General features: G+C 38.6%; 52 protein-coding genes and 1 pseudogene. 7 read left to right on the forward strand and 46 right to left on the reverse strand.

All coding sequences use genetic code 11. The annotated features are described in order from the left end of the window. Positions 1 to 212: 212 nt before the first annotated feature. The 8 genes from PZE06_RS15525 to PZE06_RS15560 all read right to left on the reverse strand — a co-directional run bounded on the left by PZE06_RS15525 (position 213) and on the right by PZE06_RS15560 (position 7,168). Positions 213 to 341, reverse strand: a complete 129-nt coding sequence (locus tag PZE06_RS15525) for a hypothetical protein (RefSeq protein ID WP_263641561.1) — start codon at positions 339 to 341, stop codon at positions 213 to 215. Between the two features lie 84 nt (positions 342 to 425). Continuing rightward, positions 426 to 1,568, reverse strand: coding sequence for a DEAD/DEAH box helicase (locus PZE06_RS15530; protein WP_150948411.1), 1,143 nt, complete (start codon positions 1,566 to 1,568; stop codon positions 426 to 428). A gap of 75 nt (positions 1,569 to 1,643) precedes the next feature. Beyond that, positions 1,644 to 2,870 carry a Ger(x)C family spore germination protein gene (locus tag PZE06_RS15535; protein ID WP_150948409.1) on the reverse strand — a complete coding sequence of 409 codons (1,227 nt, stop codon included), beginning with the start codon at positions 2,868 to 2,870 and terminating at the stop codon, positions 1,644 to 1,646. Further along, a complete protein-coding gene (locus tag PZE06_RS15540) occupies positions 2,867 to 4,453 on the reverse strand; it encodes a spore germination protein (RefSeq protein ID WP_150948406.1) in 1,587 nt (528 codons plus the stop codon). The genes PZE06_RS15535 and PZE06_RS15540 overlap by 4 nt, the downstream gene beginning before the upstream one ends. Then, a complete protein-coding gene (locus tag PZE06_RS15545; RefSeq protein WP_150948403.1) occupies positions 4,440 to 5,570 on the reverse strand; it encodes a GerAB/ArcD/ProY family transporter in 1,131 nt (376 codons plus the stop codon). Before PZE06_RS15545 ends, PZE06_RS15540 begins: the two co-directional genes overlap by 14 nt. Continuing rightward, a complete protein-coding gene (locus tag PZE06_RS15550) occupies positions 5,567 to 5,791 on the reverse strand; it encodes a hypothetical protein (protein ID WP_150948400.1) in 225 nt (74 codons plus the stop codon). Before PZE06_RS15550 ends, PZE06_RS15545 begins: the two co-directional genes overlap by 4 nt. A gap of 164 nt (positions 5,792 to 5,955) precedes the next feature. Then, the gene (locus PZE06_RS15555; RefSeq protein WP_150948397.1) at positions 5,956 to 6,414 is read right to left on the reverse strand and encodes a threonine/serine exporter family protein; all 459 of its coding nucleotides are present in this window, start codon (positions 6,412 to 6,414) and stop codon (positions 5,956 to 5,958) included. A 10-nt stretch (positions 6,415 to 6,424) separates the two neighbouring features. Continuing rightward, positions 6,425 to 7,168 (reverse strand): threonine/serine exporter family protein, encoded by a 744-nt coding sequence (locus tag PZE06_RS15560; protein ID WP_150948394.1) that lies wholly within the window; start codon positions 7,166 to 7,168, stop codon positions 6,425 to 6,427. A 241-nt stretch (positions 7,169 to 7,409) separates the two neighbouring features. On the opposite strand from PZE06_RS15560, the gene PZE06_RS15565 reads away from it, so the two are divergent. Next, positions 7,410 to 8,249 carry an HAD family hydrolase gene (locus PZE06_RS15565; RefSeq protein ID WP_150948391.1) on the forward strand — a complete coding sequence of 280 codons (840 nt, stop codon included), beginning with the start codon at positions 7,410 to 7,412 and terminating at the stop codon, positions 8,247 to 8,249. A 109-nt stretch (positions 8,250 to 8,358) separates the two neighbouring features. On the opposite strand, the gene recQ is transcribed toward PZE06_RS15565, so the two are convergent. Both recQ and PZE06_RS15575 read right to left on the reverse strand, forming a co-directional pair. Next, complete coding sequence (recQ, locus tag PZE06_RS15570; protein ID WP_150948388.1) at positions 8,359 to 10,485, reverse strand: DNA helicase RecQ; 2,127 nt, start codon at positions 10,483 to 10,485, stop codon at positions 8,359 to 8,361. 52 nt (positions 10,486 to 10,537) lie between these two features. Next, on the reverse strand, positions 10,538 to 11,326 hold the full coding sequence (locus tag PZE06_RS15575; RefSeq protein WP_150948385.1) for an HAD family hydrolase: 789 nt from the start codon (positions 11,324 to 11,326) through the stop codon (positions 10,538 to 10,540). Between the two features lie 273 nt (positions 11,327 to 11,599). Between PZE06_RS15575 and PZE06_RS15580 the strand changes: the two genes are divergently transcribed. Then, entirely contained in the window at positions 11,600 to 12,814 is a 1,215-nt protein-coding gene (locus PZE06_RS15580) for an MFS transporter (protein ID WP_150948381.1), read from the forward strand. Positions 12,815 to 12,988: 174 nt separating this feature from the next. Here PZE06_RS15580 and PZE06_RS15585 read toward each other — a convergent pair whose 3' ends face one another. From PZE06_RS15585 to PZE06_RS15615, 7 genes and pseudogenes are all read right to left on the reverse strand, one after another. Next, the gene (locus tag PZE06_RS15585) at positions 12,989 to 13,402 is read right to left on the reverse strand and encodes a hypothetical protein (protein WP_150948378.1); all 414 of its coding nucleotides are present in this window, start codon (positions 13,400 to 13,402) and stop codon (positions 12,989 to 12,991) included. A 107-nt stretch (positions 13,403 to 13,509) separates the two neighbouring features. Then, positions 13,510 to 14,232, reverse strand: a complete 723-nt coding sequence (locus PZE06_RS15590) for an amino acid ABC transporter ATP-binding protein (RefSeq protein WP_150948375.1) — start codon at positions 14,230 to 14,232, stop codon at positions 13,510 to 13,512. Next, on the reverse strand, positions 14,229 to 14,885 hold the full coding sequence (locus tag PZE06_RS15595) for an amino acid ABC transporter permease (protein ID WP_150948372.1): 657 nt from the start codon (positions 14,883 to 14,885) through the stop codon (positions 14,229 to 14,231). The genes PZE06_RS15590 and PZE06_RS15595 overlap by 4 nt, the downstream gene beginning before the upstream one ends. Positions 14,886 to 14,962: 77 nt before the next feature. Continuing rightward, a complete protein-coding gene (locus PZE06_RS15600; protein ID WP_225310704.1) occupies positions 14,963 to 15,784 on the reverse strand; it encodes a basic amino acid ABC transporter substrate-binding protein in 822 nt (273 codons plus the stop codon). Between the two features lie 176 nt (positions 15,785 to 15,960). Then, entirely contained in the window at positions 15,961 to 16,770 is an 810-nt protein-coding gene (locus PZE06_RS15605) for a formate/nitrite transporter family protein (RefSeq protein WP_150948369.1), read from the reverse strand. Between the two features lie 130 nt (positions 16,771 to 16,900). Beyond that, positions 16,901 to 17,707 carry a basic amino acid ABC transporter substrate-binding protein gene (locus PZE06_RS15610; protein ID WP_150948366.1) on the reverse strand — a complete coding sequence of 269 codons (807 nt, stop codon included), beginning with the start codon at positions 17,705 to 17,707 and terminating at the stop codon, positions 16,901 to 16,903. Between the two features lie 322 nt (positions 17,708 to 18,029). Beyond that, positions 18,030 to 18,508, reverse strand: a pseudogene (locus PZE06_RS15615) (GNAT family N-acetyltransferase). Between the two features lie 246 nt (positions 18,509 to 18,754). On the opposite strand from PZE06_RS15615, the gene PZE06_RS15620 reads away from it, so the two are divergent. After that, a complete protein-coding gene (locus PZE06_RS15620; RefSeq protein WP_150948361.1) occupies positions 18,755 to 19,669 on the forward strand; it encodes a class I SAM-dependent methyltransferase in 915 nt (304 codons plus the stop codon). A gap of 249 nt (positions 19,670 to 19,918) precedes the next feature. On the opposite strand, the gene PZE06_RS15625 is transcribed toward PZE06_RS15620, so the two are convergent. The 4 genes from PZE06_RS15625 to PZE06_RS15640 all read right to left on the reverse strand — a co-directional run bounded on the left by PZE06_RS15625 (position 19,919) and on the right by PZE06_RS15640 (position 22,431). Next, positions 19,919 to 20,287: a hypothetical protein gene (locus PZE06_RS15625; RefSeq protein ID WP_150948359.1), complete on the reverse strand. Its 369-nt coding sequence runs from the start codon at positions 20,285 to 20,287 to the stop codon at positions 19,919 to 19,921. Between the two features lie 293 nt (positions 20,288 to 20,580). Continuing rightward, positions 20,581 to 21,693 (reverse strand): o-succinylbenzoate synthase, encoded by a 1,113-nt coding sequence (menC, locus tag PZE06_RS15630; protein ID WP_150948356.1) that lies wholly within the window; start codon positions 21,691 to 21,693, stop codon positions 20,581 to 20,583. A gap of 353 nt (positions 21,694 to 22,046) precedes the next feature. Then, on the reverse strand, positions 22,047 to 22,214 hold the full coding sequence (locus PZE06_RS15635) for a hypothetical protein (RefSeq protein ID WP_191963246.1): 168 nt from the start codon (positions 22,212 to 22,214) through the stop codon (positions 22,047 to 22,049). Beyond that, complete coding sequence (locus PZE06_RS15640) at positions 22,201 to 22,431, reverse strand: hypothetical protein (protein ID WP_150948354.1); 231 nt, start codon at positions 22,429 to 22,431, stop codon at positions 22,201 to 22,203. The genes PZE06_RS15635 and PZE06_RS15640 overlap by 14 nt, the downstream gene beginning before the upstream one ends. A gap of 93 nt (positions 22,432 to 22,524) precedes the next feature. Between PZE06_RS15640 and PZE06_RS15645 the strand changes: the two genes are divergently transcribed. Then, a complete protein-coding gene (locus PZE06_RS15645; protein ID WP_150948351.1) occupies positions 22,525 to 23,037 on the forward strand; it encodes a hypothetical protein in 513 nt (170 codons plus the stop codon). 43 nt (positions 23,038 to 23,080) lie between these two features. Here PZE06_RS15645 and PZE06_RS15650 read toward each other — a convergent pair whose 3' ends face one another. The 6 genes from PZE06_RS15650 to PZE06_RS15675 all read right to left on the reverse strand — a co-directional run bounded on the left by PZE06_RS15650 (position 23,081) and on the right by PZE06_RS15675 (position 30,102). Beyond that, entirely contained in the window at positions 23,081 to 24,448 is a 1,368-nt protein-coding gene (locus PZE06_RS15650; RefSeq protein ID WP_150948349.1) for a YjiH family protein, read from the reverse strand. A gap of 379 nt (positions 24,449 to 24,827) precedes the next feature. Continuing rightward, a complete protein-coding gene (locus PZE06_RS15655) occupies positions 24,828 to 25,058 on the reverse strand; it encodes an excisionase family DNA-binding protein (RefSeq protein ID WP_150948346.1) in 231 nt (76 codons plus the stop codon). A 91-nt stretch (positions 25,059 to 25,149) separates the two neighbouring features. Next, a complete protein-coding gene (locus PZE06_RS15660; RefSeq protein ID WP_150948343.1) occupies positions 25,150 to 26,322 on the reverse strand; it encodes a pyridoxal-phosphate-dependent aminotransferase family protein in 1,173 nt (390 codons plus the stop codon). Between the two features lie 178 nt (positions 26,323 to 26,500). Beyond that, positions 26,501 to 27,478, reverse strand: coding sequence for a VanW family protein (locus PZE06_RS15665; RefSeq protein WP_150948341.1), 978 nt, complete (start codon positions 27,476 to 27,478; stop codon positions 26,501 to 26,503). A gap of 324 nt (positions 27,479 to 27,802) precedes the next feature. Further along, a complete protein-coding gene (locus PZE06_RS15670; protein ID WP_191963247.1) occupies positions 27,803 to 28,969 on the reverse strand; it encodes a TraB/GumN family protein in 1,167 nt (388 codons plus the stop codon). Positions 28,970 to 29,145: 176 nt separating this feature from the next. Next, positions 29,146 to 30,102: a cation diffusion facilitator family transporter gene (locus tag PZE06_RS15675; RefSeq protein WP_150948335.1), complete on the reverse strand. Its 957-nt coding sequence runs from the start codon at positions 30,100 to 30,102 to the stop codon at positions 29,146 to 29,148. A 148-nt stretch (positions 30,103 to 30,250) separates the two neighbouring features. Here PZE06_RS15675 and PZE06_RS15680 point away from each other — a divergent pair, with 148 nt between their 5' ends. Both PZE06_RS15680 and ilvA read left to right on the forward strand, forming a co-directional pair. Next, on the forward strand, positions 30,251 to 30,745 hold the full coding sequence (locus PZE06_RS15680) for a L,D-transpeptidase family protein (protein ID WP_150948332.1): 495 nt from the start codon (positions 30,251 to 30,253) through the stop codon (positions 30,743 to 30,745). A 190-nt stretch (positions 30,746 to 30,935) separates the two neighbouring features. Beyond that, positions 30,936 to 32,141, forward strand: coding sequence for a threonine ammonia-lyase (ilvA, locus tag PZE06_RS15685; RefSeq protein WP_150948330.1), 1,206 nt, complete (start codon positions 30,936 to 30,938; stop codon positions 32,139 to 32,141). A gap of 347 nt (positions 32,142 to 32,488) precedes the next feature. Here the strand turns inward: ilvA and PZE06_RS15690 are convergent, their stop codons facing one another. From PZE06_RS15690 to phnG, 19 genes are all read right to left on the reverse strand, one after another. Next, the gene (locus PZE06_RS15690; RefSeq protein WP_225310705.1) at positions 32,489 to 33,673 is read right to left on the reverse strand and encodes an oxalate decarboxylase family bicupin; all 1,185 of its coding nucleotides are present in this window, start codon (positions 33,671 to 33,673) and stop codon (positions 32,489 to 32,491) included. Between the two features lie 213 nt (positions 33,674 to 33,886). Next, positions 33,887 to 34,696: a polysaccharide deacetylase family protein gene (locus PZE06_RS15695; protein ID WP_150948324.1), complete on the reverse strand. Its 810-nt coding sequence runs from the start codon at positions 34,694 to 34,696 to the stop codon at positions 33,887 to 33,889. Between the two features lie 361 nt (positions 34,697 to 35,057). Beyond that, positions 35,058 to 35,627, reverse strand: a complete 570-nt coding sequence (locus PZE06_RS15700) for a hypothetical protein (RefSeq protein WP_150948321.1) — start codon at positions 35,625 to 35,627, stop codon at positions 35,058 to 35,060. Between the two features lie 384 nt (positions 35,628 to 36,011). Beyond that, positions 36,012 to 36,452 carry a hypothetical protein gene (locus PZE06_RS15705; protein ID WP_191963245.1) on the reverse strand — a complete coding sequence of 147 codons (441 nt, stop codon included), beginning with the start codon at positions 36,450 to 36,452 and terminating at the stop codon, positions 36,012 to 36,014. Between the two features lie 464 nt (positions 36,453 to 36,916). Next, positions 36,917 to 37,525, reverse strand: coding sequence for a pyroglutamyl-peptidase I (locus PZE06_RS15710; protein WP_150948318.1), 609 nt, complete (start codon positions 37,523 to 37,525; stop codon positions 36,917 to 36,919). A gap of 17 nt (positions 37,526 to 37,542) precedes the next feature. Beyond that, positions 37,543 to 39,909 carry a polyprenyl synthetase family protein gene (locus PZE06_RS15715; RefSeq protein WP_150948316.1) on the reverse strand — a complete coding sequence of 789 codons (2,367 nt, stop codon included), beginning with the start codon at positions 39,907 to 39,909 and terminating at the stop codon, positions 37,543 to 37,545. Between the two features lie 504 nt (positions 39,910 to 40,413). After that, positions 40,414 to 41,883, reverse strand: coding sequence for a protein adenylyltransferase SelO (locus PZE06_RS15720; protein ID WP_225310703.1), 1,470 nt, complete (start codon positions 41,881 to 41,883; stop codon positions 40,414 to 40,416). Positions 41,884 to 42,116: 233 nt separating this feature from the next. Beyond that, positions 42,117 to 43,541, reverse strand: coding sequence for a Na+/H+ antiporter NhaC (gene nhaC, locus PZE06_RS15725; protein ID WP_150948313.1), 1,425 nt, complete (start codon positions 43,539 to 43,541; stop codon positions 42,117 to 42,119). Positions 43,542 to 43,854: 313 nt separating this feature from the next. Continuing rightward, entirely contained in the window at positions 43,855 to 44,715 is an 861-nt protein-coding gene (locus PZE06_RS15730) for a PhnE/PtxC family ABC transporter permease (RefSeq protein ID WP_150948310.1), read from the reverse strand. Then, complete coding sequence (locus tag PZE06_RS15735; RefSeq protein ID WP_150948308.1) at positions 44,715 to 45,500, reverse strand: PhnE/PtxC family ABC transporter permease; 786 nt, start codon at positions 45,498 to 45,500, stop codon at positions 44,715 to 44,717. Before PZE06_RS15735 ends, PZE06_RS15730 begins: the two co-directional genes overlap by 1 nt. Continuing rightward, the gene (gene phnC, locus PZE06_RS15740; RefSeq protein WP_150948305.1) at positions 45,490 to 46,278 is read right to left on the reverse strand and encodes a phosphonate ABC transporter ATP-binding protein; all 789 of its coding nucleotides are present in this window, start codon (positions 46,276 to 46,278) and stop codon (positions 45,490 to 45,492) included. Before phnC ends, PZE06_RS15735 begins: the two co-directional genes overlap by 11 nt. Before the next feature lie 26 nt (positions 46,279 to 46,304). Further along, positions 46,305 to 47,339 carry a phosphate/phosphite/phosphonate ABC transporter substrate-binding protein gene (gene phnD, locus PZE06_RS15745; protein WP_150948302.1) on the reverse strand — a complete coding sequence of 345 codons (1,035 nt, stop codon included), beginning with the start codon at positions 47,337 to 47,339 and terminating at the stop codon, positions 46,305 to 46,307. 87 nt (positions 47,340 to 47,426) lie between these two features. After that, on the reverse strand, positions 47,427 to 48,143 hold the full coding sequence (locus tag PZE06_RS15750; RefSeq protein ID WP_150948300.1) for a phosphonate C-P lyase system protein PhnL: 717 nt from the start codon (positions 48,141 to 48,143) through the stop codon (positions 47,427 to 47,429). 23 nt (positions 48,144 to 48,166) lie between these two features. Further along, entirely contained in the window at positions 48,167 to 49,345 is a 1,179-nt protein-coding gene (gene phnM / locus PZE06_RS15755; RefSeq protein ID WP_150948297.1) for a phosphonate metabolism protein PhnM, read from the reverse strand. 36 nt (positions 49,346 to 49,381) lie between these two features. Beyond that, the gene (locus PZE06_RS15760) at positions 49,382 to 50,227 is read right to left on the reverse strand and encodes an ATP-binding cassette domain-containing protein (protein ID WP_150948294.1); all 846 of its coding nucleotides are present in this window, start codon (positions 50,225 to 50,227) and stop codon (positions 49,382 to 49,384) included. Further along, positions 50,228 to 51,073, reverse strand: a complete 846-nt coding sequence (locus PZE06_RS15765; protein ID WP_150948291.1) for an alpha-D-ribose 1-methylphosphonate 5-phosphate C-P-lyase PhnJ — start codon at positions 51,071 to 51,073, stop codon at positions 50,228 to 50,230. Further along, the gene (locus tag PZE06_RS15770) at positions 51,070 to 52,188 is read right to left on the reverse strand and encodes a carbon-phosphorus lyase complex subunit PhnI (RefSeq protein WP_150948289.1); all 1,119 of its coding nucleotides are present in this window, start codon (positions 52,186 to 52,188) and stop codon (positions 51,070 to 51,072) included. Before PZE06_RS15770 ends, PZE06_RS15765 begins: the two co-directional genes overlap by 4 nt. Next, a complete protein-coding gene (gene phnH / locus PZE06_RS15775; RefSeq protein ID WP_150948286.1) occupies positions 52,188 to 52,781 on the reverse strand; it encodes a phosphonate C-P lyase system protein PhnH in 594 nt (197 codons plus the stop codon). The genes PZE06_RS15770 and phnH overlap by 1 nt, the downstream gene beginning before the upstream one ends. A 13-nt stretch (positions 52,782 to 52,794) precedes the next feature. Then, positions 52,795 to 53,220 carry a phosphonate C-P lyase system protein PhnG gene (gene phnG / locus PZE06_RS15780; RefSeq protein ID WP_150948284.1) on the reverse strand — a complete coding sequence of 142 codons (426 nt, stop codon included), beginning with the start codon at positions 53,218 to 53,220 and terminating at the stop codon, positions 52,795 to 52,797. A 222-nt stretch (positions 53,221 to 53,442) separates the two neighbouring features. Here phnG and PZE06_RS15785 point away from each other — a divergent pair, with 222 nt between their 5' ends. Beyond that, the gene (locus PZE06_RS15785; protein WP_191963244.1) at positions 53,443 to 53,595 is read left to right on the forward strand and encodes a hypothetical protein; all 153 of its coding nucleotides are present in this window, start codon (positions 53,443 to 53,445) and stop codon (positions 53,593 to 53,595) included. The last annotated feature ends 170 nt before the right edge of the window (positions 53,596 to 53,765 follow it).

Below are 53,765 nucleotides of genomic sequence, written 5' to 3' on the forward strand. Positions count from 1 at the left end.
AAGAAATGGGAAGGCGGACATATCCAACAATGGGCTATGGTCATGAATCAACTGTTAATTCATGCCCACCTGAAGAATCGTGTAAAGAAGTATCTAGAATAACTTACACACTTTTCTTGACAAACCCCTCATGAGGGCATTTTATATTCTTGCTTCCATTCTAAAAAACCCCCTATAGCTTTAGGGGGTCTAATTTTTTTAATTTTACTCACTTAATCGACGATTCTCTTCTGGCTACGCTCATTTTTTGGAGTAAATTCAACTAATTCTGAGCTTACCTTTTGCTTTCGTTTATTTTTGTTGCGTTCAGCATTGCCATTGCCCATTTTGGTACGGCCCACCTAACTCAACTCCTTCAGTAATGTACTTCACTCACTAGTATTGGTAGTCGTACTTCACCTCATGCAATCGTCAGCAAGTAAAATTTACCTTCTATCTTCCGGACTGACTATTTCTCCTTTGAAAAATACTTTTCGCATAACTTCTATTCCGAGCTCCCGTCCGTATTTCTTGAGCTCTCTTTCTTCACGGGCAGTCACAAGGGAGATGACTGTGCCATCTGCGCCAAATCGTCCTGTACGTCCAGAGCGATGAACATATTGTTCTAAATCCTTAGCGAAATCCAAATGAACTACATGCGTTACTCCTTTAATGTCTAAACCCCTTGCAGCCACATCAGTAGCGAGCAGCATATTTACTTTCCCGTTTCGAAAATCTTTTAATGCATTTTTTCTCTTATCTTTGTTTAAATCACTGTGTAGACTAGCCGTTTCAATACCAGCAAAAGCGAGTTTCTCACTTGCTACCGTTAAATTTCCAATATCTTTTATGAATACGAGTGCTTTGACATCAGGTAAACGTGAGACTTTTTCTAACAATTTGAGCTTCTCTCGCTGCTCAGCACTAAAATATATATGCTCTACAGTACCAGCGGCAATCGTCGCATCTTTTTCAATACGAACAACTGCAGGGTCCCTCATTAATTCCTTTGCTTCTTTCTCCACATATGCTGATAAAGTGGCAGAAAACAGCAGAACCTGACGCTCAGCCAATGCGGACCGGATAATATTTTGGACAGTTGGTAAATGCTCATATGTTAAAAGTTGATCACCTTCATCTAAAACAATTGTTTTTACCTCATGCATTTTAATTTTCTTTTGTTTGATCAATTCAAATAATCGCCCAGGCGTTCCGGCAATAATATGAGGGTGCTTCTTTAATTTTTCCAATTGTCTTTTAACATTTGCTCCACCAATAAAAGAAGCGGTACGAATATTGCTTCCGTTGCTCCATTTTTGAATCTCCTGTAAAATTTGCATAACAAGCTCTTGCGAAGATGCTAAAACAACTGCTTGAATTGCCTTTTTATCCGGGTCAATTTGATTCAAAACCGGCAATAAGTAGGCAAGGGTTTTTCCTGTTCCTGTTGGGGATTCGGCTATGACATCTTTCCCCTCTAATATAAGCGGAATCGCACTCTCTTGAACTTGAGTTGGTCGTCCAAATTGTTCTGTTTTCCAAACTTCCTGAATAAATACTTTCAGTCTTTCCTGTATTAACTCACTCATTATTTTCTCCTTTTACAATAACTACTTCCATACTAAAGATACAGAAAATAATCCGAAAAAGCTAGCTGCATTCCCTTATTCCTCCTCGCTGGCAGGAAGCTCTGATAAGAAGCTTTTACCTCGGATTCCGCTTCTGCGGATAGCTACATGGACATTAACATCAACATCTGCTCTCGCAAACTCTTCATTCCATTTGTCCTCAACTTCTTTTGCCTTTTTATAATCTTGCCGATACAACGCTTCTCCAAAACCAAATATATCAAGGCCAAACTCATTCTGCACTTTTTTTATCGTAGCTACAATCATGTCCTTCACATATTTACTACTCTTCTTCTCCAAATCAAGATACGTTTCTTTTTTTGAAAGGTCTTCTTTGCATTGCATACTGGTTAATCTTGCCTCAGAATAAATATCAACTTTTAAATGGGGCTGATCTCCTTTATAAAAAGCTTTAATGGTAGACTTATTATTCGTAATGGCCAAATCGAAAAATAATTTTTCTTTCTGTTCTTTACCGTGATTTGCACAAGGGATAGTAACCATTGTTGATTCAAGCTTTTGCGTCCATAAATAGTTTCTCGTGTCTTCCATTGAAAGATAACCACTTAATTTGTCCTTTTTAAATACAGCTATACCACCGAGCATAATTCTTGCCGGTGCTTTTGTCATCATATTACTTTCTACATTTTTTCCTTTTTCAGGATCCCCTTTGATAGTCACTGAACTGGCAACAGGAGAACGCCCATGAGAAACGATCGCATCAATAAAATCCGTTAAACGTACACGTGGGTCTCCCCCCCACCCTTCTAATAACGATTTAACTTGTTTTTGAACCTTTAACGACGGTACTTTTTCCACTGGATCATTGATCGTCGGAAACTTTTCTGCTGGATCTCCTTTCGTGATTAAAATATTGAAGTCATTTCGAAACTGAGGATTTCTCTCTAAAGAATCTAAAAAGCTCCCCACCCCATCGTTTATTGCAACCTCCTCATTAATATAAAGAGCTCTTGTATGGGAAAAAACAAGCTTCCTACTTACCCCGATGTTCATTCGTGCCGATATTTCTGGCAGCGAATTCCCTTCTAATGACATGATGGAAACTGGAGCTCCTTCAGTCGGCTGCTGTGGAGACAACATCGAAGCATTTACATACCCAACGGTGAGCCGATATCTCTTTTCTTTACCTGGATCAATTGCTATACCTGTCACAATGGAAACATCATTTAGTTCTGTGCTGTCCCAACAACCTGTTAGTGTTAAAGACAGGATGCACATCAGGATTAAAGTGCGCTTTTTCATTTTTCTCCCCCTTTTACTGGCGGAGGGCTTGGTCTTTGTTTTCTCTTTTCCTTATTTGGCGCCTTCGGAAAAAGATAAGATGGTCTTCTTTGATTCGCCCAAGCGGGTAATCTTAAAAAGACATCGTCTTGATCTGATAGCTTAAACGGTGCCACAGACGCTAAATAAGGAACACCAAAAGAGCGCAAACTGACAAGATGTATGACCATAACAATGAGAAATAATAACACTCCATAAAGACCAAACACTGCTGCACAAAGAATGAGTACAAACCGGAGTAACCTTGTGGCAATGGAAAAACTATAAATCGGCGAGACAAAGCTAGCAATTGCTGTAAAGGCAACAATAATCACTAACACGTTGGAAACTAGTCCTGCTTCTACTGCTGCTTGCCCTATTACTAAAGCTCCAACAATTGAAACCGTTTGTCCAACAGCCCTCGGCATTCTCACTCCTGCCTCTCTCATAATCTCAAACGTGAGCTCCATCATAAAAATCTCGATTACAGCCGGAAAGGGAACTCCCTCTCTCTGTGCTTGAACACTAACCAAAAGCTGAGTTGGCATCAATTCTTGATGAAAAGTCGACAATGCCACGTACAGAGATGGCAGCACTAAAGCGATCATAAACGACATATAGCGAATAATCCGAATAAAGCTTGGCATTAAAAAAGGTTGATAATAGTCCTCCGACGATTGGAAAAAATCAGTAAAGATGCTTGGCACTGCGAGAACAAAAGGACTCCCATCAACAATTAATATCACTTTACCTTCAAGCAAATGACTGCAAATGCTGTCAGGTCTTTCTGTATTGAACACCAACGGGAAAGGAGTAAAAGATTTATCAACAATCATTTCTTCAATATTACCTGAATCGAGCACAGCCCCTAGTTCGATTTTTTCAATTCGTTCTCGCACTTCATTCAAAATATCCTCATTTGTTATTGTTGAGATATAGCCTATAGCAATTGTTGTTTTCGTATCTCCCCCAATATAAGAACTTTCAAAAGTTAAATACGGATTTTTGATCCGTTTGCGAATCAGACTGATATTTGTATTGATATCCTCCGTAAAAGCCTCTTTTGGGCCGCGAATAATGGTTTGCGTACTTGGCTCCGTAATGGCCCGTTTTTCGATATTGCCAATCTCCAATGAAAGAGCCTTTCCTTGACCATCGACCATAATCACTGCAAATCCATTTAATATATGCCAAACCACTTTGTGAAACGTTTCGGCATATTCAAATGCGATCGTTGGAAAATAGCGATCGCGAATTTCTTCGATATTTTTTGGATTTTTCGTTTCAGATGTTTCTCGAGGCACATTTAAAACTTTGTCCGTAAGAGAATTAATGTTTAACATCGTCCCTAAATAACAAACACAAGCTTTTGATTCCCCTAACTTGATGTCATCACACGAGAAATCAAACGTATCTTTAAATAATTCTTGCAATGATTTTTTATTTTTGTTCAAGCTTTTAAAATACTCTTTGGAAATATTATCTTTTTGAAAAATTTCCTCTTCCGGAGCTTTATTCCCTTTTTTGTTTTTTCTGCGCTTAAATAGGAAATCACTTAGACTCATGATGTCCGCTCCCCTTTTTTTGATTTTTCGTTCTCCAGAAGAGCAATGGAGCAAATAGCGCTGGCAAAATTAATTGAAATGGCACATGCATATACTGTGGAATAAATCGAATTCCTTCTTCGACATGCTCGGCAAAATTATCGCTAATTAAAATCGTACCGTAGGATATAATCGTGGCCATTGGCAACACCATATAACGATAAGGAATATTTGTAATATGTTCTAATCCTTTTAATCCTGCAAAAAAAAACACACTTACCTTTGTAATAATCCCAAACATCACAATAAAAACAACAACCAAATCAACTCTTTCAATAAACTCTAATAGGGATATATCTCGCGCCGCAGATAATAAAGGAAAGACCGTTCTTCCCAACTGCTCTGTTCCTAATGTTGCGATCTCGATAACTGTGCCATAAATAATGATCATGCCACTTACTAAAACCGTAATTACACTTACCTTCCCGACCTTTTTAAATTGTGTAACATATGGAATAATCACCATAAAAGTAATTAATTCTCCATATGGAAAGGTTAACAGCCTTGGAAAGATGTGTTGAATAATCGGACCAATCCCCTCCGCCATTACAGGCAGTAAATTTTTAAAATCCATTTCACCTGAGAAAAAAGTGGCAAATCCGATTAATATCGTAAATGTAAACACGTATGGAATAAAAATCTCACCTGTCCTTCCAAAAACTTCAAGACCTAAATAAATCATGTAAGCAATAACACCCATCATTGTAATCGAGATAATCTCTATCGGAGTATTTTCAAAGATAACAGTAGTAATCAGCTCACAAAAGTCCCTTAATACCCGCTCTGCAATGTAAAAAAAATAAAACACATATAAAAGTCCAATTCCTTTGCCAAGCCATTTTCCAAAAGAAATAGTCATCAATTCGAACAAATTCTTTCCAGGAGCACGCTTTAATAGCATAATGTAGAACGAAACAATGCCCGCTCCTAACAACGTTGAAATCGCTACGGCGATCCACGCATCCTGCCTCGAATCATTTCCTACTCCAACTACGGCAACACTCCCGATTTCAAAGGTAAATAACAATACTGCCAACTGCCATAAGGATAGTTTTTCCATAAGTTTTTGCTGCTTCATAGCTGCTTCTGCCCTTTATTTTTTCTTAAGCGATAATCAATCACGATACTACAAATCAAGCCAATAAATGCAGTGCCACTTACGAACCACTCATTCGTCCCCTCATCCAATGTAAACAATCTTATGATCACTTGAAAAAAAGACTGTTTCCAAATAAACATATCAATAAGTGAAATAAGAATAAGCATTCCGATATACATCACAAAATATACTAAAGTCACCAATTTAATCATCCTATTATTCAGCATGGTTGTTCATTCTATTAATTGCTTATCATTCCATATTTTTCTCGAAAATCGCACCGTTTATGTGAAAAAATTTACAGTCATACAATTCCTGCCGCAAAACGGGAACAAAAAAAGAACCTATCGTTTGATAAGTTCTTTTATAGTCTTGACTTTGAATACACTTTTGGAGGGAGCTTTGCCTTGCGAATCAATTGATTAATGACTTCTGAAAAAACGAGTCCTAATGCGATCGCCCCAGAAATTAATCCTGCTTTTGCTGCTAAACCTAAGCCGATTGTATAATTGCTTTCCACAAAGTTACGCATTGCATCATAAGCGAGCCCACCTGGAACGAGCGGAATAATTCCTGCAACATTAAAGATAATAATCGGCGCTTTATACCTCCTTGCAAAAAATTGACTAATCAACGCAACAACAAAGGAACCAGCTAGCGATGCTGGAACGGGATCAATCCCATTGCTAGTCATTGTAAAATAAACAAACCAACCTGCCATCCCAACAATTCCACATTTTATTAAAGATGCCTTCTTCGTATTAAAAATAATTCCGAATGCGGCAGATGCGATAAAACTTGTGATTAATTGTTCTACAACCATTTCAACACTCCTATATAAAGGTTAAGACAACGGCTACGCCAGAACCGATTGCGAAAGCCGTTAATAGGGCCTCTGCTCCCTTAGACAGTCCCGACACTAAATGCCCCGCCATCAGATCCCGGACTGCATTCGTTAAGACAAGCCCTGGAACAAGGGGCATAACCGAACCAATTATAATTTTATCAAGCTCATAGCCCCATCCTGTATAAACAAAAATCCAAGAGAGGATCGCGATAATGAGAGAGGCAACAAACTCTGAGAAAAACTTAATGGGGACAATTCTTTGAGCATAAATAAAAGTTATTAAGCCTGTTCCTCCAGCTACAAAGGCTGGAAAGAAATCATCCCATGTCCCTTTAAACATAATTAAAAAGCATCCACTGGCAATTGCGGCAGCTAGAACTTGAATGATAATTGGATAGGAAGGCGTTGAGCTTTCAATATTTTTTAACGATTGATATGCCTCCTCGAGGGTCAGTTCCTTATTGCTTATTTGGCGTGAAACACTATTTACTAACGTAATTTTATGTAAATCAGTTGTCCGATCTGTAATGCGAATCAGCTTCGTTTTTGTCGGTTGTTCACATTCAATAGAAAACATAATTCCCGTCGGTGTTACATAGCTATGTGATTCCTTCGCCCCAAATGAAGAAGCGATTCTCATCATCGTATCCTCAACACGATAGGTCTCAGCACCACTCTGAAGCATAATTTTCCCAGCGAGCAGACATACTTCCATCATATCTGTCTTCATTGCTTTTCTCCTTGCTACTATTGTTGATTTAACTCGCTATTGAGTCTTTTAAAATGAGATAGACTAAACATCCCCTTTTCCCAAAACACTATGTCCTATCATAATATTTTAATAAACTTAATACAATTTAAAATTATTTTTTTCGCTAAATTGTAATTTTCATGTAAAAGCATGATTAAAACCAAATTCTACTTGTCTTTACTTACCTTACTTCTTTAAACTAGTAAAGAGGTGAAAATTAATGGATGTTTCGAAAGTAAAAGTACTGGTCTTTGATTTAGACGGAACCGTGTACGAAGACACACATCATTTTGACTACCAGACAGAAAGGCTAAAGGAAAAGCTCCCTATAAACAAGCAATCTCTTTTTGAAAAAGATGTTGCTGCGCTAAAACGTAATGAACACCCGATTAAGATAGGCAGAGTCTACGATGCTAGCAACGACTTAATTCTCGTTCAATTCGATAATATCGTACGGGAAGCTTACGATTGGCAAGGACAAAAGCTTTCATCTAGTGAAATTAAAAAACTCTACCATGAACCAATTGAAATCAATTCTGAAACGATGCTAAGCATCGGTGACCCTTGGTGGACTTCTACTGCTATTGCAGGACACTATGGTCTAAGCAGTAAAGAGTGCTATGACGCATTCCTTGAAACGAGAACATATATGATGGGACCTGAGTTTAAGATGAAGCCGATTGCCGGATTCAAAGACGTTCTTTCCGACATTCATAAAAGTGTCAAACTCGTTCTTTTAACGAACAGCCCTCAACCGGATAGCGAAGCGATCTTGGCAAAAATCGGACTCGATCAGGTATTTGATATGAAAATATTTAATGGAGAAAAACCAACGCGGACAATTGAACGCTTTGAAAAGATAAAAAATCAATTTTCTGTTGAATTCGATGAAATCGTTAGTATTGGCGACAATTGGATCAACGAGATTCGCCCGGTTCGTACCCTCGGCTGCGGAACGATATTCATTGATCCGCATGGTGTCGGTGATCCGAGTTCTGCTGACTTTGTCTGCGCGAATATGCGAGAAGCCATTCCCATTCTAAGAAAAATCGGAAGCTGATTGAAATAATCTACAAAAAGCAAGTGAAAAATGTAGGCTTCACTTGCTTTTTTTAGATATAGCTTTTAAAACCTCTTTACTAAGCTTCCTAATCAGAGCAGTACCTTTTTTAAAGGGAATTTTTCGTTTTGAACGAACGCAGGAATACTTTAATCATTAAATAAGAGACTTCATTTGGAAGTAACTCTTTAATCGGCTTCAGCTTTTCTGTTCCAGCCTCTTTTACCGCCTGCTCAAGGAGCGGCAAGTACTGCTCTGGAATAATCTCAGACACAACAATATCCAGTCCTTCCGCCATACATTGTTGGATGTGATTCTCGATCGTGCTCGTTGCCATTTCCCTAGTCTTTGCGATTTCCTCCACTGACAGCCCTTCTTTAAACAGCTTATATGTTTCAAGATGGGAATTATTCTTCCCTTTTTTTCTTTTAGACGCGGATGGTATCGGTTTTTCCCTTGATCTCTCCGGATTTTCTTTACAAAACTCTTTTATTCCGTTTATAAATGGTCCTCCATACTTCTCTAATTTCATTTCACCAACACCACTAACTTGCAAAAATTCTTCCTTCGTTTGCGGCAATTTTACACACATATCCTTTAAAGACGCATCGGAAAAAATGACAAATGGCGGTACATTCTCCGTATCGGCAATCGATTTTCTTATATGGCGTAGTTTTTCAAATAAAGGATCTTGTGAAGAAACTTGCTTTACTTCAACTACTTCTTTTCTATATACTTGTTGTTTGCCCAGCAATACTTCTTTTCCAGCTGGTGTGACAAAGACCGTTGGAAACTGCCCCTGTTCAACCCCGATTAACTCCTGCGAAATGAGAAATTCAATGAAGTCACTGGCCTCTTTTATACTCATATCTTTTAAAAGCCCGTATGTCGGTAATCGATCAAATCTCAATTCCTTCATTTTCTTATTGTTCGATCCTGTCAAAACCTGTGCCACTGCTGTCTTTCCGAAGCGTTGTCCCATGCGAATTATACAGGATAAAACCATTTGTGCCTCTTTCGTTACGTCAACGCTTGAGCGGGAATCTGTGCAGTTTCCACATTTCCCACATTTCAATGCATTCCGTTCTCCAAAATATTCAAGGATATAAACCTGAAGACATTTTTCAGTATGGCAATAATCGACCATTGCCTGCAGTTTTTCCAGTTCTCCTGCAATCCGCATTCTTTCAGCAGACTGGTCAATTAAAAATCTTTGAACTTGTACATCCTGTGAAGAATATAAAACTATACACTCACTTTCAAGCCCATCTCTCCCAGCACGTCCTGCTTCTTGATAGTAGCTCTCCATATTTTTGGGAAGCTGATAGTGAATGCAATAACGAATATTCGATTTATCAATTCCCATACCAAATGCTGAAGTTGCAACCATAACCGCCGTTTCATCCTGAAGGAACTTTTCCTGCTCCCTCTTTCTATTTACATCACTCATACCCGCATGATAGCGACCAACACGAACTCCTTCTCTCGCCAATTTTTCATAAAGTTGATCAACCGTTTTTCTTGTTGCGGCATAGATGATTCCGCCCTCTTGCTCATTCTTTTTAACATATTCTTTTAAAAAAGCGTAGCGGTCCTGCCCCTTAATCACCTGAAAAGAGAGATTTTCACGGGCAAACCCTGTCATAATCGTGTTTTCAGTATCAATATGAAGGGTATTGCATATATCCATACGAACTTGCGGAGTTGCAGTAGCTGTTAACGCCATCACTAGCGGCTTTTGAGGGAGCTGCTCGATAAGCCTTTGAATTTGCAGATAGCTTGGACGGAAATCATGACCCCATTGGGAAATACAATGGGCCTCATCAACAGCGACAAGCGGGATCTCAAGCGCTGATAATTGCTCCACAAACGCACTTGATTCCAGCCGTTCCGGTGCAATATAAAGCAGCTTATACTCCCCGTATATAGCAGCTTCCATCCGTTCAGTTGCTTCTTCTGCACTTAAGGAACTGTTAATAAAAGTCGCTGGAATTCCTACTTGCAAAAGACTGTCTACTTGATCTTTCATTAGCGATATAAGCGGTGAAATGACGATTGTTGTGCCTGGAAGTACGAGAGCTGGAATTTGGTAGCAAATCGACTTTCCTCCACCAGTCGGCATGATGCAGACCGTATTTTGACCAGCCAAAATCGATTGAATTGCTGCTTCCTGCCCTTTTCGAAAAGATGAATAGCCGAAATGAGCCTGTAGTAGTTGTTTTGCTTGCTCTAGCATTTCCATAACCTCACTTTTAGGAGAGAGAGTTCCTTATACTCATTAAATACTGTTATTTTACTATCTCCAAGACCTGAAATAATTCTTCTAAATGGCGAATCTCATAATCTGGTTCTACTTCATTTCTTTCCTTATCATATCGATTGATCCACACGGATTTCATGCCCACTCGCGATGCTCCCAGTATATCTGTCATCAAGTTATCTCCGACCATAATAGCTTCATCTTTGGAAACTCCCATGAGTTGGAGCGCATGCTCAAAAATAGTAGGATCAGGCTTACCCCGCCCAAATGCTCCTGAAATGACAATTTCATCAAAATATGGAGCAATTTCTGGTGTAATCGCTAGTTTCGTATTTTGCAAATCAGGAGAACCGTTTGTAAGAAGCAATAATTTATATTGCCCTTTTAGCTTGTCCAAGACAGAAAAAGTATCCTCATAAACAAATGGTGTCTTTTTACGCTCTAAAGGAAATTGTTCGGCTAGTTGTGCTCCAAAATCTGCATCCTCAATTCCTAAGGCCGACAATCCTTGGGTCCATGCATCCTTGCGATAAGTGGGAACGATCTCCTTCATTTTTCGAAAATTCTCATCACCATCATCATGAAAGTTCCCCCATAACCCTTCAAACGGGTTTATCCCGATCATTTTTGTAAAAGAATACGTTTCATAAGACGCATAAAGCTTGCTTGCTGCACGTCGAACAGCCTCTTCCAACTCCTCCGAATCGACGCCATATTTTCTCTCCGCTTCCTTGCATGTTGCGACAAACGCTTCCTTTACACTTTTATGATCCCAAAGCAATGTATCATCTAAATCAAAAAAAATAGCCTTAATCACTTTCATTCCCCCCGTAGAAAAGTTCTGCTTAAAAATAAGAGTACAAGGAAAAAGGGAAATAGTAAATAGATGGAGCACTCAAGCATGATTCAAGTATTTACTTCAATTTCTTTCCACTAAAATGTGCTTAAAAAGCCGAGCACTCTCAGGGACAAATCGCGGAGGGCAATTCTAGGTTTTCTTAAAAGTCAAGTAAAATTGTTGTAATTTTTCATAATTCAGTTATTATAATATTTAGGAAAACGAAATTTCTTCTTAGAAAGAAGTGTTCATATGGACGAACAACTAATCGCAAAACGTAATCTTAAAATTATGTGGTTTGCAAACTTTTTTATTGCGGGAAGTATGACGATGGTTCTCCCGTTTATCTCCCTTTATATTGATTCGTTCGGCAATTTTTCCGACCAATATGTTCAACATTGGTCAGGAATCACTTTCGGCGTTACCTTTGTTACCGCGTTTATTTTCTCACCTCTTTGGGGAAAGATTGGGGATAAGTATGGACGAAGAAAGCTCCTGATCTTTTCTGCATTTGGAATGGCCTGTTCAATATTGCTGATGGGCTTCGTGAATACCGTTTGGCAGCTTTTTTTATTAAGAATGTTCATGGGGGTATTTGCTGGTTTCATCTCGATGTCTCAAGCCTTTATCTCGACACAGACGCCTAAAGAAATGGCTGGAAGAGTGTTAGGAACTCTCCAAACAGGAACGATCACAGGACAGTTAATAGGTCCTCTTTTAGGCGGTATACTTGCGGATACCTTCGGTTATTCTGCCACATTTAAATGGACCTCAATCGCCATCTTCATCTCTGCCGCTCTTGTCATGACGACAAAGGAGTATAGAATGAAGGATGTACAAGGGACAAAAACCTCCTATACGACTAAAGAAGTCTTTAAACATATTAGTCGGAATCCACTGTTATTAAATGTCTTATTAATCTCAACCTTGATTCAAATAGCACATTTTAGCATTCAGCCGATTCTTTCTTTATATGTAAGTGAACTTCATGGTCCGGCTAATTTAGCTTTATTCTCTGGAATTGCCTTTTCTGCTGCTGGTTTGGGAAATTTAATGATGGCTCGTCAATGGGGAAAAATGGCAGACCGCTACGGATATATCAAAATTTTAATCGTACTATTATTTATAGCAGGACTTGTCTATCTACCAGGTGCGTTTGTTACAAATATTTGGCAGCTTGTCGTCATCCGTTTTGCACTCGGAGTCGCTATAGGTGGGATCATTCCCGTGCGGGTAGCTTATATTCGTCAGGAAGCACCGATTGCCATGCAAGGGGAAGTATTGGGGTATAACACTAGCCTTCGTTTTTTAGGAAATGTTATTGGGCCTGTTATGGGCGGATTTATCGCTGGGTATTTCGGCATTTCATCCGTTTTCCTCATAACAAGTGGACTACTACTCTTAAGCGGGTTTCTTCTCTTCGCTTCCATGCAAAAGAACCCAAAACTCGTGAAACATTCTGCATAAAATTTTAAGAGCCCGCTTTTCTGCGGGCTCTTATTATAGGATGTTGTTGATTTTTGCGTCATTTCATGTAAAACCTTCGTTTCAAGTCAGAATAACACGAGCAAAAATGACATTCTCTAGCATTTTCGTTAACACAATTAAGTGAAAAAAATTCAATAGCTCACTTTACTCTTACTAAAATTCAATATTTGTGAGGATGTTTTGTCCTTCTTCATTTTGATAGTACTCAATAGTAACTGGCGTATCCGGTTCAATTGCTTCGAAGTCAACATTTGCAACACCTGGATCTAAAATTTGCAATGCCAGTACTTCAGACTCAGTTTTCACTTCAATAGAGTGCGGATCTTGCATTCCAGTGTATGTTGCCTCTTCTTTTATTACAGCTCTATCATCTTCTGTTACTTGCTCATCTGTTTCTGCTTCTTCATCATCACCAGCATGACTGGTTTCGTTGTTTTCTTCAACAACTTCATTTGTTTCATTATCAGGATTTTCCTCTGCTCCTTGATTTTCATCATTCCCTGTACCACAAGCAGTGATTACTAGTAAGGCAACAGCTGTTAATAATGTCCATAATAGTTTTTTCATTTTTTTCACCTCATCCTTTTAGACGTAATTGATGGTCGAACGTTACACCGGATACCGAAAATTAAAAAACCGAGCTTTAAAAATGCTCGGTTTCTACTATATCATATCTATAAAACCTTACTCAAGAATGCCTTCGTACGTTCATGCTGTGGATTGTCAAACAACTCGTGTGGAACATTTTCTTCAACAATATAGCCACCGTCCATAAATAAGACCCGATCGCCTACCTCACGGGCGAAGCCCATCTCATGCGTAACGACAACCATGGTCATCCCTTCCTTCGCAAGCTGCTTCATCACCTCTAGTACTTCCCCCACCATTTCCGGATCAAGCGCTGAAGTAGGCTCGTCAAAAAGCATGATTTTCGGTTCCATCGCTAATGCCCGCGCAATAGCTACCCGCTGTTTTTGTCCGCCCGATAACGAATCAGGAAAGGCATCAGCCTTTTCCTCTAATCCTACTTTTCTCAGTAACTCTAGCGCCTTCTCCTTCGCTTTTCCATGATCAATTTTCTTTACTTTGATAGGTGAGAGCATAATGTTATCTAACACCGTTTTATGAGGAAATAAATTAAATTGCTGAAATACCATCCCGACTTCCGCTCTGATTTTATTAATATCCGTTGTCTTTGCTGTTATGTCAATTCCTTCAATAAAAACATGCCCTCCTGTAATGGATTCCAATAAATTAAGACAACGAAGAAAGGTTGATTTTCCCGAACCTGAAGGACCAATAACCACAACAACCTCCTGTTGCTTGATCGAAGCATTGATATCCTTCAGAACCTCATTAGCACCAAACGATTTCTTTAGCTTTTCCACTTTGATCATTCTGTTGCTAACCTCTTTTCTAAACGACTTAATAAGTAGCTTAATGTTAAAGTTAAAATAAAGTAAATTAATGCAGCTGTTAAGTATGGTTCCCACACTCTATAATATTGGCCTTGGAACGCTCTTCCCCAATACATAATCTCCGGGACAGCAACTAGGGCAGTAATAGCAGATTCTTTTAATAGGACAATAAACTCATTGCCAAGCGGTGGGATCATCCTTTTAAACGCTTGCGGTAGAATAATATATCTCATCGCTTGAACATGATTCATCCCTAATGAGCGGGCTGCTTCCATTTGACCACGATCAATTGATTGAATTCCTGCTCGGAAGATTTCAGCAATGTATGCGGCAGCGTTTAGTGATAAACCGATAATTCCTGCAGCAATCCCATTGGTCGTGCCAATAATCGCCGGGACTACACCAAAGTGAATAATGAAAATTTGCACGATAAATGGCGTACCGCGGAAAAACGAGATATATAACAGAAAGGGGAAAGCAAGTATTTTGTTTTTCATCATTTTCCCAAGCCCAATAAGCAATCCTAATATCGTACCAAATAAAATTCCTAATAATGAAATACCAATCGTATATAATGTTCCCCTTAAAAAGAAAGGTAAATAGTCCATAATTAAATCAAAGCGAAAATCCATGTTATCTCACCTCTTTGAAAAAAAATTGCGTAACACAAACGTGTGGTTACGCAATTTTGAGTCGTAAACTTCCTCTATTATTGCTGTGCCTTTAACACTTCTATATCCGGTTCTTCACCAAACCATTCCTTATAAATTTCCGCATATTTGCCATTATCGAAAAGCTTGTTTATCGCTTCATTAAATTCTGCGACCAGTTTGCTATCTTTTGGAAATAGTAGACCATAAAATTCTTCTTCAAAACTATCATCCGTAATTACAACTAAGTTTTGCTGTGAGTTGTTTTTAACATATTCGTCTACGACCGGCTTATCTGCAATAACCGCATCTGCACCATTGCTCAATAGTTCCTGAATCGCAAGTGGAGTCGTTTCGAAAGGCTTTATATTTTTGTGATTGCTTCCTAAAATAGATTCTGCGATTTCATGCCCAGTCGTGTCCTTTTGAACAGCTACAACTTTGTCAGCTAAATCCGCACCACTTTGAATATCACTGCCTTCAGGAATTAAAATTTCATTTGAAGATGCGTAATAAGGGACGGAAAAATCATATGACATTTTTCGATCATCTGTAATCGTAATCGATGAAATAGCCAAATCAGCATTTTCATTGTCAATTTCAACAAATAACGGATCCCAGCCAACATGTTCCACCTTTAATTCGTAGCCTGCTTCCTCAGCGACAGCCTTCGCTAGATCAATGTCAAAACCGAGAATTTGATCCCCATCCATATACTCCATAGGTGCATATGCGGCATCTGTTACGAGCCTTAGTGTTTTCTTTTCATCCCCGCTATTGTTTTCTGAATCATTCGAGCTAGTTTCACTCGCTCCACAAGCGGACACGATCAGGACAAGCCCCATTAGTATAATGAACCGCACCTTCTTACCAATCTTCACAAAATTTCCCCCTCAACAATCATTTTAAGTTTTGAATTTTCTTTAAATTCAGATATAACATTATTATACTGAGTTAAGATCATGTTCGCAACTTAAAAACTATTGGAAAAATCCTATTCTAAGATAGAAATAGCTGTAAACAGTGAGAAGGATATATATCATTTTCCCCTCAATCATTAACTTGCCTTTAATGATTGGTTTTCTCTTTCGTTATTGTTGTGATGATGATGAAGAGAAAACCAATACAGCATAGCCACAAAAATGGAACCTCCTACTAAATTCCCTAAAAATACTGGGATAAAATTAGAAATATAATCAAACCAATTTAAATAACCAGCAAAAATGGCAGCAGGGATGACAAACATATTGGCAACAACGTGTTGAAAACCAATAGCGACAAAAGTCATCGTCGGAAACCAAATTCCTAAAATTTTCCCTGATGACGTATTTGAACCGTAGCAAAGCCAGACGGCTAATGCCACAAGCCAGTTACAGCCAATTCCTGAGACAAATGCCTGAACAAATGAACCATCCAGTTTATGTTCGGCAATATCAATCATTTTTTCTAAATAAACACCCGACTCAGTAAGACCAACGATATGACCAAAAAAGTAAGCAACAAATAGAGCCCCGAAAAAGTTGCTTAACGTAATAACAGCTAAATTTCTTAGTAAAGCCACTGTTTTTATCTTCTTAGCATATCTGGCCAACGGGACAGCCATCATATTGCCTGTTAATAATTCGCCACCAGCCATTAATGTTAAAATTAGGCCGATTGGGAATAGCGACGCTCCTATAATGGTCGATAATCCTTCTAATTCGCCGCTAAGAGGTGCTGTGACACGTATGTAAAGCAAATAACCAAGAGCAATAAAAGCTCCTGCCTGAAACCCTAATATCAGCGATTTCAAAAAAGGATAATTTGCCTTTTTCACACCGTGATTAATCGTAATTTCAATGATTTCTTCCGGTTTATAAGAAGCCATAGGATCCACATTCCTTCCGCTTTTGTAGTTTTATGTGAAATAACACACATACTCAATTTTATACCATTTTGTGCTATTTTCCTGTGAACATTTTGAGTATGTTTTTCACGAGCGGAAGGAATATGAGCTTTTATTGCGCCGCTTTTAGCCCTTCTATATCGGGCTCAGTTCCGAACCATTCCTTGTAAATTTCTGCATACTTTCCATTGTCTAATATAGTATTAACAGCTTTATCAAAATCCTCTTTTAATTCACTGCCTTTCGGAAAAAGGATTCCATAGAACTCTGGAGCAAAGTTTTGTTCATCACTTACAACTTCAAGCTTTTGTTCAGGATTATTTTTTACATACGTTTCAACTACAGTATTATCAGCGATTACAGCATCTGCTCCATCATTCAACAACTCTTGGATCGCTAAATTATTGTCTTCAAATTTCTTAATGCTGTCGCTGTTTACGCCAAGCAGAGCTTCTGCCGACTCCTGTCCTGTTGTGCCATTCTGAACCGCAACGGTTTTACCTATTAAATCGTCAGCGCTTTTAATATCGCTTCCTTCTTTTACTAAAATCATATTAGTAGATAAATAATAAGGAACAGAGAAATCATATGTTTCTATTCTGTCATCATTAATCGTGATGGCAGCAACCGCTAAATCTGCAACCTTTTCTTTCGCTTCGAGAAGCATGGAATCCCATCCGACATGATTAATATCTAACTCATAGCCGGCTTCTTCAGCAACAGCTTCAATAAAATCTATATCAAAGCCAACGATTTTATCACCTTCCATGTATTCCATTGGTGCATACGCAGCGTTTGTAACAAGCTTGAGGGGCTTGTTTTCATCTCCTCCACTTGTTGTCTCACTTGTTCCACATCCAGAGAGGACAATTGCGATCGCTAAAATTATTAAAAAGCTTAGCTTTGATAGTTTTTTCATCTTTCTAATCTCCTTTTATCTTACACTTTCGTAAGTTCTTTCTAGTTAATATGTTTGTAATTATACTAACATATGATTATTTATGCAATATATTTTTATAAAATATTATTTTTATAGCGCATTATTGTATAATAATGTATAAAACAACCGTAAAAAGAATATGTATAGCCCACTATTCCTCAAAAGAATAAAGAGTATAGATAAATTCGAAATTCTTCGAGTTTATCTATACTCTGAGTACCTAAAACTGATAATGATAAATTTTCATGTTCTGTATTCGAATATCGTAAGAGCTTTAGCTACAACCATCACGAAAACAGAGTTAATTTAAAAACTTTAATAGCTCAATCTCATCTCTGATTGGAATACCATCATTGCCAAGTAACGGAATCTCAGCTTTAATCTTTCTAGCCTTCTCAACAGCATTATTTAGCACTTTGGAGAGAGTAAAACCACGTTTTTGATAAAACTTTAATGCTAATAAATTATCGTTTGTTGTGAGCACTTTTATAAGTTGACAATTTTTTTGACAGCGAGATTTTCTACTATTTGGACTAAGGATGTACCTACTCCTTTTCCTTCTTCAATACTATCTAATGAAATAATTTCGCATTCTTTATCTTTAATGATATATGTTATCAAGCCGATGATTTTGTCTTCATCATTTACAATAGTAAACCCATCTAATTTACTACAATCATACACTCCACTAGAAATAACCATTTCTTGACTACCCCAATGGGACCTAAAAAAATCTACGATCTTACTACTCGGTATATCTTCTGTTGCATACATTTTCATTTAAGTCTCCCCCTAAACTCTTTTTAATTTATAAAAACATCATCTCACGACACCCCGTATACCTCTTGCTTTGTTTTTGAAATATCTTTCCTGTTATAATCCCTAGGCTTCTTAATAGGAACCAAGGTTAAAATATTTGACAAAAAAATCCGTTTATGCTATAATTTACATTTAAATTAATGTAGTATACAATAAGGTTCTCCTGGCCAGGGGAACCTTATTTTATATATGGGAGAGAAAAATGGTATGAAAAACAATGAATCCAGTTTAACTTCCTTAGTATCTGCATTTGGTCGTGCGTATCACAGCAAATATGATTCACCTAAAATTTTAGATGATTTTATTGCATGCCAGTTCATTTCTGATGAAGAGTTTTCTGCAATCGGCAACAATATGATAAATGGTATACAGTTTTTCAACAACGATATCGGTCAAAAATTCAATAATAATCCTGAAGAAATTTTAAAGTGGATTACACAGGTTCAGCTTTCCCCAACACCTTTAGCGCGCTCCGCTTATTGTGAACAAGTATTACTTAATGAAATCAAATTAGGTGTCCAACAATATGTCATCCTTGGAGCTGGATTCGATACTTTCAGCTTCAGATATCCAGAGTTAAAAAACGAGCTGCAAATATTTGAAATTGATCATCCAGCCACACAAAAATTTAAAGTGACGAGGTTAGAAGAAGCTAAACTTAACATCCCGAGCAATCTTAGTTTTGTATCAATGGACTTTACTACTAAGTTTACTTATCAGGATTTAGTCAAGAAAGGATTTCAAAATAAAAAAACTTTCTTTAGCCTTTTAGGTGTTTCATATTATTTAACGAAAGAGGAAAATACAGCATTAATCAATCATTTATTTAAAAATGCTCCTTCTGGTAGCTCTATTGTGTTTGATTATGCAGATGAACAACTCTTTAAAGTAAAAGGTATATCCAATAGAGTTGAAAATATGGTAAAAATGGCTGCAGCAAGTGGGGAACCAATGAAATCGTGTTTCAAATATGATGAAATTGAGAACCTACTTGAGAAATCTGGTTTGTTGATATACGAACATTTATCTCCAACTAAAATAAACGAGCTATTCTTTCATAACAGAACGGATTATTTAACTTCATTCGAAACCATACACTATGTCCACGCTGTTAAGAGATAATTATCGAGTCCCTCAATCCCTTAGAAGATTGAGGGGCTTTATTTTATTACTTTTACTACAACTTCCATAACAACTTGATTAACCTATTCAAAAAAAAGTTACCTATCTCTTCGGGTGATTTATTTATTAAATTATAGCTTTACTGTGTAATATTTTACAGAAGGGCACTAAAGTTCAACAGCATTATCCAATTAGTCAATATAAAAGATCCCTATTTATAACATAAGGACCCTTCAAAAAAATAACCTTCTAGTAAGCTTTCCTAATTCCCCCAAGAAAACTCATGACAATACTACTAATCCCAATTACGATACCTAGAGCACCAATTAAAATAATCCAAATACTAGGTATCAAAAAACCTACTAAAATAAGACCTAAAAAAGTTAATACTACGAAGCCTTGGTAAATTGCAAAAATAATATTTAGGACAGGATGATTAAAAAACGATAATATTAGCGGGGGTAATAATAGCACAATAAGTGTTCCAAGAGAGAACCATAGGTTTAGTGGATCATCGAATGAAACCGTATTAGGACCTGTTGGATTTTTAGCAGCTAATAATAAAGCTATAATAGCTAATACCATTATCATTAACGCCATAGAAAACCGTTTTGCCATAATGAAAACTCCTTTTAAAAAGAATCAAAACTATTATTTTTATACGCATTTCTGTCTTAAAAAGTTTCAACATAAACGTTTAGCATTGACTTGCCCAAGTTGAAGTAATCCAAGCTTTAATGGAGAAGTGGAAAGTGATTATCTTTAAATATATTCCTTTGCAAGCATCGGTGCAAAAGAGTTTTTTTCACTAATAAATCATTTTAAAGGGGCATTTCAGGGCTCTCAAGGCTTGAGACATACTCTTTCATAAGGAACTGAGATATTGGCTCTCATTAATTACATATCTTATTCTACTTGTTCTCAAATATGTGCTTTTCCACCCGATATTTCTCAACTGTTGCCCAGTCAATTTCATAGCCAATACCGGGGGTAGTTGGAACTTGAATCACTCCCTGTTCCATTTTCACTTCAGGGATGACAATGTCCTTTTCCCAATAACGATTTGACGGAGAAGTATCTCCAGGTAAAATAAACTGATCCAATGCTGTAATGGCGATATTATGCGCTCTTCCAACTCCAGCCTCCAGCATCCCCCCACACCAAACAGGGATGTTATGGACTTTACAGTAATCATTGATTTTCTTAGCTTCCGTTAGTCCGCCGACACGCCCCACTTTGATGTTAAGAATCTGACAAGCACCTAGTTCAATTGCCTGCATTGCATCATCAAGAGAATAAATGCTTTCATCTAAACAAATAGGTGTTTGCAGCTCCTTTTGCAGTTTTGCATGTTCCATTATGTCAGCTTGTCCAAGCGGCTGTTCAATCATTAATAAGTTAAAATCGTCAAACCTTTGTAAATGCATAATATCATTTAATGTATAAGCTGAATTGGCATCGGCCATGAGCGGAAGATTAGGAAATGCTCTCCTTACTTCTTTTAACACCTCCAGATCGTATCCAGGCTTAACCTTTAATTTCACTCGCTTATAGCCTTCCATTACATATTGTTCGATCTTTTTCAGCAGCTCTTCTATTGTTGGTTGGATACCCACACTGATTCCAACATCAATAGCTGTTTTCCCACCGCCAAGACAGGTAGCGAGAGGGAGGTTTTTTCGCTTTGCAAACAGATCCCATACGGCCCCTTCTAATGCGGCCTTTGCCATATTATTTCGTTTTATTGGAGAAAATCGATTCGAAACATCGTCAGGATGGTTAATGGGCGCATGAAAAAGGAGGGGAATTAAGAAATCTCTCATCATGTGCTCAACGGTTGTCACGGTTTCCTCTGTGTACCACGGGCTTGCGAAAGCAACCGATTCACCAAAACCACGAACACCATCTTCATCAACCATCTCGACCATAAAAAATTCTTTATCTGCCATTGTACCGAAACTCGTTGCAAACGGAGCCCTTAACTGCATCTGAAGTTTGTGTAGAACGATTTGTTTTATATTCATAACTTTTTGTTACTCCTTCATATAAAATGTCCCATTCCTCTATATACATTAAGAAAACCTACTGAAAGAAATCGTAGAGATTTCATAGAAAGAGCGGATTTCAATAGGTATCATAGTAATGATCATTCTGACTTGAGAGTTATCTATTTTCATTCAAAACAATATGAGCAACATATTTTTAAATCATTTCTATGAAACGATATGATCACATAATTCTTTAATATTCTACTACATAAGTCTGCTGTTATCTGCTGATCAATGGGATGGTCGTGTATTCTGTTTTATGATTTGCAGACAGTTCCAAGAGCCTTTAGCATGATCACTTCTTCACAACATATAGTTATGGGGCAGACTCATTTATCAAAATCAAAAGAATATCCTCTAATTGCAGCAACTCTACTTGCAACCACTTGATTTAGCTTTAGATTGAAATAGTCTTCGGTTCTACCCGCCCTTTTCGAAACAATCACTTGAGCATTCTTTCTTGCGTTCTCCCAACTTTTCATCTCAATTAGAAACATTCTCACCTTCTATGTAAACCTTGCCTTGATCACGTTTAATGACATTCATCATAAGCTTTGAAGAAGGAACGTCATCTACTTTTTGAGATGAAAACTTGGCTAACCATAATGTTTGTTTCCATATTTCACCATGTTCAAACTCTTTAATTGTTATGCTGTTTATATTCACATACACACTATACAACAATCTATTGCCTTTTTGTACAAATTTTCGCACCTACGCTTTTCCCATTTTTTATCAACTTTTATTAAATTATTATGAACCTCCAAGCTTTTCCCCTTCATACATTATTGTTATGGAGGTGGACCATTGAAAAAATTACTGTTGCTCCCTATTTTTCTTTGTTTTTTGGTGATGAGTGCCTGTTCTTCAGAGGATCCGATCAAGGAGGAATTGGAAACCTACTTAAATGACGATCTCGCCAATATTATTGGTTTGGAAACAGAAGCAATTTCAGCTTATGACAGTGTCACTGGTGTCAATTATACATCTGATCAATTATTGTACGATGTACTTTTAATGGATGTTATCCCGACCTACCAGGAATTTATGAATAAGCTGGAAGCAATTCGTCTTGAATCAGAAGAGCTGCGGGAGGTGCATGAAGGCTATATTGAAGGTGTCAACACTCAATATAATGCCTTTACACGTATCGTCACTGCTCTAGAATACCAAGACCGTGCTATTATCGAGGAAGCTAATGCAATGCTCGATGAGGCGCGAAAGCTTCTTCGCGACTTCAATTATAATATTGAAAAATTAACGAAGGAACACGGTGTTGAAATGAAGGAAAACTTCGAATCCGAAACGACTGGATTATAAGGAAAAAGGTCAGTCCCCTCAAAAACGGACTGACCTTTTCAGATTAAAAGATAATATGTGCGGCGACCACAATGATTGGCAACGTAATGATTGTTCGGAGCAAAAAGATAAGAATCAAATCTTTTAAGTTCAGCGGAAGCTTGGAACCAAGCAATAAACCACCTAGTTCAGACATGTAGATTAATTGGGTAACTGAAACTCCAGCAATAACGAATCGTGTCAGTTCACTTTCAATCCCGCTTCCGATTACAGCCGGAAGGAACATGTCAGCAAACCCAATAACCATCGTTTGTGCCGCAACTCCAGCTTCAGGAACCTGCATTAAAGCGAGAATCGGCTCAAACGGCTTTCCGAGAATTGTGAAAAATGGAGTAAACTCTGCAATTACAAGGGCAACTGTACCAATCGTCATCACGATTGGTAAAACACCTAGCCACATATCAAGCACATTTTGGAACCCTTCTTTTACCGTTCCAACTACACCATTATTTTTCCTTGCCTTTGATACAGCCTCTGATACTCCCCATTTTAGCGGAGATACCCCTTGTGGAATAGGACTTTCCTTTTTTAATTTTACATTTTCATAGCCAGTATCCGCCTTTTTTGATAGCGGTGGAATGCGCGGCATAATTAATGCAGCAACAAAACCTGCTAATACGATCGTAATATAGTAAGGAACAAAATAATGTTCCAATTTCATATACGAAAGTATCGCAATGGAAAAAGTGATCGATACAACGGAAAAAGTAGTTGCCACAACAGCAGCTTCTCTTTTTGTATAATAACCCTCTTCATATTGTTTTGTCGTTAAGATCACACCAACCGTACCATCGCCGACCCATGATGCAAGACAGTCTAAAGATGAGCGGCCTGGCAAAGTAAAGACAGGTCTCATCACTTTCATCAATAACGCTCCAAAAAACTCGAGCAAACCGAAATTCAATAGCAATGGCAATAAAAAGCCCGCTAAAAGGAAGACCGAAAACAGAATCGGAACTAAGTCATAAAGGAGAAGCCCTCCCGTATCTTCAGAGTAAATCCACTCTGGTCCTACTTGAAATAACGTCATAATCGCAATCATCATACCGATTAGTCGGGCAAATAGCCAAAATTTATTAACCGCAAATAAACGATGCAGAAATGGGCTGTTCTCCATATAACGCGGTTTCAATAACACAGCAATGAAGGAGCCAAGAACAGAAAGCGAAATTAAAATAACTGCTAGCATCGGAATTGATGCTGATAAAAATTCCGTTAAATGATTGGCAATCATTGCTACTGGAATAGTAATCCCTTCTCCTGTTTTCACAGGAATCATGAATAAAGAAATTCCAATTAAAGAAGGGATTAAAAATTTGAGAAAATCTATCGTTGAATAAGACAAAGCTTTAGAATTTGGCTCATTACTCATTGTACACACCTCTTGTCTATTGTATTTTATCGTGGACGAATTAAAATTATTCCAAGATGTGAAAAATAACCCTATTTCTAGGCAACTCTATAAAATTACTTTCTTAAAATACTATTAGATTAATTCCTTAAACATCATAAATGATCACCCTTCATTTTTCAAGCAAATTTCGAATAAATAGTATATCAACTTTATATTTATACAAAAATGGATGTCAAACCAAGCCATACAGTGATATGTCACAGTTTCGTCTGCATTCCAAGCAAAAAAATACGGATCTTCGAAACAATTATTGACTCTTTCTCTCGTATCAATACTCTCACTAAAAGATACAGCACAACAAAATAAAGGCGCCAATTCCAAAATGGCGCCTTTCACTCTAGTCTTCATCCTTTACATCCAAATCCTCTAGAATTGGTTCATTAAGGATTTCTTCCACTATTTCCTTATATTTTTCTACTTGTTTTAAATGAGTTTGAAACTGATCTCGATTCACTAAATACTGTTCACCATCATGGACAGCACGGATTTTCTTTGCCAAAATAAGCTCCGTAACAGCTGACTCTGGCATTGACAAATACTCGGCCGTCTCTTTCACTGTTAAATACATTTTTAACTCTCCATTTCTTACATCTCTATCATATTATATGCTTTTATTCCTCAATAACAAACACATATAAGAGATGACAGCAATGGTTTGTTTAGTTATTTAAAACGGCTAAGGTATGCTCTCTAAAGACCTCGGTCGCCTTATCAATCTTGACAGACAAGCCTTGCTCATTTAATGTTTCACCAATTAATACAATTGCTTTTTCTAGCATTTCAACGGTTGTATTCCCCATATGTCCAATTCGAAACGCTTTACCGGCCAAATGTGCCAATGCACCTGCAACAATCAAGCCTTTTTCCGCAAGAGCAGTGCGGAAACTTACATCGTCAATTCCTTCTGGATATAGCATACAGCTTAAAGTAGCTGCTGCAACTCCCTCATCTGCCAGCGCTTTCATTCCATACACTGAAAGTCCTGCTCTTACAGCAGTACCATATACAGCATGGCGTTTGTAACGCTGTTCCATTCCTTCTTCCAAAACCAATCTCATCCCTTCATCATATGCATAAACAAGATTTACAGGAGGAGTAGCAAAATATTTAGACGGATCGTTCATAATAGGTATCCAATTGTAAATATCACAATAATAGGCTGAAACGCGTTCGATTTTTTCACGAGCAGCAAGTGCCGTCTGGTTAAACGCTACAATTGCAAGACCTGGTGGAACACCGATTGCCTTTTGTGATCCTGTTAAGATCACATCGATTTTTGCCTCTTCATTACCGTAACCTTTGCTCATATCCTCTTCCATTGCTGCCGTTGCGCATACACCATCAAGAATAACAAGTGCCCCATATTTTTTAATCAGCGGCACCAAAAGCTCAAGATTTGCCGCAACACCAGTAGAAGTGTCTGCATGTGTAATCGTAACGGCCTTAAACTGCGTTTGCGCCAACTTCCTCTCAACTTCTAACGGGTCTACTTGTTTTCCCCATTCTGCCTGAAGGACATCAACTTCAATTCCAAAAGCCTCTCCGAGCTTAATGAATCGATCGCCAAAGTAGCCATGACTAATTACCAACAGCTTCTCTCCGGCAGCAACTGTATTAACTAAAGCCATTTCCATCGCAATCGTACCTGAACCAGAAATAACAAAAACTTCACCATCTGTTTTTAGCATGGTTTTTGTTTTTTCGATCGCACTTTTATAGATTGCTGTAAATCGTGGATCAGTATGGCTTCTCGTTTCACTAGCTAAAGCCTCATAAATAGAGTCGACCACAGGTGTTGGCCCCGGGATTAATAGCATCTCATCATTTCGCATCTTCCTCGTCCTCCCTAAGCATTCTTTTGTCTATCTATCACTCTCCATTATACAACTTTAATCGCTTTCATTTATATGGAAAGCATTAATCTTTGAAAGATTTTCAAAAAAAAAGACCCTTTTCATAGAGTCATCAAAAAAAATAAAAGTTGAGAAATGTTAGCTGCAGATGACACCGCTACTCCCCTTTTAATTTCTTGGCATTTTTCTCTGAAGTTCTTACTTCAACAGTAAGGGAGCCCCCATCGACAAATGCTTTTATCAAAAACGGAACATCATGGGGGTTCTGAAAGCGAAAATCAAGCCCTCCATAGGATACAGTTGCATCTCTCCCAACAGGTACATAACCGATGCTAATGGAATGATGATGCCATTCAATATATTCTACTCCAATTTGATCAACGGCATTAAATAGGGTTGAGGATGTTTGACAAACACCTCCACCAATCCCTTCAACAAGCTCTTTGTTGACGATTTCCATCGCTTTTTGATAGCCGCTTGCTTCATCCCTCGGCCCGACAATCTCATTGTAAGAAAAAATATCACCAACTCCAAAAATTACGTTATTAATTGCAGCCGCAGATAACTCAATATTTTTCGCCCTCCCTATAACTCCACTATCAAAGTAAGTCGTATAGGAAGCGATAACTACTTCATCTAACTGCGATACTTCCTCTAGGGAGTACTGACTTTCTGTCACTTTTAATGGCAATTCCACCGGACCGCCCCTATCCATCGCTTCGATCACTCTATTAACTAATTCCTCTTCTTCAAGGATGATCATTGGCTTTCCTTTTTTAATTTGTCCATTCTCATCTAATTTGTCTAACACCATCCGTTGATCATAGCCTTCAGAGCTTTCTGTCCCCCTTGCTAATTCCCTCGCCCAGCTCTTAAGCTCCGCTTTAAAACTTTCATCATTTCCATCCATCTCTTTCGGGTCAATGGTACAAATAATCTCCTTTGTCGACGGATCAATAATATCAATAACAAACTGCATTTCTTTTTCTATAAGCCTATTATTTAACTCTTCTGCAGCGGCGACCCTATGTGTTTTCATTTTTTTAACTACTGTCTCTGTCTCTTTTGAACAACCCCCAAGTACTATCAACATCAAAACAACGGTAAACAGACCTTTCCAACGAAATTTCCCCATATTTCCTCCCCAATTTCTTTATTCTCTCTCCACTCCTGTAAGGAAGGTATTGCCGTTTACCATTGTATGCATGGTTGTAACAACATATGCTGAAGAGACAAACCATTTTTTTCCTGCTGACAGGAAGAAAAGACGGGAAAGTTTTTATAACAAAGAAGGATACTTGCTCTGTTTTCAAAATTAGTGCGGAAATTGTGTATGGCAATGACAAAATTCTTCTGATAATTTTGAGCGTTATTGCCCGTAGTTTGCGTTCTTGTTATGAATATTTAGACACCAAAAAAGAGCAGCCTATTGGATGCTCTTTCAGTTGTTGGCAGCATTTTAAAAGTTTTGAAAAAACAAGCGGATCACATCAGCTCCACCAATAAAGGTGCCCAATGAACTTCCGAGATTAGCGAAGACGATAACAAGCAAAACACGAGTAACTTTATTAGACCAAAAGCCTTTAACAGTAAAAACATCCTCTGTCAGGGTTTCAAAGTCGCTGACGCTTGGCCGATTAAAAAAGGCTTGTACAAACCCAGCGAACCAACCGGCGGCAAGAAGCGGATTTAATGATGTTATCGGAGCTGCAACCAAGGCAGTTAAAATAGCAAGTGGATGCCCCAATGCAAGAGCTGTTCCTAGCGCTGATAAAGAGCCATTCCAAAGGACCCAGCTTAGCGTTTGCTGTAAGCCAGCATCAGGGTTGGCTAAAAACGTATAAGCAATAATCGCTAATATAATAATCGGTATCGACCAGCCGATGATTTTCGGAGCCTGCGATTTTGGTGGAAGCTTTGATAATTGTTGTAAGTCATGTTCCTTTTTAATTTCTTCCTTTATACCAGGAACATGCGCTGCTCCTAAAACAGCAACGATTTTTTTCCCCGGTGCATCCTTAATCTTTTGCGCAAGATACTGATCACGTTCATCAATTAACGGGACTTTCAAACGAGGAAAAGACTCAGTAAATTCATTCAAGACCGTATTAATCATATCTTTGCTTTTCATCTTCTCAAGCTCTTCTTCCGAAATTGTATCTTTACTGAAAATACTCGCTACTACTTGAGAGAGTAATTGTGCTTTTCCCCAAAGTCCTACCTGATGCCAAATGCGCGAAAAGGTTATTTGAATATTTCGATCTGCAAGCACGAGCTTTGCACCCATCTCTTTAGCCGATTCAATTCCTTGAATCATTTCTTGTCCAGGCTGAATTCCTAATTGATTAGCCATTCTTTTTTGAAAAGAAGAAATAGCAAGATTAATAAGCAGTAGAGAAGCTTTTTTTTGCTTAATGACACTAAATATATCCATGTCCTTCCAACTATTTCCTGCCATAATCGATTGGTATCTTTGTTCATCAAGTTCCACACAGACAGCATCAGGTTTTTCTGCTTCAATTACTTCTTTTACTTGCTCTGCACTTTGTTTAGATACATGAGCCGTACCAATTAAGATGTACTCTTTTTCATCTAACATTATTCTCGTTATATTTTCATGTTCCACCAATGACATAAATTACCTTCCTTTATGAACAGATAATACCTATTATTATACACTATTCATCGTTATAGCGATAAAAATAACCCGGCTGTTTTAAGATATTCCTCTTGCCCATTCCGCTAAGTGCATTTAGATGCTAGCTTATCATCCCTCGAAAAAGAACTTCATAAAAGCTATAATCAAGTAGGAATCCAAGTAGGAATGCCATCATCCTCATCAAATTCAATAATGACATCCGTTACTCCTCTCATGTCATGAATTTTCGCTTCAATTCTATTTTTTATTTGACCGGCTTGAGCGACAGTTAGATTCGGATCGATTTCCAGCTTCATTTCAATATGAAAATCCTCCCCTTCCTTTATCGCATATAAAGTTTGAATATCTTTAATCTCCGGCTGCTCTAATATATATTTGGCGATGACCTCTTCAAGGTCATCATCTGCTTCACCGAGAATTCCTTTTGCATTATCTAAAAAGACTCTTCCGACGACAAAGAACATCATAATTCCGATTAGAATGGAAGCAACTCCTTCTGCCGCATGAAGACCGGCAAAATAAGCTAACAAAATCCCAATAATTGCGATCAACCCTCCCAGCGTAGCAACGAAATCCTCCATAAATACAAGCTTTGTTGCAGGCTTCGCCCGGCCTAAATGGCGGAAACTTGTCGGAATGATCGCTATCCCTTTTGCCTCCACATTTGATTCATGAAGCACCTCTTTCATAGCCTTAAAAAGTACGTATGCCTCCATAAGCATCGCAATTGCTAACACGATAATATTAATGGCAATCCCTTTTGATTCCGTTGGGTGCACAATATGCTTATACCCTTCTTTAATGGTTTCATAGCTCATAATTCCAACAACAAGAACTGCTCCTAGTAAGACTAAATTAACAAGGCGTCCGAACCCATTCGGATAGTGATCCGTCGGCATTTTTTTACTTAATGCACTGCCAATGTAAACGAAAAATTGGTTCGCTGCGTCCCCTAACGAATGCATCGTCTCTGCAAACATCGCCACATTCCCTGTGAAAAAATACGCCGTTCCTTTTACAAAAGCGATAATCGCGTTGACAACTGATGCAATCAATGATGACTTATTTCCTTGCTTTAATAAACTGTTTCGCTGTTTCATTCGTTTCCTCCGTAAAATTTATCCTCACGTTAACACGCTATGATTATAGAATTTGCTAAATGTAGCTTATTTATTTTTTTCAGCATTAAAGAGCAAGAAAATCTTCTCTCCATACACTGTACTATCTTTACTTGGGAGGTTATGCATCATGATCCATACGATAAAAACAGGGGAAACTTTACATCAAATTGCAAGGGATTATCGCACCTCTTTATCCTCCATCATTCAAGCGAACCCCTTCATAGATCCTAATCGGCTCTATCCTGGCCAGACAATTGTCATTCCTGGTTTTCCTGACATCAGTACAGTCCCATATCTGATCGACATTTCAATTACCAATCGCCGATTAACCTTACTTCACGATGGTATACAACAAAAGCAATATCCAATAGCTGTTGGGAGAATGCTTCATGACACACCAGTGGGCAATTATATCATTATTAATAAAGCACCGAATCCAGGAGGGCCGTTTGGAACGATGTGGATGAGTTTATCAAAGGAACACTACGGGATTCATGGAACAAACGATCCAAGTTCTATCGGCAAGGCCGTCTCTAGAGGATGCATTCGCATGTATAACCACGATGTTGAAGAGCTTGCGAGTATCATACCTATCGGAACCCCGGTTTTCATACATCCTTGAAAATAACCGAATAAGCTTTTCTCCTTAGTCAAAAATAAGAAAAAAAACTGCATCAATTTCATCTTTAGTTACGAAACGTTCATAAAAAAACAAATCATCATTATTTTGCATTTGAAACATCATTTTCGCATAAATCGAGCGCAATCTTTTTACTAGTAAAACTGACTTATGCATTAAAAGGAGAAGCAAAATGATTTCATATGAAGATATTGTCAAAGCGCATGAAAAAATGAAAGGCATTGTTCATGTAACACCATTAGATTATTCACGTACTTTTAGCAATTACGCACAAAATGATATTTATTTAAAGCTAGAAAATCTTCAAAAGACCGGCTCTTTCAAGGTACGAGGCTCCTATAATAAAATGATCTCTTTATCAAAAGACGAGCTGCAAAAAGGAGTAGTGGCTGCCTCTGCAGGGAACCATGCTCAAGGAGTCGCTTATGCAAGTGCGATGCTCAATATCCCCTGTACCATTGTGATGCCTATCGGGGCTCCATTAAGCAAAGTTCAGGCAACAAAAGAATACGGTGCTAACGTTGAACTACAAGGGAACTCCTTCGATGATGCCCTCGCCTATGCATTAGATTTAAAAGCCCGTACAGAAGCAACCTTTGTCCACGCCTTCGATGATGAAACGGTTATAATCGGACAAGGTACTGTTGGCCTTGAGCTAATTGAACAGCTACCAGATGTAGACGCCATTGTTTGTCCAATCGGAGGAGGAGGACTTATCGCTGGAATAGCGACGGCTGTAAAAGAAAAACACCCCCACATCAAAATCTATGGTGTTGAGGCTGGTGCTTGTCCAAGCATGGCGATATCATTTGTTGAAGGCCGACCGGTTACCGTTGAAGCTGATCCAACTATGGCCGATGGAATAGCCGTCAAAAAACCGGGCCAGATTCCATTTGAACTGGCTCAAAAATATGTCGATGAAATATTTACTGTAAATGAATTAGAAATTGCCCGTACGATGCTCATGCTATTGGAAAGAAATAAGCTGCTTGTTGAAGGTTCCGGTGCTGTTGCCCTTGCCGCTCTACTCTATCAGAGGGTTCCCATAAAAAACAAAAAAGTGGTTTGCCTGATTAGCGGTGGTAATGTAGACGTCAGTTTTATTTCAAGAATTATCGAAAGAGGCATGGTCGAGGCTGGTAGATTTATGCGTTTCAGTACTATTTTGAAAGACCAACCGGGCAATCTTGAGAAAATATTGGGAGTCGTCACAGCCCGAAGAGGGAATGTTCTCGATATTTCATTAAGTCATATCGGAGACAAGATTTATCCAAGCTATGCTCAGCTTTCCCTCTCAGTTGAGACTAGAGATCAAAAACATATAGAAGAAATTATGGAAGCCTTAAAAAATAAAGGATATGAGCCAGAGCTAGGATAATGATTCATAATCATAAAGCTCCACTCAAAAAATCCTGCTCCATAATAAAAGAGGAGAACCTCCCTTTTTTTTAAAAAAGCGATATTATATACCGTTTTTATCAAAAAGATGGTTTAACAAAGCTAAAGAAAAAAAATACCATTTCAAAAGGTGGAGGCAAACTATGATAGACTAAGCAATATACTGGAAAGCTATTCTTTCTACTAAGAAAAAAATCAAGAGAGCTCTGCTGTACTAGTCGCTCAAGCAAAAACAGAAATTACTAAAGGAAAGCAAGGGAAGAAAAATGGTTCATTATTCTTCCCTTGCTTTTTAAATGGAATCTGTGCGGATAGCTCTTTGAAACGTTAGCTATTATCTGTTCGTTCATTATATTTAACAACCGGTGCTTTTTCTTTTCGTAGCGAATCCATTAATTCAGGGCCAACATGTAAGTGAGCCTCTACGAGCTTTTTGGGAGTTAAGGCCATCCATTGATTCAATGAAACATCTTCGAAACGTTTGCTTTGGAATATCTCCAAAAACCATAAACTCTCAGTTCCAGTATTCTGAATGTAGTGTCCCATCGCAAATGGTACATAACCAACATCCCCAGCCCGATAATTAAAAGTGCGCGCTTCTCCACTTGCAGCAAAGACAGTCATTCGCCCTGTTCCCGTTAAATAATACTGCCATTCGTCATTGTTCGGGTGCCAATGTAGCTCGCGCATACCGCCTGGCTTAATCTCAACCAAGGCCGCTGCAATATTCACGGATGCAGGAAAGTTTGTCGAATCTACGATGCGAACTGAACCACCGGAAGTTATCATTGGTTCTTGCTGAAGCAAGCGGTAGGTTAGACTTTGTGGAACCGTTCCATATGGGCTTAACACTTCATCTGTTTCAATTGCTCCAGGTACCTCGGCCTGAAACATATATCTTTGTTTAGTGGGAATATGGGCGAATGCCTGCTCTGAAACCCCAAAATTAGCCGAAAGTACATCTTTTGGGGTATGCGCAAACCAATCCGTAATCGTAAAAGTGCTCAGTTCAGAAAAATTCCCATCATCAAAAACGAGCAAAAATTCACAACCACCTTCTAAACCTTGGATCGAATGAGGAATTCCCGCCGGAAAATACCACAAATCCCCTTCACTAACATCAGCAATAAAATTCCTTCCTTTTTGATCAACTGCCGTAACGCGCGCTTTACCTAAAATCATATACGCCCATTCCGCTTGTTTATGCCAATGCAATTCCCGAACACCACCTGGAGTGAGACGCATATTCACCCCTGCAAGTGTCGTCGATATCGGCAGTTCCCTTGCCGTAATTTCCTGTGACCATCCACCATGATATAGCTGCATATGAGTATCAGAAAAAGAAAACTTTAAATTTGGAATCGTTCCAGCATCCGTTTTTGGAGGTACTAACATATCAGGGTTTTCAATATCCCTCAACACATCCCTCGGCCCCAGATCGGTTGCACCCGCTCCATCCTCTCTAATCGGCTGGGGAATATTCTCATAAGGATTCCTGCTTCCCTTTTTTATTTTGAACACCTCTCTTTCAGAAAAAAATGATTCAAAGTAATTTATGTTGTGAGGTTCCATTTCATGCTAAAATCGCTTAAACAAAGAAATAGCACATGGAGCCCATGTACTATCTACTAGCTAAATTTATAAAAGCATTACTACGGTCACCCGAAATTTCGCTTTATTATTTATCGTGCTTCGGTTTAGGTGATTCATGATTGCCCGCCTTCATCACTTCCGATAGGGAATATTCAACAGTTCTGGCACAGTTGCAAACTCGAAGCCCTGTTCCTTTATCGCTGGAATGATTTGGCGAAGAGCTCTCACCGTATTCGTCCGGTCCTCATCCCATGCTGCCCCATCATGCATGAGAATAATTGCTCCTGGATGAAGATTGCTAAGAACATTATAAGCAATTTGGTCTGGTGGAGATTCATGCCAATCCAATGAATCCACCGACCAAGCAACAACTGTATAATCCATATCTCTAAGCTGCTCTACTAACTCATTATTTAAAAAACCATACGGGGCGCGAAATAGCTTAGTACGATAAGCGATTAAATTAGCCAAGCCGCTCTCTGTTCGTGAAACTTCTCTTTCTAAAACACGAACATCTTCCTCCTCTACAAGATTCGGATGCCAATATGTATGATTGCCAATAATATGACCCTCTTCCACAATTCGTTTCACGAGATCAGGATAGGCTTCTGCCCTTGAACCTAAAAGAAAAAAAGTCGCTTTTATTCCGTTTTCCCTTAAAATATCTAATATTTGTGGAGTAAAACGTGGATCAGGGCCATCATCAAAGGTCAAAGCCACCATTCGTGACGTTTGTGGACCGCTTAATACAACCGTTTCTGGATATCTTTCTTGCAATAAATAATTGGAAATGGGATATCGCACACGTTCCTTATTTTCTGATCCTCCTTCGAGTTGGGGTAACCCTTGCGGCTGTTGCCCTTGAATTAAATCTCCATTTGCGAATAAAGAAAACAGCAATACGAAACAGAATGATATCCATGTGAGCGCTTTTTTTCTCATATACTCCCGTTCCTTTCCTCAATATAAAAATTTACAAAAAAAGTCATTTGCAATTAGTATCTTTATTGGAATATTTCTTTATTCTTTTTTCTCAAAGTTGTCTTAAAACAATCTTATTGAGCATGTCATTTTAGATCCGACTTGATGAAACGAAAAAATCTGCTTTCTCCAATCACTTCGTTAAGTCAGGACGTGCCTTCAGCTAGGCAAAATAAAAAAGGATTGCTTGTTAGCAAACCCTTTTAATAAAACAATGATGTTAGTAGATTGATTGGAAATTTTTATAAAATCTTCTACAAAAAGCAGCTCCTATTTATATGCAAAAAATTAATCATGTTCTTCTAACAATTACATTAACCAATTAATTCTTTTTATGAGCAAACAGCAACATATATTTTTTTTCATCAATAGTATCACAATCAATTTTAATAATATGCTCAATGAAAACACTCGTTTCCCCGTCTTCTAATCCATTTAAAGAAATTCTAGAAATTGTGACCCCTTGAACATTAATATTTTTAACAAATCCAACTATATCATCTTGGTTTTCAGTTTCATCTATACAAATAGTGACAACTAAATTATTCTTTTGAGCAAAAATAAGGGTCTCTTCAAATAAATTTATTTCTTCGATTTTATTGTTTTTAACAAATTGTTGGTGTTGTTGTTTCTGTAGACGATAAAGTAATTCTAGATTTTTTTCATATTCCCCGTTAATATCTACCCTGAAAACATCTTCTATTTTCCTTACAATATAACCATCGCTCTTCCCGTCAGGTGTAACATGCTTCATAATAAAATGTTCAGATGATATTAAGTCAATATAACCTATGGAGCATTTATCAGGCTCAATATGACTTGAATAGACAGAGACCATTACTCCTTCATTAAGTGATCGTTTTAATGCTGCAATGATAACATTCTCCTCCATGTTTATCCTCCTTTATTTTTCTTGTTATTTCGTGAACCTCGATTATCCATTTGCTTTTCTTTTCACTTTGCCGTCCTGGTAGAAGACTTGTATATTTTTTCAATTTATTTCTGTATGGATTAACAAGAACAACAAATATTCCATCTGGATTAAGAAAATTTAATGGCAATCGTACAGATTAAAGCTTTGCTGCTCAGGAGCTAAGTCACAAATGTGAAACATAAAAAATTTAGCAACAACCATTTTGGAGAAATAAACCCATGGATATTGCACCGCAAAAATAATGGATTCGTTTGTAATTTTTACAAAGTTCTTGTAAGAGTTATCAAGTTACAAAGACACCCAGATCAACTTTTCTAAATCTGATTTAAACTGTAATATCAATTAGTCACTTTCCTTGACATCATCTTCAATAGACATAAATATAGCATTAGTTATCCATTCATCTGTAGCTCCACTTTCTGCTTCTCCTTTCCAGAAATCGGAGCCTATTTTATCTGAAAGCCAAAAAAGGATATCTTGAGTAGCTTCAGATGTTCCCAATTTTTTTATTGGACCAGGACTAAAAATAAAATCACCTTGCTGAATTGCCTTTTTCGTTACATAATGGCTTATGTGATAAGGACCATATCCATATACTGTATTTGTTTCAGGCTGAGGTTTTTCCTCTCTTATTGACATATGAACTTCAGCAAGATAATTGAAAAACCTAGCAAACGCAAGGTATCCTTCAGAATTACCAACGAAAGAAACTCCTTGTTCATTCACATTTACTTCCATTTTAGCTTTTTCTGAAAAATATGGATTAAAACTGTTAACTGACATTTAAATCACCTCCGTAGAAATTAAAGCCATTTTGCTTTAAAACCTCGTTTGTTATGAAAATCCTTAATCCTAGGTGTAGGTGGAATTTTTGATTCACCTTTGTGGTGAAAAACTCCATCATTGTTAACAAACTCCTTTTCTTTCCTTTTGACCAATATATATGAGTTTACCATAGTGTTTTTTCACTATTACGCCCCATGCATCTGTTTATTTTTGAAATAGCCATTCCCATATTTCCGATTCCCCCTGCACCATATCCGCAAGATGCTTACTGACTCTCCATTTCCACACATCCCCATGAGGACTTCATAGCGACTGCTCAGAGGAGGTACGGCGCACGCTCCTCTCCTGAAAAGACGGTAATTAATGTAATTCAAACATCACCCCACCAAAAAAGACAAAAAACATCGAGAGGAAAGCCCTCTCGATACCTGTTATCGACAATCTGAAACGTTAGGAATCACCTAACGTTCAGATAGTACTTTTATGCAAATCTCAATTCCTCTTTTCAAATCAGCATGTGACCAGCTTGGAATCTTGCCGTGCTGAATCGCAAGTTCATGGGATGCTGGAATATGGATAAACCCTGAGGGCATCTGCATTTCATGAGCTTTAGCATAATGTAATCCCTGATACATCACATGGTTGCAAAGATAAGTTCCAGCCGTGTTTGAAATTTCAGCTGGAAGCCCCTCCTCTTTTAAATAATTGACCATTTGCCTAATGGGTAGTGTTGATAAATAAGCATCCTGTCCTTCAATTTCAATCACTTCATCTTCCAATACATTTCCGCTATTATCTGCTTCACCATCATTTATATTTATTGCAATCCGTTCCGGTGTAAGCTTATAACGACCACCAGCTAACCCTAATGAAATAAGAGCATCTGGTTGTATCCTATCAACATGCTCAAGAAGGAGTTTTCCCGCTTTACGAAAGTCAACAGGAAGAACTTCACTATGAATTTGATAATCGCCAACGATCTTTCCCTGCAACTCCTCGACAATGCGCATTGTCGGGTTTATCGCAAAATTTAAAAATGGTTCAAAACCAGTTAATAATAGTTTTTTCATCTGTCAGAACCTCTTTTCTAATAATCTCGATGAACAATATAATTCATGAAATGCTTTAAAAAATGAAGATCGCGCGGCATCTTCTCCAATGCTTCCATCGCGAGACAATAGTGCTCCCACATCGCTTTTCTCGCCTCTGTCCTTCCTAATACAGATACAAAAGTTGCATTGTTATTTGCGGCATCCTTTCCAATGCGTTTCCCAAGCAAACTGAGCTCCCCTTCCACATCAAGAAGATCATCTTTTATTTGGAAGGTAATCCCGGCATGTGAAGCAAATCTTTTCAGTGCCTCAATTTCTTCATCACCAGCCTGAGCAAGAATGGCGGGCATGACAAGTGAAGCTTCAAAAGCTAATCCTGTTTTATGAAGAGATAAAATATTTAATTGGTCTAAAGTTAGGTTCTTCCCTTTCGATTCTAAATCCATCGCCTGTCCATTACACATGTTGGCAGTCAGTTCAGATGCATAACGAATCAACTTTAAGACCGTTTTTGCATCAAACTGGGTAAGTGACGCTTGCTCTGTAACCGCCTTTTGCGTTAAAAAGATTCCTGTTAATTCTGCGACTGCAACATTATATACTTCATGAAGCGTAGCCCTTCCTCTTCGTAAAGGGGCATTGTCTTGAGCCGGTAAATCATCAAAAATTAACGAAGCTGTGTGCATATACTCTAATGATTTTAACAGTGGCATAACCGCTGCTTCCTGTAAGTTATACTCCTTCACCGCCATAAACCAGGCCATAATCGATCTTAACCTTTTTCCATCTCCTGCCAAACTATAATTCGCCGCTTCATGTATCGGTTCTTCAGTTATCGAATAATCAGCAATGACCAAGGCGTCATTAAGTCGAGTTCGCATTTCCTCCATAGCATTTTGAAATTCATCCTGCTCCTGCCGCTCGGCTCTTAATGCTGCAATCATCTGATCGCGAAGCAATTTATCAAAAAAATCGACGTCGTCTGCTTTTGCAACCATTTTTTGAATAAAATGATTAAGTTCCTGATGTGAAGGAGAAAAAAGGTTCATCACCTCTGAATATTTAGCTGAACCAACACGTTCCTTGAATCTCTTTAAACTATTGATGGCCCGATCAAGAATCACTTCACGCGTTTTCGCATCGGAATGATACACATCGTGAATTAAATAGGAAATAACTGTCCAATATAATTCGAACGGATTAACTAAGTCCGGACGCTCTTGATGATACTTCATATAATAAGTATACGGAGTAACAGCTCCCGCCTTCCAATCATCAAATAAATCGGAAAAATCATCAGCAAGCTGATTATATATCCCATAATAAAACGTACGTTGTTCAAAGCCATCATCAAAGTTGGCGCCAAGAACTGTGCGAACGATCAATCTCGACGAGGAAGATTTTAAAATAATCGGAATAAATAAATCTTCATTCGTATACTCGCGATTATTGATATTCTTATTCCGGTCGATTTCCTGTGACTGAAAAAATACATATGATTGCTTAAAAAAATCATCGATCGTTGTTGACCCCTGCTGCTGCTTAATCGCTTCAAAGGCTTCGCGAAGCTCAGCATGAATATACTTCATTAAAGGCTCGGTTTCCTGCGTCCATCTGCCAAGAGCAGGCACCGTTCCAGTCGTTAACGTAGTTCGAATCAGGTTAGAATATTGCTTTTTCTCACTCGGTGACAGGACATTCGAATCGAGGAGATCATCAATAAAAGGATAGGTCAACCCGTATGCATAACCCATTTTAAGCGCTTGAGCCAATCGCTCCGTCCTTAGCTCCCCTGTTACCTGCTCAACCTCGATCTCCTCTATTTCATGCAATAGCACCCCACCAATAATTTTCAATAATTTACGCTGGGCATGTTCTGCATCCATTCCTTCAGGTAAATGCCTTGAAACACGTTTAAGTTTATCGATTAGCCATATAACCGTCGTCTCTACTTTTTCTCTTTGTGCCCACCTATACAAGCCCTTCATGCTAAAAGGTTCTTCCTTCAGTTTCTGCTCTTGTGTTAAATACTCCTTTAAAGATTCTACGATTTTCCTTACTCTTTCCTTTGTCTCCGGTGAATCAAGCGACTTCCCCAAATCGCGCATATAAATATAGGAAAGGCTCCGATCAAGATAAGAGTCTAGTTTCCCTGCTTCGTCAAGCCATTTAATATAGGAATGATACTCTCCAGAAACCTTCTTTTTTCGATTTTTTGAGAAAAATGAAATAACAGAATGGTAACGAATATGGTCCTGCTTCCATGCTTTGAAATCATTTATTAAGATAGAAACATAGGATTTTTGCTGTACTTGTTCAAGCAGCGACTGAAAATAAAGTGACGCTCTCTCCTCAGCTCTTTGAAACGATTGTTCTACTTTCTTTTGCAACTCTTCTCTCATAAACTCTGTACCCTCTACTTTTCTAATTATCCTATGTATTTAAAGCTACCAATTTAAAAATAACATCTTTTCAAACATATAGTAAGTGAAGCGGCTTCCTTAATGAATATTCTTCTATAAAAAATATGCAAAAAAACCAGCATCCATTCGCTGGTCTTTTTAATAATTATTCAGTTGGCAAAGTATTTGTTGGAAATAATTCATTAAACTTAGCGTCAAGTCACTTTTAGCAGATTGGATTTGCGTGTTGGAAGTTTCTGTTCATTGACTTTTTTAGCTGCAATACCCGCATCTGCTTCAAGTTCACTTCCTTATTGATACGTGTTTTTTCAGTAACAGCATGGGCAGTAAACAATGCTACAAATCGAGAGTTCATTTCACCTAGAAAACGTTCCCTATCACTTACTGCAATTTGATTTCACTGCTGACCCTTGATCATCTACTTCTAGATTTTCACTATTGAAGAACCCGTTAACAAAAGCAGTCATTTTCTCCATAAAGAAATTATGTGCCACAAAAGGTTTGGTAAGGTATATTAGACGGTTCTGGCTCTAAACAATACTCCTCCTGCTCAGAGCGATATTCATACGGTTTTTCCAATACCTTTAAGAGCTTATTCATTACTGTAAAATCAGCTTCTTTTTCCGCGGCATTCAACGCTTCTTCCACTCGATGATTTCGCGGAATAACGGCTGGATTGCTTCTTTTCATTAATTGAATGGCGGATGCTGTTGATTCTTTTTGATACTCAAGTCTTTCTTGCCACCGTTGATACCATTTTGTGAACGGTTCCTTCCCATATAACTTCGTTTTTTCAGGTTTTTCAAGAGTTAGAAAGCGAAATGTATTGGTAAAGTCAGCTCGCTGCTCTGCCATCATTACAAGTAAATCATCAATCAGCGCTTCATCACCTTCTTCTGCATGAAACAATCCTAATTTCGCCCGCATTCCCTCTAACCAATATTTATGAAACAATCCAGAATAAGCGGAAATTTCATGCTGAGCAGTAGCAACCGCTTCATCCTGATTTTCGTGAAGGAGCGGCAATAAGGCTTCAGCAAATCTTGCCAGATTCCATCCTCCTATATAAGGCTGATTCCCATAAGCGTATCGTCCTTCCCGATCAATCGAGCTAAACACCGTTGCCGGATCATACGTATCCATAAAAGCACACGGACCATAGTCAATTGTTTCCCCACTTATCGTCATATTATCCGTGTTCATAACTCCATGAATAAAACCGACTAACTGCCAGCTTGCAATTAATTTGGCCTGACGCTTAACCGTTTCGCGTAAAAGAGAAAGATAAGGCGCATCCTCCAAATCAATCTGTGGGTAATGGCGTTTAATCGTGTAATCAGCCAAAGTACGCAGCTCATCAACACTAGTCCATGCTGCGGCAAATTGAAAGGTTCCGACACGAATATGGCTCGCTGCAATTCTAGTTAAAACGGCTCCTGGCAACCTCGTTTCTCGTATTATACTTTCACCCGTGGTGACAACAGAGAGACTGCGTGTTGTTGGAATGCCCAAGCCAAACATCGCTTCACTTATAATATATTCTCGCAGCATCGGTCCTAGGGCAGCTCTCCCATCACCACCTCGAGAATAAGGAGTTCGTCCAGAGCCTTTTAATTGAATATCAACACGTTCACCGCTTGGCGTAAGTTGTTCGCCCAATAACACTGCTCTGCCATCTCCTAGGCGATTAAAATGACCAAATTGATGCCCGGCATAAGCTTGTGCTAATGGCTCTGCACCTGCTAAAATTTCATTTCCTGATAATACACTGGCACCTTCAGCACTATTGAGCACAATTGAATCGAGACCTAATTTTTGCGCCAATGGCTCGTTAAACACTACTATTTTAGGTGAAGTTACCGGTACGGGTTTCACCTCGGCAAACATTGACTCAGGTAGGCGTGCATAACTATTGTCAAACTTCCAACCTGCTTTCATCACTTCTTTGCTCATGATTTCTCCTTTACGCATCTTTGTCATATTATTAAGATTACCGAAAAATAAGCAGCAATGCCATTTGTTTGCTTTTCTCTTTATTGTACGCTCTATCCTTTTTTCGATTCACTCGAATAAATCCCCCAAATGTCAAGTTTGGGAGATTTTCGCTGTTTTTCTATCCTCTTTCCTTCACAGTCCTTAAAACATTGGCACAAATATATTGTTTATACAAATTACTTCATCGCACATTATGCGCCCATTTCCTTTGTTCGTAGTCCAGCATGCTTTGCCGTTTCCTTTTTTTCCGCCATTGTAAATCCAGTAATTCCGTAAATCAAGCTAAAAATAGGTGTTAACATTGCCAAAAAACAAAAAGGAATATACACGATTGGGGATACACCTAATGCTGCTGCTGTAAAAAGACCACTTGCGGTCCAAGGAATTAACGAACAGCTCTGCGTGGCTGAATCCTCAATAATGCGTGATAAATTCTCTGGTTTTAAATTAAATTTTTCATACAGAGGTTTCATTAATGTCCCTGTCATCACTGCCCCGAAGGAAAATGCTCCACCAATTCCCATCGTAAAGTAAGAAATCATAATTGTGACAAAAACAAGCATCCCTTTGCTTTTAATACGTCGAGTACTTGAAATAATAAGTGTTTCAAGCACTCCTGATTTTTGTAGCAAACCTCCCAATCCGAGAGCAAATAAGAACAGAGCAATTAAAGGAAGCATGCTCGTTAGTCCTCCTCTTTGGAGCAGAGTGTTCACAACTTCTATGCTTGACTCAACAAAATAACCTTCGTATAAAACGGATAATACCCCGCTCATATTAGCTCCTTGGTATAAAAGAGCAACAGTCGCTCCCGCAATTGAACCAATATAAATCGACGTAATCGCTGGTTTTTTGGAAATTAATAAACCAAAGAGGATCACAACTGGAATGAGCGGGATCACACCAAGCTGAAAATTATCAGCTAAATAGTTTGTCAATTTAGCCACTTCTGCTGAATTGGCCACTTGGTTACCATATTGCAATCCAATAGCAGTAAAAATTATGGCAGTAAGCACATATGCCGGGACGGTTGTCCACAGCATATGTTTAATATGCTCAATTAAATCAGCACCAACAACAGCAGCTGATAAATTCGTACTATCTGATAAAGGCGACATTTTATCCCCAAAATAGGCACCACTAATAACAGCACCCGCTGTCATACCTACTGGAATTCCTAAACTATGGCCGACTCCCATCATTGCTATTCCAGCCGTTCCCAATGTCGCCCACGATGAACCTGTTGCAAGAGATACAATCGAACAAAAAAGAAGAGTCGTTACTAAAAAGAATTGTGGGGAAATAGATTGAATTCCATAGTAAATAATGGTTGGAACGGTCCCGGAAATAATCCATGAACCAATTAGAATCCCCACTCCTAAAAGAATCATCGAGGGCTGCAAAGCTTTTTTCATCGAAGTAAAAATTTCTTCCTCCAACGTTTCATACGTATGACCCAATTTAAGAACAAAGGGGATAACTGTTAATAATGCGATAAAAAGCATCATTTGTATAGAAGCTGCAAAAACAATCATTCCAACTGCTATAATTGTAATCACAAGTAAAATGATAAAAATAGAATAACCAAGCGAAGGCTTCTTTCTATCATGTTGCATTAAAACACTCCTTTAAAAATAATCGGAGATCTCCATAGATGAACAGAGGTAAATTCAAGTCGGAACCAACATTTAAATTTCGAAATATACTGATATTTTATCAAATTAGCTTTTGTTCATAAAATCGCCTAAGAACTGATCCAATACGAAATTTCCCAATATAGGAGTTTGAAGTTATCCTGAACGAATTCATTCTTATAATTTCGGTACCTATACTCCTTCGTCCTCCGCTTTACTCTAAAATGGCTTATTATTTGGGAGAAATTTAAAATACACCCGAGTCAAAAGACCCGAGCGTATTTGAAATGATTCATTATCCGTTCACTTTCAATTTCTTTTTAAACTTCGTTGCAAATACTTCTAAAAGGATGGCCACAGCTAAAATAAAGAAGGTAATCGTGCCGATTTCTCGAATATCTAAGTAGAAATTGCTCGCCATGAACATATCAAAACCGATTCCTCCTGCTCCAGCAGCCGCTCCCATCGCAACGGCAACAGCGAAGTTAATTTCAAAACGTAGGAATGTCCATGAAATCATATAAGTAAGGGAAGAGGGGATTACTGCTTGGAATATGATTTGCCAAAAGTTTGCTCCACTTGCCTGCAAAGCTTCAATTACTCCCTTATCCAATTCCTCAAATGACTCTGAATAGGCCTTCACTAAATAACTGACAGAGTGAAACGTCATTCCAATAACAGCTGCCACGCTACCAAGACCAGCCGCAACAGCAAAAATTAAAACCCAAAGAACAGTCGGAACTGCCCTAATAAAGGCAACAGCTCCTTTAATAACAACTGATACTCGTTTGGATGTTAAATTCTCGGCTGCCAATAAACCAAGGAAAACCGCAATTATGGCACCGAATAATGTGGTTAAAAAGGCGAGGCCTAATGTCACAAATACCTGATGGAGGGCATGAGTAAAGGTGAAATGCTTAAAATGCGGTTCCAAAAACATCGCTTTTATGTTCGCAAGTGTAGCCAGCATCGCCTCTCCAATATCAAGCTCCTTGTAATCAAAGTTAAAAAAGGCAAATATCGTTAAAATTACTAAGGAAAACAAGGTAATGCGAATGACGATCGTTGATTTCGTCAAAGTTTTAATTTTAATTCGTTTTGTTGATTTTGATTTAAGCAATTGCTCTCCTGTGACGACTTGCTCATTTGCCTCCATTATAAAATCACCCTCCTTACATAATTAGATATTGATTCAATGAAGAGAATGACGACGATAATGGTGATGACAACAAGTGAAGCAATATCGTAATTTAAGCTTTTGTAATATAAATTGAAAGTAAAACCGATTCCAGAACCCGTCAGGAGACCGATTAATGTAGCACTTCGAATATTTGTTTCAATCATAAAGAGAACCCAGCTAATCATCTGCGGAACACTTGATGGAATAACCGACTGAAAGATGATGGAGAAATAGCTAGCGCCAGTCGCCCTCAACGCTTCGACCGAGCCGCCGCTCGCTTCATCTATCGTTTCCACAAAAGCTCTAGTCAAAAAGCCGAAAGAACCAAAGAATAACGCAAAATATCCTGTTAATGAACTTTGTCCAAAGGAAAAGAGTAAGATCATCGCCCAAGCAGCGACATCAATATTACGAAAAACGGTGGCAATCCCGCGGCTTATACTTCCGAAAAGGGCATTAACGCGAGTCGTATTCGAGCCCATAACTGCAAAAAATAAAGCAAAAATGGCTCCAACCGTAGTGGCAGCGATCGACACTAACAAAGTTTCCAGCAAGCTATTCAAAATTCCCGGCAGCCTTGACAACGATTCCTGCGTTGGATAAAAGTTGCCTAAAGCCCAAGTAACAGCCCGTGGTAGAGATTCAAAGCCTTTGACCACATTATATTCCGTAATCACAATTGCACCGAACGTAATCGTCCCAAGAATCAGTAAAAATCCAAGCGAATTCCTTCTTTTTTTGGCAAAAAAATCAGCTTGCATGGATGCCTCCTATGTCAAAAATCAGATCCTCAGCTTCCGAACCGTAAATTCGCTGAATGTCTTCTTTTGTAATATCCTTCGGGCTCCCGTTGAAGACGACCTGACCTTTATTTATCCCTATAATCTTATCGGAGTACTTTAACGCAACATCTACTTGGTGTAAATTAACAATTACTGTAATACCCATTTGCGACGAAATCGTACGAAGATGATCCATAATCGTTTTCGCTGAGTTCGGATCTAAAGACGCAATGGGCTCATCGCACAAAAGCATCCGAGGATTTTGGATAAGTGCCCGCGCGATGCCAACACGCTGCTTTTGACCACCGCTTAACTGATCTGCACGCTTATAAATATGCTCTTCCAAACCAAGCATGGATAAAATCTGAACTGCCTGCTCTTTCTCCGCTTGATTATAAAGACCAAGTACACCAGCAATCGTTGATTTTTTTCCTAAATTTCCGTGTAGCGTATTCTCAATCACGCTTAAACGATTGACTAAATTATAGTGTTGAAAAATCATGCCAATTCTTGTCCGAACCATTTTCAATTCTTTTTTCTTCAAATTCATTACGTTCATGTTATCAAAGGTTATTTCTCCGCTTGTTGCATCAATCATTCGATTGATACAGCGAAGGAGAGTTGACTTCCCCGCTCCAGATGGACCGATGATCGATACAAACTCTCCTTCATTGACGGTAAAGTTAACATCTGATAACGCCTTGGAATCATTTCCAAATTGCTTGGATACATGATTGACTTCTAATAAGGCTGTCATAGATTAACTCTCCTTATTTCATATAATTATTTTGAAAGCTCACGAATCGGGTTAAACCAAGCATCCTCTACTTCTACTAAACGTTCGTCAGCTGTCTTACTAAATAATCCTGAAAACTCAGAATCCTCTGGTACGAATACTTTTTCATTATTGGCAATATCGTCTGAAGTCATGATCTCAAGAAGCTGTTTTCTAAGCTCCTCACTAATGTTTTCTGTATTAATAGCAAATGGAGCATTTAAAACCGGTGTAACAGAGATTAAAATAAATTCTTTTCCCACCACTGTGTTAAACGGCTCAGCAGCATCGTCTTTTACTCGATAAATCGCACCTGGACGATTCTCTTCTCCCTCAACAAGCTCTACATAGTTGTTCACACAAGTATCACAGAATGCGGCAACATCCGCTTTTCCTGATAAAAGGTTAACCGCAGAACCTTGATGAGAGCCGCCGTACAAAACCTCACTAAAGAACTTATCTGATCCGCCTTCTAATAGATCATCTGCAGTTAAATCACTAAATTCTGCTTTTTCACTGAAATAATCCACAATTCCAGTAGAAGGAACTTTAAAACCTGATGTGGAGCTATTTGATACGAATGAAAATTTCTTTCCTTGAATATTGTCAATCGCAAAATCGGCACCATTTTTATATTGATCAGCATTATCGACTTCAACTGCTAACCAGCTATAGTAAACCGCATCATCTAAAGTACCGGAGGCACCTGTTGGAACCACCAATGGTTGAACCTTATCATTTTTGTTATTTGCTTCTATATAACCTTGAGCTCCTAAGAAAGCCATATCTGCATTTCCATTCGCAATCGCTTCAATTGCAACGATGTAATCTGTTGTCGTTTGATGTTTGACCGTTTTTCCTGTTTTTTCTTCAATGACCTTACCAATTTCATCACGAGCCTCTGTCAAATCAGCACCAGATTCATTTGGTAGCCATGCAATCGTAAGCTCGTCTTTATCTGATCCTCCTGAATTTGTTGAAGAGGAACAACCAGCAATGAATAGAATGACAAAAGATAGTAATAACAAAAACGATTTCTTCATTTTAAATCTCCTCACCTTTTAATTTATTACCCTTATATACTATATCTAGTAAATGTCAATCTACTATTAACACAATATTATGAATTGTTAAGAATCAGTAAAGCCAGCATGTGAGAACACTCCGTTCTCCATGTTATATTCCCGATCGCATAGGTTGTTCATAAATTCCAAATCATGAAAAATACCGAGCATCGTCGTACCTTCTTCTATTAACTGTTCAATAAGCTGTTTTACCTTAAGCTTTGAATCATGATCTAGACTAGCTGTCGGCTCATCTAAAAGAAGAAGGCGTGGCTTTTTCACCATGGCTCTAGCAATATTAAGTCTTAATTTTTCGCCACCAGAAAAAGTAGTAGGATAGCTATCCCATAATTCCTGTGCTAATTCAAAGTGAGAGAGAATTTTCTCCGTTTCTCTGTCTGCAAATCGTTGATCCTCATTCATCTCCAAAATTGCCTGTGTTACAAGCTGCCTCGCTGTTGTTCTTGGCATCACATTTAAAAATTGTGAAACGTAACCTATCTCGTGTTTTCGCAAATAGAGCACTTGCCGCTCCGTCGCTTTCGCTAAGTTCACGGCTCCAAATTTTTCAGAATGATAGCAAATGCTTCCTTCCTCAATGCGGTAAGTTCCATAAATACATTTTAAGATGGTCGATTTCCCGCTGCCGCTTTTTCCAGTAATTCCGACAAACTCGCCTTCTCTTAGCTCCATCGCTACCTGACTTACAGCACGGATATGCTTGCCAAGGTTGTGAAGATTAAACGATTTCGATAATCCCTGAATTTTTAATATTGGTTCCACCTGCTCACCTGCTTTCATCCTTCTTAAATCCGGTAATTTGTTTTTTGAATTAGTTTACCGTCAACAAAGACGCTTGTAATGACAGGAAAATCACCAGCTATTTTTTCAATAATTAATAGATCTGCCTTTTTACCTTCACAAAGGGAGCCGATATCATGATCCATTTTGACTGCCTTGGCAGGATTAATTGTGACTAGCTTCATCATATCTGCTAAATCGAGCTCATATTGATTTACTAAAGTAAAGATAGAATGGAGCATTGCTGCTGGATAATAGTCGCTGCATAAAATATCAATTGCTTGCTCGTAAATCGCTTCAGCTGCTCCTAAGTTCCCACTATGAGAGCCTCCTAACAGCACATTGGGTGCTCCGGCGATAGTATACATGCCGAGTTCCTTTGCCCTTTTCGCCACCTCAAGTGTAATCGGAAACTCGCTAATAGTAGTGCCGAAACTATGAACAAGCTCTACTTTTTCAATCGTATCGTCGTCATGGGAAGCAACGGCAATATGATGCTTGTGGGCGAGCTCCGCAATTTCCTTAATGTCATCAATCGACAGCTTTTCCTTCATCTGATGATTACGAATGAGCACATCAATAGAAGTATCACTCAGGTTGTTATAGCCTCGCACTGTTTTGCGGTAAACCTCTAAATGACGATATTGTCCCTGACCTGGAGTATGATCCATAAACGATACTAAATGAACTTTATTCTCGGTAATATAATGTTTGAGATTATCGATTTCCTCAACATTATCAATTTCAAATCGGGCATGAAAACGGTGACGAACAAGATGCTTTGTATGGTGACTCTTCTCAATTAAATCGATAAATTTACGAACGTTTTCAGGCTCGCGAATTGGCTTATAATCATACTCCGAACCTTTATAAAGAGAAAGGGAATGAAACATCGTTGTAATTCCATGGGTGATTAGCTCCTTTTCCGATTCTCGCAAACTTAAATCAAAATTCATTAGCGAAGTCGGTCGTGGAGCCGCCATATGTTCAATATAATCTGAGTGGATGTCAATAAAGCCTGGTGACACATAACCGCCACCTGCGTCAATAATTTCAAGTCCTTCCTGAAACTTAATTTCTCCTCTTGGAGCAATCTTAGCAATTCGATCTTCTTCTATTAATAAATCATAGCCATGCAGCACCGTTTCTTCGGTAATCAATCGACCATTTGTGATGACGTACAAATTCCTTCCTCCTTAACATCCAAATTTTTTGTATCTCTAAAGCAAGGAATGAACCAAAAGCTGTGTATATGGATGCTGCGGATCCTCTAAAATCCGATCCGTCAGTCCTTGCTCAATCACCTTTCCTTCTAGCATCACAAGCGTCCGATCAGCCAGCATGCGGATAACGCCTAAATCATGAGAGACAAGAACAATACTAATACCAAGCTCCCGTTGCAAACCTTTAATTAAATCGAGTACACTTGCTTGAACAGAAAGGTCAAGACCTGTTGTAACTTCATCTAACAAAAGTAATGGCGGATGATTGGAAAGGGCTTTGGCAATTTGAACACGTTGCTGCATACCACCAGAGAAATTTTTCGGCGCTTCTTTTCTGCGGTGCACGGGGATGTGGACTTTATTCAACAGTTCAGTTCCTCTGCTTTCCATCATTCCAACATGGTTATTGCCGGCAGCTATCAGCTTTTCTGCTATATTGCCAATCGAGGAAAAATTCATCCGTAAACCTAATAATGGATTTTGATAGACCTTCCCCATAATATGATTGCGAATATAGCGTTTCTGCTGGGAAGATTCTTGAAATAAATTCTTTTCCCCATTTTCATAGTCACTAACGTATGCCTCACCACTCGTCACTTCCTGATCAAAGTAAAGACATTGCATTAATGTTGATTTACCACTGCCGCTTTCGCCGACAATTCCTAATACCTCTCCTGGAAAAACATCAAAGGAAACATTGCGACAAGCGTATACCGTACCACAAACTTGACAATAGTTTTTTACAAGACTGGCAGATTCCCCACCTCGACACTTAAAACATCCTGGCCCATATTGTTTATTCAAATTTTTCACTGTTAAAACTGGCACTTCAAAGTCTGTCATCTATTTCACTCCAACGGAATTTAATTTTTCGAGACAATTGCTCGTATCATTACATTGGTAAACTGTTTCATCCGTTAATTCATCTACAAGTTCATCTAAAAATACGTTAGTCTGCCCACATAAACGGCAATGTTTATCAGCAAAAGTTTCCGCTTGAAATGGGTAGTCCTCAAAGTCTAGTGAAACCACCTTTGTATATGGAGGAACGGCGTATACCTTCTTTTCACGTCCTGCTCCTAATAAAATCAATGCCTCATTTGCATTCATTTTTGGATTATCAAAACGAGGAATTGGACTAGGCGCCATCACATAGCGATCATGAACAAGAACTGGATGATCGGCACCTGTTGTCATACCCCCATATTTCATAATCTGTTCAAACAGCATCAGCCATGCTCCACTATATTCTTTTTCCGCATGAAGCTTTTTTGTTTCCGTTTCACTTGGCTCATAATAGCGTAGCGGCTCCGGCAACGGAACCTGCAAAACTAGGATTTGCTCCTTTGTTAAAGGCACCTCAGGAATGCGATGCCTTGATTGAATCAAGGTTGCCTTAGACGTGTGTTCGGTTACCTCCACACCAGTCGTATTGGAAACAAGCTTTTTTATATTGACGGCATTAACCGATTCGTCTGAACCTTGGTCGATGACCTTTAGAACATCTTTCTTTCCTATTAATGATAGTGTTAATTGCAGACCGCCAGTTCCCCATCCTCTACCAATCGGCATCTCTCTTGAGGCAAACGGAACTTGATAGCCAGGAATGGCAATCGCCTTAAGGGTTGCTCTACGAATCTCTCGTTTTGAGCCCTCATCAAAAAAAGCGAAATTATAGGTTGTATTCACCCGTTCTTCACCTCTTCTCTAGCTACTTTTTTCGTTTTTCTCACACTGTCCAATTTTGATTGAAAGGTCACATAATGGGGCATCTTCAAATGTGAAATAAAACCTGTTGATTCAACAGAATCAATATGATAGAGCACAAATTCTTCATTATGACTTGGAAATTCCAAATTTGGATGCTCTAGACAATGATCTAGAATCCCCATTGCAATTGCTTTTGTTTCATTTTGTCCTAAGCACAGACCATAGCCAATTTCGAACTCCATCTCTTTTTTTCCATAATCTTTTTCAACAGTGAAGGGCATAAGCATTTCTACTTCCGTGGCCTTAACTTCCCCAATATAATAGTCATCTTCCACATCATTCTCCTCCGAGGTTGGAGGAGCAACTGTTACAGGTAGCTTTCCCACTCGAAGCTCCCCTACTGTTGGATGCAAATCACCATAGCCACGAATAACCGCATAAGCAAACGACGTCACTGCCCCCGTTTGTCCTCTTGTTAACACCTGAAGCCGTTGGCTTCGAGTTGAAGGGAATTCAAGACTTTCTCGCGTCACATCATCCGGCTCTCGATCGTTGTTTTCACATGGAGAAATGAGACCTTCTTTTCGTAAGTAATCGAGCACTTTTGGCAGTTTCAGTTCTCCTGATAGCTTCTGAACAGATTTTTCGGATAGATAATGATGCAACCATTCTTGAACACTATTATCCGTTTCAGTCATTAATTGAAAATCAAGAAGCCTGTGTGTATAATCAGTGGTTGCTCCGAGAATTTGTCCGCCGGGAATGTCTTTAAAACTAGCGGAAATGCGGCGCTCCACTTTCATATCTCGGGACTCTATTACCTTTGAATAATGCTTTCTTGGAACGGTTGAGCGAAATGCCCTTAATAAAAAGACCGCTTCCTCTGGATTTCCTTCAGCCTGCTTAATGGCAAGAGCAGCAAGCGCTTCGTCGTAAAGGCTACTTTCGGACATAACCTGATCGATGAGCCCACGCATTCCTGCTTGTATCTTTTCCACTTCAATCGTTTGCCCTTGTTGGATCCGTTCATATTTGAGGCGCTTTATCGATTCCTCAATCGCAAGCGTGCCTCCCTTAACTGCTACATATCCCATTAAACAATCACCCTATTTATCGTAATTTGTGTTGTTCGCGGCAACGCAAGAAGCTGTTGACGACGATCGATAAACATTAAATCTACGCCAAGTGGATACTCCTTATTTTTCACTTGACGCTCTGCCACCCACTTGCTTTCCGTCTCCACATGGATGTACTCTTCGCTTTGAATGCCTGGCCCCGTTAACTTCAATGTAGAAGCATTCGTTATTTCATCAACTTCAGCAAAAATCGTTGCAGAGTCATGTGGATTTTTTAATGTACCATGTTTTGCCCCTTCAATGGCCACCTTTAAGGCTGTTTCCTCTGCATCCGCTAAAACAAAGATGTAGTCCGCTTCCTCGATAACAGCTGGTTGCGCATATGTGTATTGATTAATCAATTTTGCAATCGCTGCTTCTCTTTTTGAGAACACTTTAAAAGTTACTTCTTGATCAAATAATGTGAACGCCAAGAGAATAAATGGCATTGCCCCGCTCTCCTCAATTAAGGCCGCTTCCTTCGATAAATCAGCCAGTTGCCCAGGTCTTGCCATCGCATCAACAAGCTTCCGATACACCGTTTGAATATCGTGAACCATATCTAGCTTCACTTTCTATTCCTCCTTATGAAACATCCATCGTTTCAAATTGAACCTTTGTTTTCAAAATCGACTGCTCTTCTAGTCTTCTTGCTTGAAGTACCTTTTCTTCCTCACTTTCTAAAAGTTTAATCCATTCGTCAGTTTCTGCTAATTGTGCTTCAAAGGCAGCATCGATGATCGCTAATTTATAAGCAAAATCCTTTTGGTCACCAATAACAATGCCCATTCCAATCACCTCTTCTACCTGAACCTTGCACTCCGTCACCAAAGCCTCCCCTAGATAAAATAGTGATTTCTTTGAAGTTTCTCGCACTTTCATCATCACTAAACCATGCTCTGGCTCTTGAATTGCCTTAACCCGATAGTTGTCAGTAATAGTTTGGGCCAGTTGTTCTACTAGCGTTCGAGAGCCATTGATTAAGATTTCCGTTCTTCGTCTTCTTTTCATCTCAGGGCCTCCGTCTATGATTTGTTTAACATCTTAAATCTACCTTGTTGCCAAGTAAGTGAACGTTAAAGAATTATAAAGTTTGTATTGGTTTTGTAAAGTGCATTAAAAACGAGCCTTTACAGTAATTCTTGGAAGGTCAGTTGTTGGAGATTGCAGGAGTTTGGGGGGATCAGCAGATCTACGTATTGATTGAGCCTATTTTTAGGAGGCAGATTCACGTTGCGCTGGATTTGTGCGGATCCCTGTGTTGAGAGGCACGTTTCCGCATTGAGTACGCGTATTTCCACTGGGATTGCGCTCGTTTTCACGGGAACTGCACTTGGCTATCGAATTGCACCGATTCCACATGAATTGCCTGTTTCGCCGTATTGAAGGCACTTAATCTAGTTTTGATGACACGAGGTAGAAACATATATAAGAAAAACCGGGCATAGCCCGGTCCTTTTCATGGTTAGAGAATATCCGATAATTTGTACTCTATGCCATGTACCCCTTTATAATACTCAGGATACATTTCACCCCCACATTTTTCACATGCAAAC

Origin of the sequence: Robertmurraya sp. DFI.2.37 (genome assembly GCF_029211245.1) — a bacterium.
GTDB classification, from domain to species: Bacteria; Bacillota; Bacilli; order Bacillales; family Cytobacillaceae; genus Robertmurraya; species Robertmurraya methanolica_A.

Coding starts and splice junctions, on each gene's coding strand:
- PZE06_RS15610 (WP_150948366.1), bottom strand. CDS start 17,707: ATGAAAAAACTATCAAAGCTAAGCTTTTTAATAATTTTAGCGATCGCA.
- phnG (WP_150948284.1), bottom strand. CDS start 53,220: ATGAAAAGAAGACGAAGAACGGAAATCTTAATCAATGGCTCTCGAACG.
- PZE06_RS15660 (WP_150948343.1), bottom strand. CDS start 26,322: ATGCGAAATGATGAGATGCTATTAATCCCGGGGCCAACACCTGTGGTC.
- PZE06_RS15710 (WP_150948318.1), bottom strand. CDS start 37,525: ATGAAAAAACTATTATTAACTGGTTTTGAACCATTTTTAAATTTTGCG.
- PZE06_RS15535 (WP_150948409.1), bottom strand. CDS start 2,870: ATGAAAAAGCGCACTTTAATCCTGATGTGCATCCTGTCTTTAACACTA.
- nhaC (WP_150948313.1), bottom strand. CDS start 43,541: ATGCAACATGATAGAAAGAAGCCTTCGCTTGGTTATTCTATTTTTATC.
- PZE06_RS15620 (WP_150948361.1), top strand. CDS start 18,755: ATGAAAAACAATGAATCCAGTTTAACTTCCTTAGTATCTGCATTTGGT.
- PZE06_RS15700 (WP_150948321.1), bottom strand. CDS start 35,627: ATGGAGGAGAATGTTATCATTGCAGCATTAAAACGATCACTTAATGAA.
- PZE06_RS15595 (WP_150948372.1), bottom strand. CDS start 14,885: ATGGATTTTCGCTTTGATTTAATTATGGACTATTTACCTTTCTTTTTA.
- phnC (WP_150948305.1), bottom strand. CDS start 46,278: ATGACAGCCTTATTAGAAGTCAATCATGTATCCAAGCAATTTGGAAAT.
- PZE06_RS15585 (WP_150948378.1), bottom strand. CDS start 13,402: ATGAAAAAACTATTATGGACATTATTAACAGCTGTTGCCTTACTAGTA.
- PZE06_RS15730 (WP_150948310.1), bottom strand. CDS start 44,715: ATGGAGGCAAATGAGCAAGTCGTCACAGGAGAGCAATTGCTTAAATCA.
- PZE06_RS15530 (WP_150948411.1), bottom strand. CDS start 1,568: ATGAGTGAGTTAATACAGGAAAGACTGAAAGTATTTATTCAGGAAGTT.
- phnD (WP_150948302.1), bottom strand. CDS start 47,339: ATGAAGAAATCGTTTTTGTTATTACTATCTTTTGTCATTCTATTCATT.
- PZE06_RS15705 (WP_191963245.1), bottom strand. CDS start 36,452: ATGTCAGTTAACAGTTTTAATCCATATTTTTCAGAAAAAGCTAAAATG.
- PZE06_RS15565 (WP_150948391.1), top strand. CDS start 7,410: ATGGATGTTTCGAAAGTAAAAGTACTGGTCTTTGATTTAGACGGAACC.
- PZE06_RS15540 (WP_150948406.1), bottom strand. CDS start 4,453: ATGAGTCTAAGTGATTTCCTATTTAAGCGCAGAAAAAACAAAAAAGGG.
- PZE06_RS15605 (WP_150948369.1), bottom strand. CDS start 16,770: ATGGCTTCTTATAAACCGGAAGAAATCATTGAAATTACGATTAATCAC.
- PZE06_RS15560 (WP_150948394.1), bottom strand. CDS start 7,168: ATGAAGACAGATATGATGGAAGTATGTCTGCTCGCTGGGAAAATTATG.
- PZE06_RS15715 (WP_150948316.1), bottom strand. CDS start 39,909: ATGAGAGAAGAGTTGCAAAAGAAAGTAGAACAATCGTTTCAAAGAGCT.
- PZE06_RS15770 (WP_150948289.1), bottom strand. CDS start 52,188: ATGGGATATGTAGCAGTTAAGGGAGGCACGCTTGCGATTGAGGAATCG.
- ilvA (WP_150948330.1), top strand. CDS start 30,936: ATGATTTCATATGAAGATATTGTCAAAGCGCATGAAAAAATGAAAGGC.
- PZE06_RS15695 (WP_150948324.1), bottom strand. CDS start 34,696: ATGAGAAAAAAAGCGCTCACATGGATATCATTCTGTTTCGTATTGCTG.
- PZE06_RS15555 (WP_150948397.1), bottom strand. CDS start 6,414: ATGGTTGTAGAACAATTAATCACAAGTTTTATCGCATCTGCCGCATTC.
- PZE06_RS15545 (WP_150948403.1), bottom strand. CDS start 5,570: ATGAAGCAGCAAAAACTTATGGAAAAACTATCCTTATGGCAGTTGGCA.
- PZE06_RS15675 (WP_150948335.1), bottom strand. CDS start 30,102: ATGAAACAGCGAAACAGTTTATTAAAGCAAGGAAATAAGTCATCATTG.
- PZE06_RS15650 (WP_150948349.1), bottom strand. CDS start 24,448: ATGAGTAATGAGCCAAATTCTAAAGCTTTGTCTTATTCAACGATAGAT.
- recQ (WP_150948388.1), bottom strand. CDS start 10,485: ATGCTAGAGCAAGCAAAACAACTACTACAGGCTCATTTCGGCTATTCA.
- PZE06_RS15665 (WP_150948341.1), bottom strand. CDS start 27,478: ATGGGGAAATTTCGTTGGAAAGGTCTGTTTACCGTTGTTTTGATGTTG.
- PZE06_RS15655 (WP_150948346.1), bottom strand. CDS start 25,058: ATGTATTTAACAGTGAAAGAGACGGCCGAGTATTTGTCAATGCCAGAG.
- PZE06_RS15680 (WP_150948332.1), top strand. CDS start 30,251: ATGATCCATACGATAAAAACAGGGGAAACTTTACATCAAATTGCAAGG.
- menC (WP_150948356.1), bottom strand. CDS start 21,693: ATGAATATAAAACAAATCGTTCTACACAAACTTCAGATGCAGTTAAGG.
- PZE06_RS15590 (WP_150948375.1), bottom strand. CDS start 14,232: ATGATCAAAGTGGAAAAGCTAAAGAAATCGTTTGGTGCTAATGAGGTT.
- PZE06_RS15580 (WP_150948381.1), top strand. CDS start 11,600: ATGGACGAACAACTAATCGCAAAACGTAATCTTAAAATTATGTGGTTT.
- PZE06_RS15625 (WP_150948359.1), bottom strand. CDS start 20,287: ATGGCAAAACGGTTTTCTATGGCGTTAATGATAATGGTATTAGCTATT.
- PZE06_RS15635 (WP_191963246.1), bottom strand. CDS start 22,214: ATGTTTCTAATTGAGATGAAAAGTTGGGAGAACGCAAGAAAGAATGCT.
- PZE06_RS15760 (WP_150948294.1), bottom strand. CDS start 50,227: ATGACAGACTTTGAAGTGCCAGTTTTAACAGTGAAAAATTTGAATAAA.
- PZE06_RS15735 (WP_150948308.1), bottom strand. CDS start 45,500: ATGCAAGCTGATTTTTTTGCCAAAAAAAGAAGGAATTCGCTTGGATTT.
- PZE06_RS15720 (WP_225310703.1), bottom strand. CDS start 41,883: ATGAGCAAAGAAGTGATGAAAGCAGGTTGGAAGTTTGACAATAGTTAT.